This window comes from Rhodococcus sp. NPDC004095 (assembly GCF_053604015.1).
Genome location: NZ_JBSGGS010000024.1, coordinates 1 through 57,671 on the forward strand (window position 1 = coordinate 1; position 57,671 = coordinate 57,671).

The window sequence follows — 57,671 nt, forward strand, 5'->3', positions numbered from 1 at the left end:
CGGCTGGCTGCACTTCTACAATCACCACCGACCCCACTCCGCCATCGGCGGCCAGCCACCGGTCACCAGACTGACCAACGTGCCTGGACATCACACCTAGACCGGGCGCCTCCAGGGGCCCACACCACGAAGCGGTCTCGGCCATGCGCACAATGGGCGCATGGTCGAGATCGCAGTGGCACAGTTCTCCGCGGGCACCGACAAGGGCGAGAACCACCGGGCGATACGAAACCTGGTCGGCGAGGCCGCCGCCCGCGGCGCGCAGGTGGTCGTCGCCCCCGAGTACGCCATGTACACCACGCCGCGACTCGACGCGAGCGTCGCCGAGTCCGCCGAACCCCTCGACGGACCGTTCGTCACCGGCCTGCTGGAGATCGCCGCAGAGTTCGGCGTCCACGTGGTCGCAGGCATGAACGAGACCCTCGCCGGCGACGACCACATCTCGAACACCCTCGTCGCGGCCGCACCGGACGGTGCCGTCGCCGCCGTCTACCGCAAACTGCACCTCTACGACGCCTTCGGCTACCGGGAGTCGGACGTGTTCCGCGCCGGCGAGGCCGTCGAGCCCGCCACCTTCGCCGTCGACGGACTGACCTTCGGCATGCAGACGTGCTACGACCTGCGGTTCCCGGAAGTGACGCGGCGGATCGTGGACGCGGGCGCGGACGTGCTCGCCCTGCCCGCCCAGTGGGTGCCCGGACCGCTCAAGGAGGATCACTGGACCACGCTGGTGCGGGCGCGGGCGATCGAGAACACCCTGTACGTCGCCGCCGCCGACCAGTCCGCGCGCACCGGTGCGGGCAACTCGATGATCGTCGACCCGATGGGCGTGGTGCTCGCGTCGCTGGGCGAGCAGACCGGGACCGCACGCGCCGAGGTAACCACCGCGCGCATCGCCGAGGTCCGGGAGAAGAATCCGGCGCTGACGCTTCGCAGGTTCGGGGTCGTCGAACGCTAGGGGCTGGGTCCTCCCCGGCGTAGCGTCGAAGTCGAGATGCTCTACGCCACCCGCGCCGAGGCCGGCCGCGATCTGGCCGCCTCTCTCTCGCACCTGCGCGACTCCAACCCGCTGGTGCTGGGACTTCCGCGCGGCGGTGTGCCGGTCGCCGTGGAAGTGGCGAACGCGCTGCACGGGGACCTGGACGTCATCGTGGTCCGGAAGCTGGGGTTGCCGTGGCAGCCGGAACTCGCGATGGGCGCCATCGGCGAGGGCGACGTTCGAGTGCTCAACGACGACGTCATCGCCCAGTCGGGGGTGTCCCCCACCGCACTGTCCTCGGTCGAGTCCGCCGAGCGCCGCGAACTGGACCGCCGCGTCCGGATGCTGCGCGGGGACCGTCCCCCGATCCCGATGACCGGCCGAACGGTGGTGATCGTCGACGACGGGATGGCCACCGGCGCGACCGCGGCGGTGGCCTGTCGGGTGGCGCGTGCGCAGGACGCGGCGCGAATTGTGGTCGCGATGCCGGTCTCGTCGGAGGAAGCGGTCGCCCGACTGCAGGTGGTTGCCGACGAGGTCGTGTGCCCCCTGGTGCCCCGTTGGCTCGGCGGCGTCGGCGGCGCCTACCGCGACTTCCACCAGCTCACGGACCACGAGGTCAGGACGGCACTGAAAACGTGACCTACGCCTCATTCCGGCCCCCGGCGGCACCGAAACCCACAGTTCGCGGGACCGGAAGTTACAGACAAACTGATTCGCCGGGTTCACATTCGGTCATTCCGGACAACGAACCCAGTGCATCCCACCGCGGAATGTGATCCAATGCACACCCGTACTTGTCAGTAGTCCTGGAGGGTCCACAGTGCGAGAGTTCGAAGTTCCGCAGTCGTTTTCCATTCCGGACGACGTCTCGATGGCCGACAGCGTATTCCGGTTCGAGAAGGAATGTCCGCAGCACGTCCCCTTCAAGAAGCTGGTCGGCGGCAGCTGGGTGGACGTCACCGCGGCGGAGTTCGCAGCGGAGGTCGCCGGCGTCGCGAAGGGTCTGATGGCGTCGGGTGTCGAACTCGGCGACCGGGTCGCGATCCTGTCCGCCACCCGGTACGAGTGGGTCGTCCTCGACTACGCCATCTGGACCGCGGGCGGTTGCACCGTCGCGATCTACGAGACGTCGTCGGCCGATCAGGCCCAGTGGATCCTGGAGGACTCCGCGACCGCCGTCCTGGTCGTCGAGACGGCGACGCACGCCGAGACGGTCAAGGACGTCGCCGAGGCGGCGCCCGCGTTGCGCGAGATGCTCCAGATCGAGGCCGGGGCCATCGACGAGCTGACGGCTCGCGGTGCCGCGATCACCGACGAGGCGTTGCACGAGCGCCGCGCACAGGTGAACGCCACCTCCCCCGCGACCCTGATCTACACCTCCGGCACCACCGGCCGTCCGAAGGGCGTGCAACTCACCCACAGCAATTTCAACGCCGAATGCCAGGCGGTGCAGCTCGCGTTGGCGGACGCGATGTACGAGGGCCAGCGCACGCTGCTCTTCCTGCCTCTCGCCCACGTCTTCGCCCGCGCCGTCTCCTTTGCGGCGTTCGAGTACAAGGTCACCGTCGGCCACACCTCCGACCTGACCACGCTCGTCGACCAGTTCGCGGTGTTCAAGCCGAACTTCATCCTCTCGGTTCCGCGCGTGTTCGAGAAGGTGTACAACTCGGCCAAGCAGAAGGCGGAGGACGGTGGGAAGGGCAAGATCTTCGCCAAGGCCACCGAGACCGCGATCGCCTACAGCGAGGCGCTCGAGAACGGCGGACCCGGCTTGGGTCTGAAGATCAAGCACGCCGTGTTCGACAAGCTGGTCTACGGCAAGCTGCGCGCCGCGCTCGGCGGCGAGTGCGACCGCGCAGTGTCCGGCGGCGCCGCGCTCGGCGCCCGCCTGGGCCACTTCTTCCGCGGCATCGGCGTCCCCGTCTACGAGGGCTACGGCCTGACCGAGACCAGCGCGGCGGTCACCGTCAACACCACCACCGAGCAGAAGGTCGGCACGGTCGGCAAGCCGATCAACGGGCATGCCGCGAAGATCGCCGACGACGGCGAACTCCTCGTCAAGGGACCGGTCGTGTTCTCCGGGTACTGGCACAACGACGCCGCCACCGCGGAGTCGATCAAGGACGGCTGGTTCCACACCGGCGACCTCGGATCCATCGACGAGGACGGCTTCGTCTCCATCACCGGCCGCAAGAAGGAGATCATCGTCACCGCAGGTGGCAAGAACGTCGCCCCCGCGGTCCTCGAGGACGCGCTGCGTGCGCACCCGCTGATCAGCCAGTGCCTGGTCGTCGGCGACGCGAAGCCGTTCATCGGCGCACTGATCACCATCGACCAGGAGGCACTGCCGGGCTGGCGAGAGCGCAACGGCGTCGCCGCCGACCTGCCGATCGCCGAGGTGGTCAAGCACGCCGACCTCGTCGCGGAGATCGACGCTGCGGTCGCCCAGGGCAACACCAAGGTCTCCAACCCGGAGCAGATCAAGAAGTACCGCATCCTGGACGTGGACTTCACCATCGAGACCGGGGAACTGACGCCGACGCTCAAGCTCAAGCGCAACGTCATCCACGACACCTTCGGCACCGCGATCGAGGCCCTCTACTCCTGACGGTTCCGCCCCGAGCGGGCGCCGGATGTGGCTGAATGGGTTGTTCCCGCCGAATCGTGTGGCAGGAACAACCCATTCAGCTGTTCACGAAGGAGATCGGATGCTTCCCCTGCAGGACATTCTCGTGTTCGACCCGGTGACCTCGTTCCTCAACTCCATCGCAATGACACTCGGGTCCAGCGATGCGGTGATCATGACCTAGTCGCCGCGAACACCGGAAGTACCTGCGCGCCGCGGTGGCCCACCACGAGTGGGCCACCGCGGCCGTCGGCCACAATGGCAGCCATGCCGACGAGTGAGCACCCCGACCCGCAGGACGGCCGACCATCCGGATTCGGGGACGCCTTTCCCAAGCTGCTGCTGGTGAACCCGAAGGTGGCCTCGGAGCCGCGCCTGCTGCGCGCGCTGCACCTGGCCGGGATCGCCGCCCGGCCCACCCACCGCCCCGGCGAAGACCCGAGGCTGTTCGGCGCCCGCGTCGTCGACGACCCCGGCCCCGGATGGGACGAACTGCGGCCCTGGGTCCGCGCGGTCGTCGCGTTCGGCGCGGACGCCTGGACCTCGACGCTGGGGGTGCTGTCGCTCGACGGGCCCGAGTTCGGTCACGGCGTCTCCGTGTCAGGCGACGGCGACAAACCCGTCACGGTGCTCGGATGCCTCGCCCTCGACGACCCCGCTCTCACCGACGCGACGCTCGCCGAGAGCCTGGCCACGGCGCAGGGTCTCGCCGGTCTGGCCTGGGGATGCGGGGGGAAGATCTAGATCCGCGCCGCGTCCACCATCCGGTGCGCGACGTCGACGTCGCCGAACATCTCCAGCGCGGCGAGCGGCCGGCGACGCCACACGGTCAGCAGCAGTTCCTCCGCGGTGCCGCGGACCGCGACGTCGCCCTTCGCATGTCCGGCCTCGACCCGCACCCCGTCGGGGGTGAACGTCAGCAGCCACTCGGCGTCCGGGGTGTCTGTGCCGTGCAGGTGAACCGTCTTGCCCTGCAACGCCTCCGGCATCTCGGAAAGGGCACGCGGAAGCATCAGCCGCGCCCATTCGTCGACACCGTCCGCGGCACCGTGCGCGGCGACGGCCTCGGGAGCCCGGCCACCGGCGGCGTGCACCGCGTCGGCGGCGTCCACCCTGTGCACCGCGACCTCGTGCGCCTGTCGCCGCGCCCAGAACCGGACGGTGCCGGGGCCGGTGAACGTCGGTGCGGGGCGGTCGAAGTCGTGCGCGGACAGCTCCGCGAGCAGCGCGTCGAGGGATTCGCGGTAGGCGGGCAGACAGTCGGCGCCGTGCGGCAGCGACTCGGGTTCGGCGCCGGATTCGAATGTGGCGTCCGGGCCGGCGGCCAGGGTCGCGGTCACCCATCGATGGACCCGGCCGGTGTGCCGGATCACCCGCTCCAGTGTCCACCCCGGAACCGTCGGGACCGGGGCACCCAGCGCGTCGGTCGGCATCGAGGCCAGCCGCAGCCCCTCGATCCGCAGCAAGTCGAGGTGTTCGTCGGGAGTCATGACCGCACGCTATCCCGGATGAACACCGCGACGTCGGAGGTCACGCGGCGGTGCACCGGTTCGTGCAGCAGGTCGTGACCGGCATCCTCGTACTCGCGCAGGTCCGCGCCGGGCACACCCGCCGTCCAGGTCCGGGCGCCGTCGATCGGGGCGAGCCTGTCGTCGACGCCGTGCACCACCAGGATCGGCACCCGCACCGCCGCGGCCGCGCCGGGGTCGGCGGCGGCGGATCGCGGCAGCCCGCACAGCACCACCGCCGCGAACCGGGTCGGCGCTTGCGCGAGGGCCGCGATGGTGGCGCCGGCGCCCAACGAGTGCCCCATCACCGCCAGCGGCAGGCCCGGCCGCTCGCCGGCGGCGAGGTCGGCCAGGACCAGCAGGTTCGCACCGAGATCCGCTACCGGACCGGGCTGCCCGAACTCGCCCTCGCTGAGGCCGTGGCCGACGTGATCGAGCGCCCACATCTCGATTCCCTCCGCACCGAGCGCCCGGGCGAAGCGATGGTAGTGGCCGCTGTGCTGTCCCATCCCGTGCGCGAACACCAGTCCGGCGACCGGGTCGGCGCACGGCCAGTGGCGGTAGTGGATCTGCCCGGAAACTCCAGCGAAGAACGGCACGGATCGATTATCCCGGCCGCATACGTTCCGACGAGAGCGGCCCGGGCCCCTCCCGGTGCGTGCCCGGCGCCGTGTCGGCGGTCTCTGCCATAGTCGGACCCGTGTTCCTCCTCGACGACGTGATCGTGCACAGCGCCAGCGACCTGTCGCAGGCCGCGGACTGCGAGTACACGCTGCTGCGGCGGCTCGACCGCAAGCTCGGACGTACCGAGGCGGTGACACCCGAGACGCCCGACCCGATGCTGACCCGCACGTCCGCTCTCGGCGACGCCCACGAGCAGCGGCGGCTCGGCGGATTCCGCGAGCAGTTCGGCGACGGCGTCGTCACCATCGACCACACCCGCATCGACTTCGAGGAGTTGACGCGAGCGAGCAAGGCGACGGTCGCCGCAGCCCGGGCCGGTGCCGACGTGATCTACCAGGGCACCTTCTTCGACGGACAGTTCCTCGGATTCTGCGACTTCCTGGTCCGTGGGGACGAGGGCTACCGGGTCGTGGACACCAAGCTCTCCCGGCACACCCGGGTGCCCGCGCTGCTGCAACTGGCGGCGTACGCCGACGCACTGGCCGCCGCCGGCGTCCCGACCGCGCCGACGGCGAGCCTGATCCTCGGCGACGACAGCACCATGACGTATCCACTCGGCGACATCATGCCGGTGTTCCGGCGGCGTCGCGACGCGCTGGTGCAACTGCTCGACGATCACCTGCGCAGTGGTGCGCCGGCATCCTGGGCGGAGGTTCGCAGCTGTGGACGCTGCGAGGACTGCACTCCCGAGGTCGAGCGCAGCCGCGACCTGATACTCGTCGCCGGCATGCGATCCACACAGCGGGACAAGCTGATTCGCGGCGGGATCACCACCGTCGAGTCTCTCGCCACGGCCGATCGGCCCGTCGACGGCATGAGCGCACGCACCTTCGAGTCGCTGCGCGGCCAGGCCGCCGCGCAGGTCCGCCAGGAACACAGCGGCACACCGGTGTTCGAGGTGATCGACGGCGGCACGGCCCTCGCCGGGATCCCCACCCCGGATCCGGGGGACATCTTCTTCGACTTCGAGGGCGATCCGCTGTGGGCGGAGGGCGGGTCGTCGGACTGGGGCCTGGAGTACCTGTTCGGTGTGATGGAGTCCGACGGCACCTTCCGGCCGTTCTGGGCGCACGACCGCACCGAGGAGCGCCAGGCACTGCTCGACTTTCTCGACTACGTGACCGAGCGCCGGAAACGCTTCCCGCACATGCACGTCTACCACTACGCGGCCTACGAGAAGACCGCGTTGCTGCGGCTCGCCGGGCGCTACGGTGTCGGCGAGGAGAGCGTGGACGCGCTGCTGCGCGAGAACGTCCTGGTGGACCTGTACCCGATCGTGCGGGGCGCGGTCCGGGTCGGCGCGCCGTCGTATTCGATCAAGAAGCTCGAGCCGCTGTACATGGACGAGCAGTCCCGCGAGGGCGACGTCACCAACGCCGCGGCGTCGGTCGTCGCCTACGCGGACTATTGCGCCCTGCTCGACGGCGGCCGCGACGCCGAGGCGGCGGAACTGCTGCGGGGCATCGCCGACTACAACGAGTACGACTGTCTGTCCACGCTGCGGCTGCGGGACTGGCTGCTCGGACTGGCGGCCGATCGCGATGTGCATCCGCACCCCGTGCAGCAGACGGTGGCCACGGAGATCGAGCAACCGAACCCGACCGAACTCGCACTGCGCGACTACGTCGGTGACGTGCTGGCAGGCAGGCGATCCGCCGACCAGCAGGCGGCTGCGCTGATGGCGGCCGCGGTCGGCTACCACCGGCGGGAGCGGAAACCCTTCTGGTGGGCGCACTTCGCCCGGTTGACCGCACCGACCGACGAGTGGGCCGACAACGCGGACGTGTTCGTCGCCGAGTCGGCGACCGTCACCGAGGACTGGCACAAGAGCAGCCCCCGGCAGCGCAAGCTGCGCCGGCGGGTGCGGCTCGTCGGCGCCTGGGGATCCGGATCCACCACCCGGGTCGGCGGCAAGCCGTTCGCGCTGTACGACGCGGCGACCGGGATCGGCTCCTCCGACGCGGCGGCGCGCGGCACCGTCGACGTGACGGTGGTCGAGATCGACGCGGAGACCGGGCTCGACGGCAAGCGCCGCGACGTGGTGGTCGTCGAGGAACTGCAGGGCAGCGAGCCCCACGACAGCGTGCCGATGGCGCTCGCGCCGGGGCGTCCGGTCCCGACGCAGCGCATCGAGGCCGCGATCGCCGAGCAGGCCGCATCGACCGCCGCGGCTCTGCCCACGCTGCCGGGGACCGCGGCGGTGGACATCCTTCGCCGGATCCCCCCGCGCACCCGCTCGGGCGCCCCGCTACCGGTCGCCGACCCGGATCACCGGGCACCGGCGATCGTGGCCGCGCTCCTCGACCTCGACGACTCCTACCTGGCGGTACAGGGGCCGCCGGGCACCGGCAAGACACACACCGGGGCCGGCGTGGTCGCGGAGCTGGTGACCCGGCACGGCTGGCGGATCGGTGTCGTCGCGCAGTCGCATTCGGTGGTCGAGAACATGCTCGACGCGGTGGTGCGCTCCGGCGTTCCGGGCGAGCGGGTGGCGAAGAAGCCGGGCTCGGGTCTGACCGCGGATCCGCAGTGGTCCAAGCTCGACCCGTCCGGCTTTCCCGCCTTCCTCGCCGAGCACGAGGGTGACGGCTGCGTGATCGGTGGCACCGCATGGGATTTCGCGCATGCCGACCGGGTGCCACCGGGCAGCCTGGACCTGCTGGTCGTCGACGAGGCCGGTCAGTTCGCACTGGCGAACACCGTCGCGGTCGGGATCTCGGCGCGCAACCTGCTGCTGCTCGGCGATCCGCAGCAACTGCCTCAGGTCAGCCAGGGCATCCATCCCGAGCCGGTGGATACCTCGGCCCTCGGCTGGCTGGCCGACGGGGCGGGTGCACTGCCGCCGGAACTCGGCTACTTCCTCGACGTCACCTGGCGGATGCATCCGAAGGTGTGCGCGTCGGTGTCGGACCTGTCCTACGACGGACGGCTGCATGCAAAGGAGTCGGTGACCACCGGCCGGAACCTGGCGGGTGTCGCACCGGGCGTCGGCGCGCTGCTCGTGAACCACGTCGGACGGTCGACGTCGTCCGAGGAGGAGGCCGCGGCCATCACCGCCGCGGCCGTCGCGCTGATCGGCACGCCGTGGACCGCGGCAACAGGAGAGGTGCCGCGCCCGCTCGACCAGTCCGACATTCTCGTCGTCGCGCCCTACAACGCGCAGGTGTCGCTGATCCGCACCCACCTCGCCGAGGCCGGTCTGGACGAGGTCCTGGTCGGGACGGTCGACAAGTTCCAGGGCCGGGAGGCCGCGGTGGTGTTCGTGTCGATGACCGCCTCGTCGGCGGCGGACGTGCCCCGCGGCATGGGATTCCTGCTGTCCCGGAACCGGTTGAACGTGGCCATCTCCCGCGGCAAGTGGCACGCGGTGATCGTCCGCTCCCCCGCGCTGACGGACTACCTGCCGACGACACCCGCCGGACTGACCGAGCTGGGCGCGTTCCTACGCAGCCACCCGAACATCGACCGTGACGACGAGGCAGGACGATCGCATGCGTGACGAACCGCGCGCGCGTGGGTCGCGGGCTGAGTTCCGCACCCGTCGAGCGTCAACACCCGAACGGGCTCAGCCGAAGCACTGTCCTTCGCCGCGGTAGGTGGGCACGGTGGCGACGGTGCCGTCGGCGTCGACGAGGTGCACGTCGGTGAAGCGCTCGCACAGCTCGCCGGCCTTCGCGTGCCGGAACCAGACCCGGTCGCCGATCCGCAGCGCACTGGCCGCGAGCCCGGCCACCGGGGTCTGCACCTCTCCGGCGCCCTCGTTGCGCAGCAGCTTCAACCCGGCCGGCCACACCGGCGTCGGCACACGCGACGCGCCTGCCGGGCCGGAGGCGATGTAGCCGCCGGAGAAGAGTGTCGCGATCTTCGGGGTGGGTCTGCGGACCGCCGCCAGCGCGAAGAACATCGCCGGACGCGGCGTGAACGCGCGGTACCTGTCGAACAGGGTCGGCACGAACAGTCCCGACCCGGCGGTGACCTCGGTGACCGCGGGGTCGGCGGAGCTGATCTCGAGCGAACCGGTGCCGCCACTGTTGACGATCTCGAGCCGGCCCACGACCGCGGTGATCGCGTCCACGACCGCACCGCGGCGTGTCGCCAGTTCCGCGGCGGACGCCTTCTTCACCAGCCGCACGGCGGCGCTGGCGTCCGGCAGGCCTGCGATCTGCGCCTCGTAGAACATCACGCCCACCACCGCGAAACCGCGGTCGGCGGCGGCACGGGACAGGCGCGCGGCCTCGTCGGGGGTCCGCAGCGGCGAACGCCGCACCCCGAGGTGGACGGGCCCGATCCGCAGCGAGGCGTCCACATCCAGGCACAGCCGGGCCCGCGTGGCGCCTGCGGCCGCGATCACGTCGAGATGGTCGACGCTGTCGACCATCAACGTGATCGAGTCGCGGAGCAGTGGGTCGGAGCCGAGTTCGGCCAGCGCGGCGCGGTCCACGGTCGGGTACCCCATCAGCACGTCGCGGGCCCCGGCCCGGACCAGCCAGATCGCCTCCCGCAGCGAGTAGGACATGATGCCGCGAAATCCGCCGCTCTCCGTCAGGCCCGCGCCCAGCGCCCGCTCCAGCACGGCACGGGCACGCACGGACTTGCTCGCCACCCGGATGGGGGTTCCGGATGCGCGGCGCACCAGGTCGGCGGCGTTGGCGTCGAGTGCGGTGACATCCACCGCGGCGAACGGCGGATCGAACGGGCGGGTCGCCGCGTCGAGGCGGGCGACGGTCGCGTCAAGCGTTCCGGTGGATGCCATGGCAGGTCGATCGGTGGTCGCGGTCACGGATCCAGTCAACCACCACAGTTGGACAACTGTCCATGTTTCGGCCCGTTCGCCCGCGGCCGTCAGACCTCGACGGCCTTGCGGGTCACCATCTGCACGAGGTCGTCGAGCTCGGCGATCACGGCGTCGCCGTCGCGGTCCACCAGCCACCGCAGCACGATGCCGTCGATGACGGCGAGAGCGAACCTCGCGAGATCCGGAACGGGCTCGGTCCAGCGCGTGCCGGTGTGCGCGGCGGAGGTCTCCAGGAACTCGATCGCCTCGGCGTCCATGGTCGCGTACTGATTGGATGCGATGGCCCCGGCCAGCTCGGCCCCGGCGGCCTGCTGACGCAGCCCGTAGGCGGTGATCTCATAGGTGAGCAGCTGCCGATCGGGGGTGGCCTCGATGATGGGCCACATCGCGGACAGGCCGCTGTGCAGGAGCTCCTTCAGGCCACGCACCCCGGTCTGGGCATCCTCCGCGCGCGCCTGCCCGAATGCGTACCGCAGGGCCTGGCTCAGCTGCAGAACCAGTGCCTCCCCCATCGCCGCGACGAGCGCCTCCTTGCTCTCGAAGCAGTAGTGGACGACCCCGAGGGACACCCCCGCATCCTCGGCGACGGCGCGGATCGTGACGGAGCTGACGCCGCCTCGTTCCGCGATCCCCATCGCCGATTCCACGAGTTGTGCACGTCGTTCGTCCGCAGGAAGCCGATTCAGCATCTGACGATCCTAAAACGTCCGAAGTACTTCGCGTACGAAGGTTGACCTGGACGGATGTCCAGGTAATAGTGGTGCAATGCACTCACAGACGTGGCACAACTGGGCGCACAGCGCCGGTGCCAACCCCCGGCGGTTCGCCACCCCCAGGTCCGTGGCCGAGCTGAGTTCCGAGATCGCGCGGGCGGCCACCGAAGGACTGCACGTCAAATGCGTCGGCGCCGGACATTCCTTCACCCCGGTCGCGGTGACCGACGGTGTGATGATCAGCCTCGACAATCTGCGCGGCGTCGAGTCCGTGGTGCCGGTCGGGGAGTCCGGCGCCCTGGTGACCGTTCTCGCCGGCACGCGACTTCGTGAACTGAATCCCAGACTGTGGGATCTCGGTCTTGCGATGATCAACCTCGGCGACATCGACGCGCAGTCCGTCGCCGGTGCGATCTCCACCGGCACCCACGGCACCGGCGCCCAATTCGGCGGCATCGCGACCCAGATCCGCGCCATGCAGCTGGTGCTGGCGGACGGTGCGATCGTCGACTGCTCCGCCGAAGAGAACGCCGAACTCTTCCACGCCGCACGGCTCGGCCTCGGCGCGGTCGGCGTCATCGCGAAGCTGACGCTGCAGTGCGCCAACGCCTACATGATGCGGGCGGTCGAGGCCCCTGCCCGGTTCAGCGAGACGATGGCGAACCTCGACGAGCACGTCCACGGCACCGACCACTTCGAGTTCTACTGGTTCCCGCACACCGACCGGGTGCTGACCAAGCACAACACCCGGCTCCCGCTCGACACCCCGGCCCAGCCGGTCAGCGCGATCCGCGGCTACATCGACGACGAACTGCTCTCCAACACCCTGTTCGAAGGGGTGAACAGGGTCGCCGCCCGATTCCCCACGGCCATCCCGACGATCAACAACGTGACCGCCCGGGCCCTGAGCGCCCGCGAGTACGTCGACCGCAGCTACAAGGTGTTCGCCTCGTCGCGTCGCGTGAAGTTCCGGGAGATGGAGTACGCCGTCCCTGCCGAGGCGCTGCCCGAGACGCTGCGGGAGATCGACCGCTGGATCACGGGCTCCGACTTCACCGTCGCCTTCCCGGTCGAGGTGCGGTTCGCCGCCGCCGACGACATCTGGCTCTCCACCGCCACGGGCCGGGACACCGCGTACGTGGCCGTGCACCAGTACCACCGCCGCGACCATCGCGAGTACTTCGACGCGGTCGAGTCGATCGCGAAGGCCGTCGACGGGCGCCCGCACTGGGGCAAGATGCACTCGCGCACCGCCGAGGACCTGCGTCCCACCTACGCCCACTTCGACGAGTTCCGCTCGGCTCGCGACAAGTACGACCCGGAACGAATCTTCGACAACGCCTACCTGCAGCAGGTCCTCGGTTAGCCCGGTTCGCTGGATTAGCGTCGGGGGCATGGCCCTCAGTCGTCGCTCGCTGTTGACCGCCGGCACATTCGCCGGTGCCGCACTGCTCGCCGGTTGCGGCGGCGGCACCACCGAACCGGAGGTTCCGCCACTGCCCGGCGGCGGGACGACCGCAGGCACCACACCCGCGGACCGCGCCGTCTGGCGGGTGTCCGGCGAACCGCTGGTCACCCCCACCGGACAGGGTGGGCTCGACGGCCGGGCGGTGGCGGTCTCGGACCTGTTCGCGATCGCCGGTCAGCAGATCGGCGCCGGAAACCCGCGGTGGCTCGCACAGGCGGCGCCGCAGTCGTCGACGGCCGCGGCGGTGACGTCGCTGCTCGGCGCGGGCGCGTCCATCGCGGGGCTGACCCAGACCGACGACCTCGGCTACGGGCACTCCGGGATCAACGATCACTACGGGACACCTCCGAATCCGGCTGCCGACCAGCAGCTTCCGGGCGGATCGAGTTCGGGGGCCGCGACCGCGGTGACTGCTGGTGACGCCGCGGTCGGGCTCGGTTCCGACACCGGTGGATCGGTCCGCATTCCGGCGGCCTGGCAGGGATTGTTCGCGTTCACGCCGACCCGTGGCGTCGTCCCGACCGGCGGGATGCTGCCACTGAGCCCGACACTCGACACCGTCGGATGGCTGGCCGGCGACGTCGCGACCCTCGCCTCGGCGGTCACGGCGTCCGTTCCTGCGGGGGCCGACCGGCCACTCGAGCGGGCGGTCACCTCGCCCGGCGTCAACGCGATCGCCTCCGCGGACGTGCTCGCGGCGATGACCACCGCGCTCGCCGGCTGGAAGGGCGGCGGCCTGCCGGCCCTGACCGAACAGGATCTCGACATCGGCGCACTGCCGGACTGGTACGACGCGGTCACCACCGTGATCGGCTACGAGGCGTGGAAGCAGTTCGGGGCCTTCGTCACCGAGGCGCCGTCCGCACTGAGCGGTGAGCCGCGGGACAACTTCACCGCCGCCGGGACGATCACCGAGTCGGCATACACTCGCGCCCGCGCGACCCTCGACGAGGCCGCGGTCGCGGTCACCGCCTACCTCGCCGACCGCGTCCTGGTTCTGCCGACCACCGCCACGACCGCGCCGGCGCGGACCGGCGGCACCGCGTCGGACGCCTACCGCAACGCGATGCGCTCGACCGGGATGCTCACCGCGATCGCGACCGTGGCGGGCCTACCGACCGCCACCCTGCCGGTGAAATCCACGGCGCCCGCACCCGTCGGCCTGTGCCGGGTCGCACCCGCCGGACGCGACCGGGACCTGCTGGACGTGGCCCGCCGGCTGCAGGGGTCCGGGCTCATCCGTTGAGCAACTCCGCCTTCCGCTCGGCGGTCGCGAAGGACGCCGCGATCGAGTTGCGCGCCAACTGCTCCCGCTCCTCGTCCGTCAGGCCCACCTCGGCGTGCAACCGGGTGAGATTGTCGTCCACGTAGCCGCCGAAGTAGGCGGGGTCGTCGGAGTTGACGGTGACGTGCAGGCCGCGCGCGAGCATGGCGCGGATCGGGTGGTCGGCGAGCCGGTCGATCACCCGCAGCCGCACATTCGACAGCGGGCACAGGGTCAGCGGAACCCGTTCGCGGACAAGACGCTCCACGAGATCGTCGTCCTCCAGGCAGCGGATGCCGTGGTCGATGCGTTCGACGCCGAGCAGGTCGAGCGCCTGCCGGATGTAGTCGGGCGGCCCCTCCTCCCCCGCGTGCGCGACGACGTGCAACCCGGCCGCGCGGGCCCTTGCGAACACGTCGGTGAACAGGGAGGGCGGATACCCGACCTCCGCGGAATCCAGCCCGACACCGAGCAGCGGCGCGCCACTGGCGAGCAGGTCGGTGAGCAGGGCGTCGGCCTCCGGAACGGGCCGGTCTCTGAGGATTCCCGCGATGAGCCCACTGCTGACCCCGAACTCCGCTTCGCTGCCGGCCATCGCCTCCCCCAGCCCGTCGAGCACGTCGCGCAGCGGGACGCCGCGGCCGGTGTGCGCCTGTGGGTTGAAGAAGATCTCCGCGTGCCGCACCCCCGCGGCGGCGGCCCGCGCAAAGTAGGCGCGGGCCAGGTCGGCGAAGTCCTGCGCTGTCCTCAGTACCGCCATGTTCGCGAAGTAGAGGTCGAGGAACGACTGTAGGTCGGTGAACTCGTACCGGGACCGCAGGTCGTCGAGATCGGCGTAGGGCAACTCGACCCGATTACGCTGCGCCAGTTCGAAGATCAGTTCGGGTTCGAGCGAACCCTCGATGTGCATGTGCAGTTCGGCCAGCGGGGTGGTCATCGCGGTGCCTCCGTCGTGTCGGGATGCTCGGGCCGTGCCAGGGTCTCGGGTTACTCGGGTTGCGCGGGGGGCGGAGTCCACGACGGCTCCGCGGGGAGGTAGGTGCGCAGCATCAGCACGAACTCGCCGTCGGGTGCCGGCAGCCAGTTCGCGGTCCCGGACGGCGGCGGCGACGCCGACACCCACACGTCGAGGGACCCGTCGGCGCCGCGGACCAGACCGGGTGTGCGGTCACCGATCGCGTACCGGCCCATGTCGTTCGGCACCACGAACATGTCCGGCCCGTACAGGGTGATCGACCAGAACCCGCGCGGGTCCACCGGAGGCAGGTCGGCGGCGGCGAAATGCAGCCGGTAACCGGTGTGCCCGCGGAGCGGCTGTCCGTCGGCGCTCGTCCGCGTGACGTGGTAGATCGACTCCTCCGGCACGTTGGCGCCGAGGCCGATCCTGGCGACGACCGCCCGGTGCAGGTAGTCGGTGCCGTAACGGCCCGCGTCGGCGAGGGTGCTCCACGCACCCGCACTCGTGTCGGCGCCGACGGCGAGGGCCGCGTCGATGCGTTGCCCGCCGAGCACGACGCCGGTCGCGAGCGCGGCGACGTCCTCCGGGTCACCGGCGCTCGGGGTGGATCCGGGTTCCACACCGAGCGTCGAGATACCCTCCAGTAGTGGGGCGTCCGCGGCGGGCGGCGGATTCGCAGCGAGGATCGCGGCGAGTTCGTCGAAGAAGGCGGCTCCCGAGCCTGCCATCGCTTGCGGCGCCGGGTTGTTGCCGCAGTCCGTCGGAGGTAGCGAAGGTGGGGCGGTGGCGGGTGCGGGTCCGGCCACCCGCATCACGTACCGCTTCTGTGAGTCCTGAGCCGCGGGCAGGTCCGATTCCGACTCGACCAGCGTGCGTCCGATCATCCAGGCGTCCCAGGTGGGCGACTCGATCACGCGCGCCGCATCGGGGGCGGTACCGGACCAGCCCGGCGGGACGATCAGGTGGGCACCGGGCGCCGAACCTGTCTCACGCGTCCCGACATTGGCGAAGACGTTGCTGTAGATGTCGAGGAACTGGAACCCGAAGTACCGTTCGCCCATCTCCGGGTGGCTCAGCAGCACCGGTCCGGCGCGCAGATCCAGCCAGGCGATCGAGTAGAGGGTGTCGACGTTCGGGGCGACGACGGTCCGGGAGTCGGGGCCGGACATCCGGGACTGGTTGTGGAGCTGGTTGACCGGCAGCAGACAGGTCATGTTCGCCCGCGTGCGGGCCAGCGCGACCGGCGCGTACCCGTAGACGAAACCGTCGGCGGCGGTCTCGGCACGCTCGTGGGCCTCCTGGTCGACCGGGTCCGCGGCCCCGCATCCGACGACCAAGGCGCCGAGCAACCCCACGGACAGCGTCGCCGCCACCCGACCGGCCGCCCGGCGCCGCACGCCCTACCGTCCCTTCCAGACCGGGGCGCGCTTCTCCGCGAACGCCTTCGAGCCCTCGATCGCGTCCTCGGAGACGAACACGGGTGCGATCAGCTCGAGCTGCCTGGCGAACGCCTCCGAGTCCGACCAGTCCCCGGACCTCACGACGACCTCCTTGGTCACCGCGACCGCCAGCGGTCCGTTGGCGGTGATCCGCTCGGCCAGCTCGAGAGCACCCTCGAGGGCCATGCCTGGCTCGACGAGCCGGTTCACGAACCCGTAGTTGTGGGCCTCCTCCGCGGTGAACGAGTCGCCGGTCAGTGCCAGCTCCAGCGCCTTCTGGTACGGAATCCGTTTCTGCAACCGCAGCAGCCCGCCACCGGCGGCGACCAGGCCGCGCTTGACCTCCGGGATACCGAACTTCGCGTCACGGGACGCCACGACCAGGTCGGTGGCGAGCACCAGTTCGGTGCCGCCCGCGAGCGCGAAGCCCTCCACGGCGGCGATGATCGGCTTCCGCGGCGGCGCCTCGGTGAAGCCGAGCCCCTTGCCCGGGACGACGACGTTCTCGCCGGCGACGAAGGCCTTGAGATCCATGCCCGCGCAGAAGTTGCCGCCGGCACCGGTGACGACCGCGAGCGAGAGATCGTCGTCGGCGTCGAGCTCGTCGACCGCCGCGGCGAGCGCGTTGCTCACCGCGGCGTTGATCGCGTTGCGCGCCTCCGGACGATTGATCGTGATGACCATGATGCGGCCGTTGCGTTCGATCAGGACTTCGTTCGACATGGCACCCACTCTAAGCGCCGCACAGTGGCGTGGGTCACGTCGGAGCATCCGCTCGTCAGCGGCCGACGTAATGCGCCTTCCCCGGTCCCACGTCCAGGAAGCTGCGCACCGCGGTCTGCAGGTCGGCCGTGCCGAAGAGTGCGCCCGACACCTCCGGCGTGATCGAATCTGCGTGCGCGACACCACCGGAACGCCATGCCTCGATGATCTTCTTCGTCGCCGCGTGCGCCCGGGTGGGACCGTCCGCCAGTCGCGCGGCCAGTGCCCGCGCCGCCGCCTCGACGTCGTCGCGCACCGCGTTGACCACACCCCAGGAGAGCATGGTCTCGGCGTCGTACAGGTCGCCCGTCATGACGAACTCCCTGGCCCGGCCCGATCCCGCGCGCTCGGCGAGCCGCTGCGGACCGCCCATCGACGGGGTCAGCCCGACCACCGTCTCAACGAGCCCGAACTTCGCCTTCGGCGCGGCGACGATGATGTCGCAGGCCAGGGCGATCTCGAACGCCGCGGTCAGCGTCAGCCCGTGGGCGGCGTACACGACGGGACAGGGCAGCGCCTCGATCTGGTGGATCACTTCGGCGAACAGCGTCCGCCACAGGACGGCGCCCTCGTCCTCGGTGAGCCCGTCGAACACGTGCACGTCCACACCGCCGGAGTTCACCTTGCCCTCCGCCCGCAGCAGCACCGCCCGCGGCGGGGTGGCGGCGAGCGCGTCCAGGTCCGCGGTGAGCGAGTCGAACATGGCCCGGTCGAACAGGTTCAGACCACCGTCGTCGAAGGTGAGGACTGCGACCTCCGCGCCGCCCTCGGTGTGGATGCGCTCGAGCCGGGTGGGCTTGTCGGGATCAGTCATGCGGTCAGCCTGCCATAGGCTCGCGACTCTCCGCGGCAGCCACGACGTCCGGCTGTCCACCTCCTCGCATCGGCCGTGAGAAGCACAGCGACGCAACGAAACCGACCAGCAGGACCGCGGCAGGCAGCAGCACGGACTGACTCATCGCCGAGCTGAATCCGTCCCTGATGAACTCCGGCATCGCGGTGGCCATGCCCTCGTGCGCGGTCCCCCCGGAGGGCACGCCGTTGGCGGCGAGACGGGAGGTGATCAGGGCTCCGATGCCCGCACTGCCGAGCACCGCGCCGACCTGCCGTGTGGTGTTGTAGACCCCGGACCCCGCCCCGGCCTGATGCTGCGGCAGGTTGCGGGTGGCGGTCGCGGCGAGCGGCGACCAGATGAACGCGTTGGCGACACCCATGAGCGCGATCGGCAGCAGCAGTTCCCAGATCGCGGTGTCGGGCTTCATCACCACGGACAGCCAGGTCAGCGAGATCGCGAGCATCAGGAATCCGGGTGCGGCGATGTAACGCGGGTGCACACGGTCGACCAGCTTGCCGACACCCGGCGCGAGTGCGCCGGCGAGCACCGCCATCGGCACCATCAGCAGCGCCGAACCCGTCGGCGAGAGTCCGCGTACGCCCTGTGCGTAGAACATCAGCGGCAGCACCATTGCGGTGATCGCGAAACCCATCGACGTGATCGCGATGTTGGCGAGCGAGTAGTTGCGGTCCCGGAACAGTTCGAGGGGAAGCAGGGGCTCGCCCTTGGTGCGGGACTGGTTCCAGACGAACACCCCGAGCAACACGATTCCGGCCGCGATCATCAGCCAGATCCGCGCCGACCAGTTGTAGGTGTTGCCCTCCTGCAGACCGAACACCAGGAAGAACATGCCCGCGGCACTGAGGATCACGCCGGGGATGTCGAACTTGTGCTGGTGCGTCTCGAGATCCGGGACGTACCGCATCGCGGCGAGGAAGGCGACGACGCCGACCGGCACGTTGACGAAGAAGATCCACTGCCAGCCGAGGCCGTCGACCAGCACACCGCCGGCCAGCGGACCGACCAGCGTGGCGACACCGGCGGTGGCCCCCCACAGACCCATCGCGGTACCGCGCTTGTCCGGCGGGAAGGTCCGGGTGATGACGGCCATCGTCTGCGGCGTCATCAGGGCCGCACCGAAGCCCTGGAAGACGCGCGCCACGATCAGCATCTCGATGCTGCCGGCCAGACCGCACCACAGCGATGCGGCGGTGAACAGGGTGAGCCCGAGCAGGTACAGCCGCTTGGGCCCGAAACGGTCCCCGAGGCGACCGGTGATCAGCAACGGCACCGCGTAGGCGAGCAGGTACGCACTGGTCACCCAGACGACGCTGTTGATGTCGGCACCGAGGTGGTCCATGATCGCCGGATTGGCGACCGCGACGATCGTGGAGTCGACGAGGATCATGAAGAAGCCCAGACACAGCGCCCACAGCGCCGGCCACGGCCTGGCCTCGGCCTGCTGGTTGGTTGCGGTCACGTTCTTTCCCCTGCCTGTTGCGCGAGTTGTGTCTTGATGATGTCGGGTGTGACCCATGGAAGTTCGCCGCTCTCGAGTTCGTCGACCGTGCGGCGCAGCCAGTCGATCTCGGCCCGGGTCACGGTGTGCAAGTAGTCGAGCTCGACCCAGAACGCCCGCGGCTTTGCCCGCCCGACGAGGACGGCGCGGTCGGCGTCGAGCCGATCGAGTTCCTGTTCGAGCAACCGGATGCGGCCGGTCAGCAGCCGGGCCACGGTGTCCGCGTCGAGGTTGTGCGCCTCGGCGAGCGCGAGCGGGAACCGCGGGTACTCGCGCACCGACTTCTCGAGCATCTCGGCGACCTGATCCTTCATCGCCGCCCGACCCGCATCGGTGATCGCGTAGGTGGTGCGTTCGGGCCGGTTGCCGTCACGTTCGGTTCCGACCGCGGTCACCAGGCGGTCGCGGTCCAGCCGCGCCACCGCGTGATAGAGCGAGCCCGGCCGCAGTTTCACGATGCGGTCGCCGCGTCTTTGCAGCAGCACCTGATACATCTCGTAGGGATGCATGTCCCGCTCGTTGAGCAGGGCCAGCACGGTGATCGCAAGCGGCGTCACGCTCAACTGCCGTCGCCTCCTCCACCCGAATAGTCCACACGGAATATACGGCGTGGACCATTGTGCGACAAGACCCGCACCCCCGGCGCCCGATAGCGTCGTGGGGTGGACTCGCACCAACTCGACATCGTCTCCCTCGCCTGGTCGCGGGAACTCGGCCTGCCGCACGACGCCCTCCGCCACGCCGGCACCCGCACAGTAGGCCCGGCCACCGACACTGTCCGGTTCGTCCGGCTCGGCACTGCCAGCGCGCTTGTCGGCCCGGACTGGCTGCTCGACCGTGCCGCCGACATCGACGACGAGGCCCTCTCGACCCGATCGACGCTGATGGAGTTGACCAAGGACCGCGGCGGCCGCTGCGTGGGGCCCCGGCTGCTCGCGTACGCCTCCGAGGTGAGCGACGAGATCGAAATCGAGAATCCGCTCATCTCGCACGTACTGCCCCATGTGCTGAGGTTGCAGTCGCTGTGCCCACCCGACGACGTCGAGGAGGCAGACCTGACACGCCGCCGCAACTGGTTCACGCTCCTCGACGAGGACGAGACCCCGCTCTCCGGAGCGGGATACGCGGAATGGCAGGGCATCGTCGCCCGGGTCGGGGTGTTGACGGTTCCCGGCGCCAGACTCCGCGGACACGGTGCGACGGTCGGCCGCCTGTGCACCAACGACGCGATGGACGAGGGCATGATCCCGCAATGGAGCAGCCATCCCGGGAACACCGCGTCCCGCAGGCTCGCCGCGCGGCTCGGCTACGAGGAACTCGGCAGCGTCACCGAGGTCGCGCTGCGCGCATGACCCCGCCACCGGGGCACTCCGCGTTACCGTTGGCTCCGTGACCGAAGAGAACAGCTCGAGCGGCCGCTACGTCGAGGCGGGCCGCGAATTCGTCCGCGACACCAGGTACATAGAGACCCGGATCACCGCAGACGGTCGTGACGGCTACCCGGTCGAGCCGGACCGCTACCGGCTGGTCGTGGCGCGAGCGTGCCCGTGGGCGAACCGGGCGATCATCGTCCGCCGCCTGCTCGGCCTCGAGGGCGTGCTGTCGATGGGCATGTGCGGACCCACCCACGACGAGCGCAGCTGGACCTTCGACCTCGACCCCGGCGGCGTCGACCCGGTGCTGAAGATCCCCCGCCTGCAGGACGCCTACCTCGCCCGCGACCCGCAGTACCCGCGCGGGATCACCGTCCCCGCGATCGTGGACGTCCCGACCGGACAGGTCGTCACGAACAACTACCCGCAGATCACCCTCGACCTGTCCACCGAATGGACGGCGTACCACCGCGACGGTGCCCCCGACCTGTACCCGGAGCCACTCCGCGACGAGATCGACGAGATCGCGGACCTGGTGTTCCGGGACGTCAACAACGGCGTGTACCGGTGCGGCTTCGCCGGATCACAGGAGGCGTACGACCGCGCCTACGACCGGCTGTTCGCGCGCCTGGACTGGTTGAGCGAACGCCTCGCCACCTGCCGGTTCCTGGTCGGCGACACCATCACCGAGGCGGACGTGCGACTGTTCACCACACTGGCCCGTTTCGACGCCGTGTACCACGGGCACTTCAAGTGCAACCGCAACAAGCTCGACGAGATGGACGTGCTGTGGGCATATGCACGAGACCTGTTCCAGACACCCGGATTCGGTGACACCGTCGACTTCACCCAGATCAAGCAGCACTACTACATCGTGCACACCGACATAAATCCGACGCAGATCGTCCCGAAGGGCCCGGACCTGTCGGGTTGGCTCACCCCGCACGGCCGGGAGGCCTTGGGCGGCAGGCCGTTCGGCGACGGCACTCCACCGCCGCCGCCGCAGCCGGCCGAGGTGGTTCCCGAGGGCCACTCGGCCTGATCCCCGGCCTGCGCTCGCGCTCCCACCCGACGCACCGAGTGTTCACCCGGTGTCCCATTTCCGGTACGGCGGTCTCGTAATTCCGTGTCATCTCGACGGGTTTGCATACGGGCGTTCTCGAAAACACCCCGCGTGACCGCGTGAAAGGGACACCATGCGCCGCCACACCCCGACCATCCTGGGCATCCTGGGCGCCGGCGCCCTCGTTGTCGCACTGACCGGCTGTTCGTCGGACTCTGCGGACACCGAGGCGTCCGACGGCACCATCACCATCGCCACCACCCCGCTCGTCGACGATCCGACCCAGGCGAACCCCGTCGAGGCCCTCGCCGACCTGCTCGAGACGGAGACCGGTCGTCCGGTCGACATCCTCGACGTGCCCGACTATCTGAGCGTCGTCGAGGCGATCCGCTCCGACCACGTCGACTTCGGCATCATGAGCGGATTCCCCTCCGCGCTCGCCGTGAACACCGGCGAAGTCGACGCGCTGATGGCGTGGAAGGGCAGCGACGACCCCGTGTCGACGTGCGTGGTGCTCGAAGGCTCCCCCGTCCGGTCCCTCACCGACCTGAGGGGCAAGACCGTCGCCTTCGCCGACCAGGCCTCGAGCTCCGGCTACTTCATGCCGGTCCACATGCTGCACGAGGCCGGCCTCGAGCAGGGCAGCGACTACAAGGCGATCTTCGCCGGTGGCCACGAGGGCGGCTTCGCCGCGCTCCGTCAGGGACAGGTCGACGCGGCGTGCACGGCGATCATGCTGACCGAACTCGGCGCGCCGATGTTCCCCTTCGCCGACGGCGAGTGGCGCGGGGTCGGCGAGAGCCTGTCGATGCCGATCATGGGGGCGGTCCTCGCCCGGCAATCCCTCGACGACGAGACACGGACCCTGCTGCAGGACGCGCTGCCGAAGGTGTTCTCCGAGCAGAACAAAGCCGCCCTCGGCGCCCTGGGCAAGGGCTTCATCGGGCTCGAGACCGTGCAGGATCCGAACGCCGCCGACTTCCAGTCCTTCGTCGACATCGCTGCGGTGGCCGGCGTCGAACTGTCGGACCTGCAGTGACCACCGCCGCGACCGTCCCGGCGATCCGGCCCGCGCCGAACCTCGGCTCGCCGGTCGTCACCGTGCGCGGCCTGCGCGTCGCCTACGGCGACCAGGTCGTGCTCGACGGCGTCGACCTCGACCTGCGTCCCGGTGAGACCGTCGCACTGCTGGGCGCGTCCGGCTCGGGTAAGTCGACACTGATGAAGAGCCTCACCGGATTCGCGCCCGCCGCGGCGGGCCGGGTGCACGTCGCCGGCCACGATGTCACCGACCTGCGGCGCCGGGAACCACGGCGTCTGCGCGCCGACGTCGGCCAGGTCTTCCAGCAGTTCAACCTGATCCCCCGGCTCAGCGTACTCACCAATGTCCTCACCGGGGCGCTGCACAACGCCGGCCCGATCAACCTCGTCGGCGGATTCGGCAGCGAGCACCGCACACTCGCGATGCACTACCTCGACCGGGTCGGCATCGCCCACAAGGCGAAGGACCCGGCCCGGTCACTCAGCGGCGGCCAGCAGCAGCGGGTCGCGATCGCCCGCGCCCTCATGCAACAGCCGCGCGTCATCCTCGCGGACGAACCCGTCGCCTCGCTCGACCCGAGACTGGCGGACTCGGTGCTCGAACTGCTGCGCGGCATCGCCGCCGAGTACCGCATCCCGGTCCTGGTGAGCCTGCACGTACTGCCCCTCGCGCTCGCCCACAGCGACCGGATCGTCGGTCTCCGGCAGGGCCGGCTGATCGTCTCGGCGCCCACATCCGAACTCGACGCCGAGCAACTGCTCCCGCTCTACCGACACGAGGAGCACGGTGGTGACGACGATTTCGCCTGAACCGACCCACACCGACCGGACCAAGTCGTCCACCACACCGGCACTGGATCCGGCCGAACGCCGGCGACTCGAGCAAGCGTTCTCGATTCCGCGGACGCGGTTCCTCGTCGGCATCCCGCTCGCCCTGCTCGTGCTGTTCTGGTCGTTCCAGGGCGCCGAGTTCGACTTCGCCGGCCTTGCCGACGGCACCGTCAACATGGGCGAATTCCTCTCGCGGCTCTTCCCGCCCGACTTCTCGAAGTTCGGCACCATCGTGGAACTGCTGATCGAGACGCTCCAGATGGCGATCGTCGGCACCGTGCTCGGCGGTGTGCTGTCGCTGCTCGTCGCGTTCGCGGCCTCGTCCAACATCGCGCCGACGTGGCTGTACTACCCGGCGCGCTGGGTCATGAACGTCATCCGCTCGGTCCCGGATCTGGTCTTCGCGCTCATGTTCGTCTCGGCCGTGGGACTGGGACCGTTCGCGGGCATCCTCGCCATGACGCTCGGCTCGATCGGTTCGATCGGAAAGATCTACGCCGAAGCCATGGAATCCGTCGACCGCGGACCTGTCGTCGCCGTGCAGGCCGTCGGCGCGTCCAAGCGTCAGGTCATCACCTACGGCATCCTGCCCCAGGCCGCGCCGATGCTCGTCTCCTACACACTGCTGCTGTTCGAGGGCAACGTGCGGGGCGCGACGATCCTCGGTCTGGTCGGAGCGGGCGGCATCGGACTCGAACTCACCACCGCGATGAAGATGTACGACTACGGACATCTCAGCGCCATCATCATCTGCATCATCGTGCTCGTCACGGTGATCGATCAGGGCAGCGCCCTCATCCGAAGGAGAATCACGTGACAACCGCACTCGACATCACCCCCACCGCGCCGGCGAATCTCCGTGACCTGGGCGGAATCCCGATCGCAGGCGGTGTCCTGCGCACAGGTCTCGCGATCCGCGCCGACGACCTGTCGACCATCACCGAGGACGACGCGCGAGGACTGCTGGAACGTGGCCTGGTGAGCGTGATCGACCTGCGTTCGGGCGACGAGGTCGCGCTCACCGGCCGCGGACCGCTGTCCGGACATCCGGTGTCGTACCACCACCTGCCGCTGATGCGCGACATCCGAACGGCGGGAACCGCGGACGAACCGTTCCCGACCTCGCGGGCACAGTTCGGCGAGATGTACGCGACCATGCTGGAAACGGCTGCGCCGCAACTGGTGAGCGCCCTCGGGATCATCGCGGTGGCCCCCGGCACCACGGCATTCCACTGCGCGGCGGGAGCCGACCGCACCGGAGTCCTCGCTGCCGCACTGCTTCTCGCACTCGGCGCCGAGGACGACGCCATCGTCTCCGACTACCGCCGCACCGGAGTCAACATGACGGCGATCAACACCCGCCTTGCCCCCGTCATGGGTGTGTTGCTGGCGCGAATGGGTTTCGACACCGCCCCGGCGGTACCCGCCGAGGACTCGATCGAGGTGTGGGACACCGCAATGCGCACCATGCTCGCCCGGCTGCGTGATCGGCACGGCGACGCACTCGCTCCCCTGCGTACGGCCGGACTGAGCGACGAGACCGTCCATCGTCTGCGTCGGCGCGCGCTCGACGCATGACGGTCACCGAACCGCGGGCGGCCGGCGTGCAGGCACCGGCCGCCCGCGGACCGGGACGGCCGCGCAAGGGCGACATCGACGGTCGTATCCTCGGCGCCACACTGGCACTCATCGACGAGAACGAGACACCGACCGTGGCGCGCGTCGCCGAACGCAGCGGGGTGAGCCGCGCCGCGCTGTACCGGCGATGGCCGTCGATCACCGCGCTCGTCGCCGCCGCGATCGACACCGGACGCGAACAGCCCGAACCGATCGCGACCGACGGCGACCTCCGAGAGGCCGTTCTCGGCTCCTTCGACAGCGCGCACACGGACGGATATCCGGAGGAACGGTTCCGGCGCCGGATCCGGCTGTCGATGGAGAACCCGGAGTTGCAGAAGGCCTACTGGCACAGCCACGTGTCGCGCCGCCGCGTGCCGCTCGAGGATGCCCTGCGCGCCGGGATCAACCGCGGGATCCTTCGCGAGGACCTGGATGCCGAGGCCTGCTTCGACCTGCTCGCCGGGGTGTTCTACTACCAGTTCGTCGTTCGCGGGGACGCACTCGACGACGGGGCGACCCGGGCGCGGTGCCGCGCCGCGCTCGAGGTCGCGTGGCGCGGCATGCTCGCCGATCCGGTCGGGTGATCGCGGCTACTCCCCGGCGTACGTCCCGAAGCTCCAGAACACTCCTTCGGGGTCGCGGCAGGTGAATCCCCTGGAGCCGTAGTCCTCGTCGGTCAGGCCCTTGACGACGGTGGCGCCGGCGGCGACGGCGCGGTCGTGCAGTGCGTCGGGTTGGTCGGTGACGAGGTAGACGGAGCCGACTCCCGTGGGCAGGTCGGCGAGCACCGAGTCGTCACGGCTGCTGCCGAGCATGATCCCACCACCGGCAGGCCAATCCAGTTGCGCGTGGTCGACGCGGTCTCCCTCGCCGTAGACGGCCCTCTCGACGAAACCGAAGGCGTCGACCAGGAAGGAGATCGCGGCACGCGCGTTCGCGTAGGTGAGGGTCGGCCAGACGTGCGTTGTGGTCATCGTGGTGTCCGCTTCTGTGGTCATGCCCTCGACGGTGCCTCACCGGCGGGGCATTCGTCTTGGACGAGTGGGAACAGTTCCTCGGCCCGCCAGCGGGACGGCGGCACTCCGGCGAGGGAGCGCCACTCACGGGCCAGATGGGCCTGATCGTAGAAGCCGCACCGGGCCGCGACGTCGGCCAGCGAGAGGCCGGGGAGCCGACGCTGGAGGCGCTTCGATCGGTCGAAGCGTGCCACCCGCATCGCGTCCTTCGGCCCGATCCCGAACTCGGCGGTGAACCGGGTGACCAGATGCCTTCTGCTCCAGCCGATGTCGCGGGCGACGTCGGCCACCCGGCGAGCAGTCGTCCCGGTGAGCAGGTGCCATGCGCGGGCGAGGTTGTCGTCGACGCCGGAGTCACCACATCGGCGCAGCAACACGTCGTCGAGGATCGCGAACCGTGCGGGCCACTCCGACTCGGCTGCGATCCGGTCGGCGAGTTCGGTTGCGTCCGAACCGAGCACGTCGTCGAGGTCGACGATCCACGCGCCGAGCGCGGCGGCGGGCACACCGAGAAGTGCGCGCGACCCGGCCGGGGTCAGCGCCAGTTGGACACCGTGCTGATTCCCGTCGTGTTCGATGGCGACGGCGGTCGTGGCCAGCCCGCTCGCCAGCGCATCCCACGCGCCCGCCGGCTGCGCCGGATGCGAGGTGGCGGCGATCGTCACCGGGGCGTCCAGGGACAGGACCACCGTCAGCTCCGGCGCCGGGGTTCCCAGATGGACGCCGGCCTCGAATCCGGACAGCCGGTAGCCCTCGTACGGCCCGAGGTACGGCCGCAGCGGCGCGGCGGGCGCTGCCCGCATCCCCTGGGAGACACCGGTCACCCCTCCGAGGCTATCGCCTGTGAGTCCTTTCGGCCCCGATGCGACCGAAAGGACTCACAGGCGGCGCAGCCGCCCGGTCCGGAACAATCCCGACGAGCCGGACGTTGGGACTGTGTTCGGCCGCCGAGCGCGCGGGTCCGAGCAGGAGGATGGACCGATGAACGTCACCGGACGGGTGGAGCAGGCGATTGCGTCGCTGCTCGACAACGGCGCGCGACTGCAGGGACCGGCCGTCGAGGCACACGTGTCCCGGCTGCGCCGTGCGCACCCCGGGGAGACCCCGCAGCAGATCGTCGACCGGCTCGAGCGAACGTTCCTCGCCGTGGTGACCGGCAGCGGCGGCGCGGTCGGTGCGGCGGCCGCGGTGCCCGGCATCGGGACCGCAGGCTCGATCGCCGCGGTCGGTGCGGAGACGGCGTTCTTCCTCGAGGCGAGCGCCCTGTTCACCCTCGCGGTCGCCTCCGTGCACGGCATCCCGGTCACCGACCACGAACGCCGCAAGGCGCTCGTCCTGTCCGTCGCACTGGGCAGCGCGGGGATGGAGATCGTCGAGAAGGCGGTCGGCGCGACCACCAAGAACTGGGGCTCGCTGCTGTCCGGCAAGCTGCCCGCGCAGACGATGACCGGCATGAACCAGACGCTGCTGCGCACGTTCGTCACCAAGTACGCGGCCAAGCGCAGCGCCCTGATCCTCGGCAAGCTGGTGCCTGCCGGAATCGGCGCGGCCATCGGCAGCGCCGGTAACCGCGCGATCGGCAAGGGAGTCGTCACCAACGCCCGCGACGCGTTCGGACCGGCGCCGGCCCAGTGGTCCATCACCGTGGAGCATTACCCCCAGGAGGTATAGTCGGGGCATGTCCCGGACGATCACGACGCGCACCGGACCGCTCCGCGCGGTCCTGCTGCTCGCCGTGATCCTGGGCGTCCTGGCGATGCACCACGTGGCGACGGCAGCCGCCACGGCGGCGCCACCCGCCGTCGAACACGTCGCGGTCGCCTCCGATCAGGTCCCCGCCGGCCCCACCGCGGACATGCCCGACCACGGCGACTCCGGGGGCCATTCCGGCGAACAGCACATGCTCGCCGCCTGCCTGGCGGTCCTGACCGCCGGCGTCGCCCTGCTGCTCGTGCTGATGTTGTTCGGCGTGGTCACCGATTCCGGTGCCCGCCGGGACCGACGACGTGCCGTCCCGGTCCGGTTCGGTCGCGGCCCACCGTTCGCCCGACCGACCTCCGAGCGACTCGCTGCCCTCTGCCTCCTCCGGGTGTGACAGGGCCACTGCGCCGTGCGCGCAGTCGGCCATGTCAGCACCTCAGGAAAGAGCAAGGCAGAGAAATGAACACACGTACCACCGCCGTCGGCTTCGTCGCCGCCCTGGCCACCGCCGCCGTCCTCGTCGCGGGCTGTACCAACGACAACGACACCGACGGCCACTCGATGGGCTCGATGGGCTCGATGATGTCTTCGGCGCCGATGGCCGGCGAGACCTCGTCCGACCACAACACGGCCGACGTGATGTGGACGCAGATGATGATTCCGCACCACCAGCAGGCAGTGGAGATGGCGGCTCTCGCCGAGGGCCGCACCGAGAACGCACAACTACTGGCGTTGGCCGCGCAGATCGAGGCCGCGCAGGCTCCCGAGATCGAGCAGATGACGGGCTGGCTCACCGGGTGGGGCGTGCCGACCATGATGGGCTCGGACACGGACCACTCCATGCCCGGCAACACGGGCGGGATGATGCCCGACGGGATGATGCACGACGGCATGGGCGGAATGATGACCGCCGAACAGATGAGCAGGCTGGAGAACTCCACCGGAGCCGAGTTCGACCGGGCGTGGCTGGAGATGATGATCGCCCATCACCAGGGCGCGATCGACTCGTCCGCGCAGATCCGGGCCGACGGGCAGAGTGAACAGGTCCGGGACCTGGCCGGGAAGATCATCGCCGGTCAGCAGACCGAGATCGACCAGATGAAGTCGATGCTCGGCCAGTAGTCGCCGATCACCGGCCGGGGGTGCGACCCCACGCCAGCGCCCGCAGGCGGACCCAGTCCAGGGTCCTCTTCGGCGGTCGCACCCCCGGCCGGTCCCGCGGCACCCGCACCCGCAGCGCGCCGGGCGCGACGGTGCACCGGACCGGTGTGCGCACCGTGAGCGATTCCCCGTCCACCCCGACGGGGATCTCGTCGGTGTCGGCGTCGAGCACCACCTCACAGACCGCGTGCTGCGTCATTCCCCGCTCGTGCACCCTGCCCAGGAGGCCGACGGCCTGTCGGGCGCTGGACACCGACACCGTCACCACCCCGAGAACGCCCCCGTCCAGTCCGGTGCGGCGACCGAGCCCGGCCAGGTCGTTCGTGCGGTAGGTGCCGTTGCTGACCAGCACCGCCTGGGGTCCGTCGATGGTGGCGTTGCCCACGTGCACCACCAGCCGCGGCCCTCCGCCCTCGCCGAGCAACTCCGGCAGCATCCGAAGAACCGTGCCCGTCTTGTCGTCGCGGTACGCGGGGCTGCGCACCACTTCCGCGTAGACGCCGAACGAGGCGTTGTTGACGAACGCCCGGTCACCGATCCGGCCGATGTCGATGCGCAGCTCCACCCCGTCCCGGAGTGCACCGAGGCAGGCGACCGGATCGTCGCGGTCCAACCCGAGGTCGAGGGCGAAATGATTGCGGGTTCCGGCGCTGATCACCAGGAACGGCAGGTCGTGTTCGGCGGCGACGGCGGCGACGAGGGCCTGGGTCCCGTCCCCGCCCGCCACCCCGAGGAGATCCGCACCCCGCGCCACCGCCTGCCGTGCGAGATCTGCGACGTCGACGATCTCTGGACCGTCGAGGAGAGCCACCTCGGCGCCGAGTTCCTCGGCCCGGCGCACGAGGTCGTGCTCGACGACGGTGCCGCCACCGGAGTGCGGGTTCATCACGAGGAACGGCCGCAGCGGCGGCGGCGCGGGGGTTTCCGGGACGGGCGGGCGAGACTGCCCGTCCTCGAGCGCGGCGCGCGCACAGGCGCCGGCCAGAAGCGCCAGGGCGACGACGACCAGCACGACCCACAACATCCGCTGCGTGGCGAACAACACCAGTACCGCGATCGGCGTGAGCAGCGCGACGGCCAACGCGATCCACCGCGCCGCACCGCGGCCGGTGAGGAACCAGTACCCCGTCGCCAGCATCACCGCGAGCGCCCCGACGGCGGTCGCCAGCAGCGTGAGTGTCCCGAAGAATCCCGCGACGACGATCGGGAGTACCACCGCCACCACCAGCGCGGCGAAAGCTGCCCGCGCCCACCAACGCTGGGCTGCGCCGGGCACCGCGCCCGGTCCGGTGACTGCGTTCATCGTGGGACCCCCGATCGAAACGACGGTGGAGATCCCTGCATTGTCCGCCCGGACGGGCCGGTGCGCCGAACATCCGGCGGGAATCGGCGCGGCGAGAACGATTTCAGGAGGTGACGAGCATTCCCCTGCGCCGCAGCGCCGCGCGAACTCCTCGGGTTTCCTCGGCCCGGGCGGCGGTGCGGGCGATCGCGACCAGTTCCGCCTCGTCGCTGATCTTCTCGCGGATCCGGCCGCGCTCGGCGCCGCGACGACGCTCCTCCGCATCGATCGCCTGCCAGCCGGCCCGGTCGATCACCGCGGGCCGCCGCGCTCGGACCAGCGCCCGCAGGTCGGTGTCGCGACCACCGGGGTCGGGCAGGGCGCCTGCATTGAAATCCTCGACGAGGTGCCGGACCGTCTCCTGCGCACACGACTTGTTGGTGCCGATGAAGCCGCTGGGGCCGCGCTTGATCCACCCCGTCGCGTACACCCCCGGCACGACCGCCCCGCCCGGCGCGGCCAGCACCCGGCCACCGTCGTTGGGTACGACTCCCCGTGCGTCGTCGAAGGGCACCCCCGCGATCGGCACCCCGCGATAGCCGATCGAGGTGAGCACCAACCCGGCCTCGACGACCTCGGTGTCGTCCGTCGCCTCGACGCGCAGCACACCGTCGTCGGCGACGAATTCGTTGCGGGTGAGCGCGACGCCGGAGACTCGACCGTCGCCGATGATCTCGGTCGGGCCGAGCAGGTAGCGGAACGTGATGCGCTTGCGGCCCGCCGCGGGCTTCGACAGCCGCTCCCGCAGCCGCAGCTTCTGCGCCACCGTGTGGTCGAGTTCACCCCGGGCGGCCAGGCTTTCGGTCACCGGGTCGAGGCCCGGATCGTCCACCACGACGTCGACGTCGGGCAGGTCGAGCAGGCCCGCGAACTCGGGGACGGTGAACGCGGACTGCGCGAAACCACGCCGCGCCACGACCACCACCTCTTCGATCCGGCTGTGTCGCAACGCCTCCAGCGCATACGGCGCGATGTCGGTGCCCGCGAGCTCGTCCGGGGCGATGGTCAGGATGCGGGCCACGTCGAGCGCGACGTTGCCGTTGCCGACGATCACGGCCCGACGGTGCGAGAGGTCGAACCGGTCGTCGGCGTGGTCCGGATGCCCGTTGTACCAGGCGACGAAGTCGGTCGCCGACGTGCTGCCCGGCAGGTCCTCGCCGGGGATGCCGAGGCGGCGATCGGTGGACGCGCCCACCGCGTAGATCACCGCGTGATGGTGCGCGAGCAGCTCGTCGTGCGAGAGGTGCTCGCCGATCGTCACGTTCAGGAAGTACTCGAAGCCCGGCTGCGCGGCGATGGTGTCGTACAGCCGGGCCACCTGCTTGGTCTTCTGGTGGTCGGGCGCGACACCGGCGCGAACGAGGCCGTGCGGCACCGGCAGTCGGTCGAAGACGTCGACCGCGACCCCCGGCTGGGTGAGCAGCTCGTCGGCGGCGTACATCGCCGCGGGCCCCGACCCCACGATCGCGACCCGCAGCGGGCCGCGATCGCCGCGAATCCGTGGGGCCGCCACAACCTTGGCCAGCGCCGGACGGGTCTCGCTGCCGCCGATCCGCGACCGGTCCTCGTGCGGCTCCTTGTAGTAGTCCGCGTTGATCTGCAGGTACGGCAGCTGTCGCTCGGTCAGCTTCCTCTCCGGCACGATCGCGTCGACCGGGCACGCCGACACACAGGCTCCGCAGTCGACGCACGCGGCGGGGTCCACGTGCAACATTTCCGCGGTGAGGAAGTCCGGTTCGTCCGGGGTGGGGTGGATGCAGTTGACCGGGCAGGCGTAGACGCACGAGGCGTCGCTGCAACAGGACTGGGTGACGACGTGGGGCATGACGGCGATCCGTTCGAGAGATCAGGCGGCGCGGCGGACCGGTTCGCTGCGGAATCGGGAGACGTCGCCGTCGATCTTGCAGGCCTTCCAGACCAGCTTGGAGATCCGGTTCATCAAGCCGGCGTCCTGCGCGAGCATCCGGACGTCGCCGAAGTAGTTGCGCAGCATCTGCCGCGAGGCGGGCGTGTCCCAGAACAGTTCCTTGCGAACCGACTTCGGGATGTCGAACCGGCGCCAGAACGACTTCGGCGGTACCACGATCACATCGCAGAGGATGCGCATGGTGATCGGCATGGCGATCGAGAGACCGAACCGGCCCAGCCGCGACATCTGCGGCACCCGGCGGCGCAGGTACTGGTGCGCGAAGGAGATGTGGCGCGCCTCCTCGGCGACGTGAATCGCCATGACGCCCTTCATGATCGGATGGAGCGCACCGTTGCCCCGCAGGAACGCCTTCTGGATGTGATCGATCGGTTCCTCACCGGCGAGGACACCGACGAAGAACAGTTCGGGCAGCGGCCCGGAGGCGAGCGGGATGAACGGCGAGATCGCGCGCATGACCGGGCCCATACCGGGGGCGTCGACACCGATCCGGTTCACCATCTCCTGGAACATCAGGGTGTGGTTGCCCTCTTCGATGCACTCGTGGGTGCAGTACCGGTACTCGGCGGAGCCGTTCGGCAGCGAGAAGACGTACTGCGTCATGCCACGGATCAGGATGTTCTCGAACTGCAGGCCGACCTTGGCCACGTTGGCCTGGCGCCACATGCCGATCTCGATCTTCCGCTCGTCCGGCAGCGCCTGGTACCAGGGGTGCGCCCCGAGCGGGTCGTCCTCCTCGTTGAGGATCCAGCGCGGATCGTTCGGCGTCACCGCGAACTCCGGGGAGTCCCATGCGATGTCGACGTAGGGGTCGAAGTGCTTGTGCACCGAGGCCTCGGACAGCCGACGCAGGATGTCGTCGTAGTCGTCCTGGCCGAGGTCGTCCCGAGTCGTCGACAGTGTCATCGCTTCTCCCGTTGTGTGGTGACGAGCGGTGGGTGGGCCGGCAGCCCGCAACGCGAGTAACTGTAACCGTAAGTTTCATTCAAATCCAGGGGTTGCCGGAAACCGCGCCGACCAGGGACTACACCGACCGATCCGCGCGTACGACGGGCACCATGCACAGGGCGCCGACCGCGAGCACGGCCGCCGCGACGGCGAGGGCCCGGCCGTACCCGCCGTCGAGCAGGGGCGCGACGGCCAGGGGCCCGAGCACCTGCCCGAGTCCGTACACCGACGTCAGGATCGCGGCCGCACGCGGCCCGGCCAGCCGGGCACCCTCCCCCAGCGCGAGCATCACGATGGCGATCATGGTGCCGCCGAAGCACAGCGCCGCGACCATCTGCACCGCCGCCGCCCCGATCGCCGCGGACACCGCGACCGCCGCCGCCTGGGTCACCAGCGCCGCCGTCATCATCGACGCCGCAGAGTGCCTACGGGCCAACCGCATCCACAGCACGCACGAGGGCACCACGGCGACGCCGACCGCGACCCACACCGCCGATCCGAGCCAGTGCTCCGATCCGGTGGCCGCGACCGCGGCGACCAGGAAGGTCGCGGACACGATGTAGCCCAGTCCCTCACAGAAGTAGGCCGCTGTCAGCCACGCGAACCCTCGGCGAGATCCCGACGTGGCGAGTTTCGCGGGCGCCGCGCGTACCGCCTCGCGCGACTGCCCGGGCAGCGTCCATGCCGCGACGGCGAGCACGGCCGCCAACGCCGCCGACACCAGCCACGCGACCCGCCAGTCCGCATCCTCACCCAGCGCCAGGACCGCCAACGCCGACACCACGATTCCACCGCCGATACCACCGAACACCCAGCCGACACCGTCGCCGGCGGCGCGGACCCGCTGGTGTGCGACGCGGGTGGTGAACACGAACACCGCCGCACTCGCCGCCCCCGCGACGAACCGCAGCACCATCCACGCCGTCACCGACTCGGTCGCGGCCATCCCCGCGATGGTCGCCACCAGCACCACCAGCGCGCACCGCAGCACCGGAACCGACAGCGCGATCCGGTGCACCGCGATCGCCGCCACCGCTCCGGCCAGGTATCCGAGGTAGTTCGCCGTCGCCAGCGTCGCCGCCGACTCCGGCCGCAGCCCCGTCTGGTCGGTCATCAGCGGCAGGATCGGCGTGAACGCGAACCGCCCCAATCCCATCGCCACCGACAACGCGAGGAACGACCGCGCCACCACGAACCGATCACCGGCAACCGCTACGCCCATTGGCCACACGCTACGGCTGTCCGGAATTGACACCGGACAGCGACTGTTGGCGTGACACGTGACCACAACCACACCCGACCTGGGACGCTTCGGCGTCTGGCGACACGCCTACGGCCTGACCCCCGAATTCGTCCGAGAACTCGAGAGCCTCGGCTACGGAACCCTCTGGCTCGGCGGATCCCCACCGGCCGACCTGGCGATCGCCGAGGACGTCCTGAACGCCACAACCACCCTCGTCGTCGCCACCGGCATCACCAACATCTGGAGTGCCCCCTCCGCCGAGGTCGCAGAGTCCTTCCACCGCCTCGAGGCCAAGCATCCCGGGCGGTTCCTGCTCGGCATCGGCGTCGGGCACCGGGAGGCGTCGAGGGAGGTGTACCGCAAGCCCTATCAGGCGGTCGTCGACTACCTCGACGAGCTGGACGCCGCGGAGGTGCCCGCGTCCCGGCGTCTCCTCGCCGCGCTCGGGCCGAAGATGTTGCGCCTGGCCGCGGACCGCGCCGCCGGTGCCCACCCGTACCTGACCACCCCGCAGCACACCCGCGAGGCCCGCGAGATCCTCGGCGCCGGCGCCCTCCTCGCCCCGGAGCAGAAGTTCGTGCTCGGCACCGACCCGGCCGCCGCCCGCGCGATCGGCCGGCCCCCGGTCGCGAATCCGTACCTGAAACTGCGCAACTACGTGAGCAACCTGAAGCGGCTCGGCTTCACCGACGACGACCTCGCCGACGACGGTAGCGACGCCGTCATCGACGCGCTCGTCGCACACGGCACCGCCGACGAGGTGGCCGCCAAGGTCAGCGAACACCTCGCCGCGGGCGCCGACCACGTCTGTGTGCAGTCGCTGCCGCCCACCGGCGACGCGCTGCCCCCGCTGACCGAACTCGCCGCGGCGCTGGGGTTGCGCGGCTGACGATCACCGTTCGGCGGCGCCGGGTGGCCTAAGGTGCACGTCATGAGTGCTGGCAGTCCGGCGCCGCTGCGCCCGGCCCTCGAAACGGTGGGCCTGACGAAACGCTTCGGGGCGGTCGAGGCGGTCTCGAACCTGAGTTTCGCGGTGCCCGCGGGCTCGATCACCGGCTTCGTCGGCCCGAACGGGTCCGGGAAAACCACCACCCTGCGGATGCTGCTCGGGCTCGTCGCCCCGACCGCCGGGTACTCCACGGTGACCGGGATCCCGTTCACCGAGTTGCCGCACCCGGCCCGGACGGTCGGGGTGGTGCTCGACTCGCTGAGCGTGCACCCCAGACGCACCGCGCTCGCCCACCTGCTCGTCTACGCGGCCGCGATCGGCGTCCCCGACGCCCGGGCCCGCGAAGCGCTGACGACGGTCGGCCTCGAACCCGCCGCACGGCAGAAGGTGGCCACCTTTTCCCTCGGGATGCGCCAGCGCCTCGCGCTGGCGACAGCCCTGCTCGGCGATCCGCGGATCCTCGTCCTCGATGAACCCGCCAACGGTCTCGATCCCGAGGGCATCGCCTGGTTGCGCGAGTTCCTGCGAGCCTTCGCGGCTGCCGGGCGGACCGTGCTGGTCTCGAGCCACATCCTCCGGGAACTGGAGCAGACGGTGGACCGGCTGGTGATCGTCAACCGCGGCGCGCTGGTGTACCAGGGCGGAATGGACGAGTTGCGGGCCGGGCACAGCGCCCGGGTGTTCGTCGCCGCGTCCGACCCCGCCACACTCGCGCTCGCCCTCGGCGCTCAGGGCTTCACCGATGCCCAGGTGATGCCGGACGGCCGGCTCGCCGTCCGCGGTGTCCCCGAGCCCACGATCGCCGGACTCGCCGCATCGGCGGGAGTGCGAATCTTCGGTGCCTCGACCGAACACGTCGACCTCGAGCAGGTGTTCCTGTCGATGACCTCCGGGCAGTACACGGCCCAGCTCCCCGGCCCGTCCTCCCCGTACCCGCCTGCCCCCTACCCGCCTGCCCCGTACCCACCCGGGTCACATCCACCCGCGCCCCACCACCCGGGAGGTCCGCAATGAGCGCGCTGGTCACCGCCGAACTGCGCAAGGTGCTCACCCTGCGGTTCTGGTGGGCGCTCGCCCTCGCGCCGCTGGTCGTCGCCCTGTTCGCGGGATCGATCTACGCGGCCATGGCGGACGGCCTCGACTCGGTGGACGCGGACCTGTCCACCGGCGCGGTGTCGGTGGGACTCGTCGTCGCGATCGCGTGGGCCGTCCTGTTCGCCGGGATCTTCGGGGCCGTCAACGCCGGCACCGAGTTCCGGCACCAGACCCTGACCCCGACGTTCGTCACCACCCGCGGCCGGGACCCGGTGCTCGCCGCCAAGCTGGCGGTCACCGCGCTGTTCGGCCTCGGCTACGCCGTCGCGGTCGAACTCGTCGCACTCGGGTGCATGGTGGTCTTCGGCGGCGACCGGTTCACGGTCACCACCGCGATTCTCGGCATGCTCGCGGCCGGAGTGGTGGCCACCGTGGCATGGTCGCTGATCGGCGCCGGGCTCGGCCTGCTGTTCGCGTCCCCCACGGCCGCGGCGATCACCCTCGTCGCCTGGTATCCGGTCGGCGAGCTGATCACCATCGCGATCCTGTCGGGGCTCGGCGCCGGCTCGATCGGCCAGTGGCTGCCCGGCGCCGTCACCTGGTCGACGGTCGTCTCCCCGGCGGGCGACGTCGACGGATTCGCGCCCTGGCCCGCCGCGGTGATCGCGCTGATCACCTGGACCGCCGTCGCCGCGGGCCTGGGCTGGTGGACGACCCGCCGCCGCGACGTCACCTGACCGCGGCACCACCGTGCCTGACCGAACCACTCCGCAGTCGTGCCCGATCGGACCGCTCCGCAGTCGTGTCGGGCGCCGGTACTACGGTGAGATGCGATGGCTGCCACCGTGACTCACCCCGGCTGGATTCGACGACTGACCGCCGAATGCTGGCGTCACCGCGCACTCACACTCGGCGCGCTCGCGGTCACACTGATCGCGGCGGTCATCGACATCACCTTCCCGCTGCTGACCCGGATCGCGGTGGACGACGCCTCCTCCGGCGCCACGGAGGTGATCGTCGCGGTCGCCGCCGCGATCGCGGCCCTCGGTGTGGTCCGCTTCGGCTGCCAGTTCGGGCGCCGGATGCTGGCGGGCCGGCTCTCACTCGACGTCCAGCACGACCTGCGGCTCGGTCTGCTCGGATCGCTGCAGCGACTCGACGGTGTCGGGCAGGACCAGATCCGCACCGGCCAGGTGGTGTCCCGCTCCATCACCGACCTGCAACTCGTACAGGGGCTGCTGGCGATGGTGCCGCTGTCGGCGGGGGCGCTGCTGCAGTTCCTGCTGGCGATCGTCGTGATGGCCTGGCTCTCGCCGCTGCTCACCGCCGTCGCGTTGCTCGTCGTGCCCGCCGTGTCGGTGGTGGTGTGGCGGATCCGGCCCACCCTGTTCGCCGCCACCTGGTCGGCGCAGCAACGCGCCGCCGACCTCGCCCAGCACGTCGAGGAGACGGTGACCGGGGTCCGTGTGGTCAAGGGCTTCGGGCAGGAGTCCCGCGCCGTCCGACGACTCGAGGACCTGGGCCGCACCCTGTACGCCGAGCGACTGCGCGCGGCGCGGATCAACGCCCGGTTCACCCCGACGATGGCGGCGCTGCCGCAACTGGGCCTGGTCGGCGTGATCGCCCTCGGCGGCGCGCTCGCACTGAACGGCACCATCACCATCGGCACCTTCCTGGCGTTCGCCACCTACGTCGCGACCATGTCGAACGTGACCCGGCTGCTGTCGTCGGTCGTGATCATGGCCCAGATGACGCGGGCCGCCGTCGAACGCGTATACGAGGTCATCGACACCGAGCCCGGGGTCGCCGACCCGCCGCACCCGACACCCCTGCCCGCCGGCCCACTGGGCGTCCGGTTGCGCAGCGTCGACTTCGGGTTCGATGCGGACCGCCCGGTACTGGCCGGCCTCGACCTCGACATCGCGCCGGGCGAGACGCTCGCCGTCGTGGGCCGCGCAGGCTCCGGAAAGACGGCGTTGTCCCTGCTGCTGCCCCGCTTCTACGCACCGAGCGCGGGCACCGTGGCATTGACCGTCGACGGCACCGCCTTCGACCTCGCCGCCCTGCGGGCGGACCAGCTGCGCGAGGCGGTCGGGCTGGTCTTCGACGAGCCGTTCCTGTTCTCGGACACCGTGTCCGCGAACATCGCGCTCGGCCGGCCCGACGCGAGCGCCGAGGAGATCCGCGCCGCGGCCACGATGGCGCAGGCCGACGAGTTCATCGAGGCGCTGTCCGACGGCTACGACACGGTCGTCGGCGAGCGCGGGCTGACGCTGTCCGGCGGGCAGCGGCAGCGGGTGGCTCTGGCGCGTGCCCTGCTGGTGGACCCGCGGCTGCTGATCCTCGACGACGCGACCTCCGCGGTGGACGCCGCCACGGAGGCCGCGATCTTCGACACCCTGCGCGAGCGGCGGGACCGCACCACGCTGATCCTGGCGCATCGCCGATCGACCCTCTCCCTCGCCGACCGGGTGGCGGTTCTCGACGGCGGGCGGGTCATCGACACCGGAACGGTCGCCGAACTCGACGCCCGCTGCGCCCTTTTCCGCACCCTGCTCGCCGACCCCGACCTCGAGGCCGAACCGGACGATGCGCCGGTTCCGGACATGCGGCCGGAGCCGGGTAACGACGAGCTGTGGCCCGAGGCGATTCCCGGCTCCGCGTTCGACGCGGTGATCTCCGACGCGGTCCCGGCGCGGGCGACGACAACCGCCGGTGCGCCGGGCGGCGGGCACGGCGGCCGCGGCGGGGCGGGCGGTGGTGGCCCGATGGCGGGCGCGATGGGCGACATCGCAGCCACTCCGGCGCTGCGGGACGCCGTCGCCGCACTGCCACCCGCCACCGAGATACCCGGCCTCGACGACGAGGACCTGCGACGACCCGATCCCGGGTTCCGGTTGGCGACGCTGCTGCGCCCCGTCCGCTGGATCCTCGCGGCGGTGGTGCTGTGCCTGGCCGTGGACTCGCTGGCCGCGGTGCTGCTTCCGTCGGTCGTCCGATTCGCGATCGACCACGGCGTCACCCCCGGCGATCCGTCCGCGCTGTGGTGGGCGACCGCGGCCGGAGTGGCGCTGGTCGCCGTGGACTGGGCGGTCGTCGCGGTGATGACCGTGATCACCGCACGAGCCGGAGAAAAGGTGCTGTACGGGCTGCGGGTCCGCAGCTATGCGCACCTGCAACGGCTCGGCCTCGACTACTACGAGCGTGAGCTGTCCGGCCGGATCATGACGCGGATGACAACCGACGTCGACGCGCTGTCGTCGTTCCTGCAAACGGGGCTGTCGACCGCGGTCGTCAGCGTGCTCACCGTGGTCGGCATCTCGGTGGCGCTGCTGCTCACGGACGCGGTGCTGGCACTGGTCGCGCTCGCCGCGGTCCCGCCGCTGCTGGTGGCCACGCTGATCTTCCGGAAGGTGTCGTCGGCCGCGTACACGGTGTCCCGGGAGCGGATCTCGATCGTCAACGCGGACTTCCAGGAGAACGTCACCGGATTGCGCGCCGCGCAGGCGTACCGCCGGGAGGACTTCGCCGCACAGCGGTTCGCCGAACGCGCGGACAGCTACCGCCGTGCCCGCATGCGGTCACAGACTGCGATCTCCGTGTACTTCCCGCTGATCACGCTGCTGTCCGACGTGGCACTGGCCGCGGTGGTGCTGATCGGATCCATGCGGATCGCGGACGGGCAGACGACGTCCGGGGTGCTCGTGGCGTTCGTGCTGTACCTGGGGCTGCTGTTCGGACCGATCCAGCAGCTGTCCCAGGTGTTCGACGGCTACCAGCAGGCGCAGGTCGGGCTGCGTCGAATCGGCGATCTGCTGCGCACCCCGAGCTCGATCGAGACCGCAGCACCGGCGGACACCACGCCAATCGTCGGGCACCTCGGGGGTGCAGTCGATTTCGACACTGTGACGTTCCGGTATCGAGGTGCTGACACCGACGCCCTGCAGGATGTGAGGCTGCGCATCGAGCCGGGATCCACCGTCGCGCTCGTCGGTCGCACCGGCGCCGGTAAGTCCACCGTGGTCAAACTCCTGGCCCGCTTCTACGACCCGACCGCGGGCCAGGTCCGCGTCGACGGCGTCGACCTGCGCCGATACCCGTTGCACGAGTATCGCGGCCGCCTCGGCGTGGTGCCGCAGGAGGCGCACCTCTTCTCCGGGGACGTCGCCACGAACATCGAGTACGGCCGCCCCGACGCCACCCGCGCGCAGGTCACCGCCGCCGCGCGTGCAGTGGGGGCACTCGACACCATCGCGGGCCTGCCCGGCGGGATGTTCACCCCGATCGGCGAACGCGGCCAGGGACTGTCCGCCGGACAGCGTCAACTCGTCGCGCTGGCCCGGGCCGAACTCGTCGACCCGGACGTCCTGCTGCTCGACGAGGCGACCGCGACCCTCGATCCGGCCACCGAACGCACGGTCCTCGAGGCGAGCAGTCTGCTGACCCGCACCCGGACGTCGATCGTCGTGGCACACCGCCTCGCGACCGCCGCGCGCGCCGATCTGGTGGTGGTGATCGACGGCGGGCGAATCGTGGAAGTCGGCCCACACGCGGCACTGCGATGGGCCGGCGGTCCGTACCAGGACCTGTGGGACGCGACACGCAGCCAGGTGGGGAATAATCGGGCCGCCGAGACTGTCCTCGATTGAGGGAGCTGGTTGCCGACAAAGTGACCCAGCTCACTCGACGCACGCCCGGTGCGCGGGTGTCACCCGGGAGGACTAGCCTCGGGTGTACAAGCGCCGATCGGGGACCAAGAGAGAAACGAGGCGAACACCTGCCGTGAGCAGCAGTTCTACGTCACAATTCGGACAGAACCAGTGGCTTGTCGACGAGATGTACCAGCGTTTCCAGGATGATCCCTCATCCGTGGACGCGAGCTGGCACGAGTTCCTCACCGACTACAAGCCGGATGCGTCGGGCGCGAACGGGCAGATCCCCGCGACCGCTCCCGCGACCACCTCCTCCACTTACACCAACGGCACCGCCACCAACGGCACCGCCACCGTCACGACTGCGTCGGCTCCGGCCGCGCCCGCTCCGACGCCGCCCGCCCCGGCTGCGCCGAGCACCCCCGCTGCTCCCCCCGCCGCTGCCGCCCCTGCTCCGGCCAAGCCCGCCGCCCCGGCCGCCAAGCCTGCTGCTCCGGCCGCCAAGCCCGCTGCTCCGGCCGCCACCTCGACCGGCGCGCCCGAGTCGAAGGTGCTGCGCGGCGCCGCCGCCGCGGTGGCGCGGAACATGTCCGCCTCCCTCGAGATCCCGACCGCCACCAGCGTTCGCGCCATCCCTGCGAAGCTGATGTTCGACAACCGGATCGTCATCAACAACCACCTCGCCCGCACCCGCGGCGGCAAGGTGTCCTTCACCCACCTGCTGGGCTACGCGATCATCCAGGCCGTCAAGGCGTTCCCGAACATGAACCGGCACTTCGCCGAGATCGACGGGAAGCCGAACGTCGTCACCCCGGCGAGCACCAACCTCGGCCTGGCCATCGACCTGCCCGGCAAGGACGGCAGCCGTTCCCTCGTCGTCGCCGCCATCAAGGGCACCGAGACGATGAACTTCGTGCAGTTCTACTCGGCGTACGAGGACATCGTCCGGCGCGCCCGGGACGGCAAGCTCACCGCCGAGGACTTCTCCGGCGTCACCATCTCGCTGACCAACCCCGGCGGCATCGGCACCGTGCACTCGGTCCCCCGCCTGATGCAGGGCCAGGGCGCGATCATCGGCGCAGGCGCGATGGAGTACCCGGCCGAGTTCCAGGGCTCGAGCGCCGAGAAGATCGCCGAGATGGGCGTCGGCAAGCTGATGACCCTGACCTCGACCTACGATCACCGGATCATCCAGGGCGCCGAGTCCGGCGACTTCCTGCGCACGATCCACAACCTGCTGATCAGCGACAAGTTCTACGACGAGATCTTCCACTCGCTGCACATTCCGTACGAGCCGGTCCGCTGGCGTCAGGATGTGGCCGAGGGCGCGGTCGACAAGAGCACCCGGGTGCTCGAACTGATCGCCGCGTACCGGCACCGCGGTCACCTGATGGCCGACACCGATCCGCTGCAGTTCGTCAAGGACAAGTTCCGCAGCCACCCCGACCTCGACGTCACCACCCACGACCTGACGCTGTGGGACCTGGACCGCGAGTTCAACGTCGGCGGCTTCCACGGCAAGGACCGGATGAAGCTCCGGGACGTGCTGTCGATCCTGCGTGACGCGTACTGCCGGCACATCGGCGTCGAGTACACCCACATGCTCGACCCCGAGCAGACGAAGTGGCTGCAGGATCGGGTCGAGGCCAAGCACGTCAAGCCGACGGTCGCCCAGCAGAAGTACATCCTGAGCAAGCTCAACGCCGCCGAGGCGTTCGAGACGTTCCTGCAGACGAAGTACGTCGGCCAGAAGCGGTTCTCGCTCGAGGGCGCCGAGTCCGTCATCCCGATGATGGACGCCGTCATCGACCAGTCCGCGGAGCACGGCCTCGACGAGGTCGTCATCGGCATGCCGCACCGCGGCCGCCTGAACGTGCTCGCGAACATCGTCGGCAAGCCGTACTCGAAGATCTTCACCGAGTTCGAGGGCAACATGAACCCGGCGGCCGCGCACGGCTCCGGCGACGTGAAGTACCACCTCGGCGCCGAGGGCCAGTACATCCAGATGTTCGGCGACAACGACATCAAGGTCTCCCTCACCGCGAACCCGTCGCACCTCGAAGCGGTCGACCCGGTCCTCGAGGGTCTGGTCCGCGCCAAGCAGGACATCCTCGACAAGGGCCAGGAGGGCTTCACCGTCCTGCCGCTGATGCTGCACGGCGACGCCGCGTTCGCCGGTCAGGGCGTCGTCGCGGAGACCCTGAACCTGTCGCTGCTGCGCGGCTACCGCACCGGCGGCACCGTGCACATCGTGGTCAACAACCAGGTCGGCTTCACCACCGCCCCGGAGCACTCGCGTTCGTCCGAGTACTGCACGGACGTCGCGAAGATGATCGCGGCGCCGGTGTTCCACGTGAACGGCGACGACCCCGAGGCCTGCGTCTGGGTGGCGCAGCTGGCCGTGGACTTCCGCGAGAAGTTCAACAAGGACGTCGTCATCGACATGATCTGCTACCGCCGTCGCGGTCACAACGAGGGCGACGACCCGTCGATGACGCAGCCGGCGATGTACGACCTGATCGACACCAAGCGCAGCGTCCGCAAGAGCTACACCGAGGCCCTGATCGGTCGCGGCGACATCTCGCTCAAGGAAGCCGAAGACGCCCTGCGTGACTACCAGGGCCAGCTGGAGCGGGTGTTCAACGAGGTTCGCGAGCTGGAGAAGTTCAAGCCGGAACCGTCGGAGTCGGTCGAGCTGGACCAGACCCCGCCCGCCCGCCTGCAGACCTCGGTCGACAAGGAAACCCTCGCCCGCATCGGTGACGCGTTCCTGAACGTCCCCGAGGGCTTCACGGTGCACCCGCGCGTCAAGCCGGTCATCGAGAAGCGCCACGAGATGTCCCGCGAGGGCAAGGTGGACTGGGCGTACGCGGAACTGCTCGCGTTCGGTTCACTGGTCGAGCAGGGCGCCCTGGTGCGCCTGGCAGGCCAGGACTCACGGCGCGGCACGTTCACGCAGCGCCACTCGGTGCTCATCGACCGCAAGACCGGCGACGAGTACAACCCGATCGCGCAGATCGCCGCGGACGCGGACAACGGCGGCAAGTACATGGTCTACGACTCGGCGCTCACCGAGTACGCGGGCCTGGGCTTCGAGTACGGCTACTCGGTCGGCAACCCCGACGCCCTGGTGCTGTGGGAGGCGCAGTTCGGCGACTTCGTCAACGGCGCGCAGACCATCATCGACGAGTTCATCTCGTCCGGTGAGGCCAAGTGGGGTCAGCTGTCCGACGTCGTGCTGCTGCTGCCGCACGGTCACGAGGGCCAGGGCCCGGACCACACCTCCGGTCGTATCGAGCGCTTCCTGCAGCTGTGTGCAGAGGGCTCGATGACCGTCGCGGTGCCGTCCACTCCGGCTTCGTACTTCCACCTGCTGCGCCGCCACCACCTGGACGGCATCCGCCGCCCGCTGGTGGTCTTCACCCCGAAGTCGATGCTGCGCAACAAGGCCGCGGTCTCCGAGCTCGAGGACTTCACCACCGGCAAGTTCCGTTCGGTGTTCGAGGAGCCCACCTACGAGACCGGCGGCGGCGACCGCAACAAGGTCACCCGGGTGCTCCTGGTCAGCGGCAAGCTGTACTGGGAACTGTTGGCGCGCAAGCAGAAGGAAGGCCGCGACGACGTCGCGATCGTCCGGATCGAGCAGCTGTACCCGCTGCCGGCCCGTCGTCTTCGCGAGACCCTCAAGCAGTACCCGAACGCGACCGACTTCCGCTGGGTCCAGGAGGAGCCGGCGAACCAGGGTGCGTGGCCGCTGTTCGGTCTGGCGCTGCCGGAACTGCTTCCGGAGCTGCTGACCGGCATCAAGCGGATCTCTCGCCGCGCCATGTCGGCCCCGTCCTCGGGTTCGAGCAAGGTGCACGCGGTCGAGCAGCAGGAGATCATCGACGAGGCGTTCCGCTGATCGCCTGACGTGACGCTGCCCCACGGCGAGCCGTGATGTTGCCACTGAGCCGGGTCGAGTTCACCCCAAGGGATGGATTCGATCCGGCTTCGTGGTATCTGGATGTACCCGCGATTGCCGAATTGTGCAGTCGTGGGCTCGAATTCACGAACCCCGTGACCGTGCTCGTCGGCGAGAACGGCGTCGGGAAGTCGACGCTCGTCGAGGCCGTCGCCGGTGCGTGGCAGTGGGGATTCACCGGCGCCCAGGACCGGATGTGGTCCGCCGGCGGCAGCTCCGAGGACACCGACCTGCCGCAGCACCTGACCTGTGTCGGCGCCCGACCCCGGCCGTACGGCGGCTGCTTCCTGCGCGCCGAATCCATGCACGCCCTCTTCGCGCGGGCCGACGCCAACCGGGTCCGCGGCGACGACCAGGGCTTCAACGAGCTGTCCCACGGGCAGTCTTTCCTGCACTACGTGGCGGAGCGGCCGGTCGGGGTGGGCCTGTGGATCCTCGACGAGCCGGAGGCGGCGCTGTCGTTCCGGTCCAGCCTGGCCCTGCTCGGGGTGATCGCTGACCTGGTCGCCGAGGGGTCGCAGGTGATCATGGCGACCCACTCCCCCGTCCTCGCCGCCTGCCCGGGCGCCGACATCTGGGAGCTCACCGACGAGGGCATCGAGCACCCGGTGTGGGACGAACTCGACGTGGTGCGCGACTGGCGGTCATTCCTCGACGGCCCCGATCGGTTCCTGCGTCACCTGTGAACCCGCTGCCGTCATGTGCACTCGTCACAGGCGTTTCAGACCGCGCATCACCTTCAGGAACGGAGACGTGGTGAGCAGGCCGTCGCGGAGTCCGCGATGGCACATCGCTCCGATGTTGATGAGCACCGGGTAGCCCAGCCCGTGGTCGCGCCACTCCGCCACCTGGTCGAGAATCTCGGCGGGCGTGCCCGCGAAGCAACTCTCCCGCAACAGGGATTCCGGCACCCTGTCCGCGTAGGCGAGGGCGGTCTCCTCGGTCAGGGTCTGCGGCAGAAGGTCCTGGATTCCGGTGAAGGTTGGACCCAACGGGTGCTCCGCGCCGTGCCGCGCCCACCCCTCGGCCGAGACACACAGGCAGAGCGCCCTCGCGCCCACGGACCCGACCATCTCGTCCACCTCGGCGCGGGAGCGTCCGGGAATGACCATGAAGTACCCCGCCGCCGTGATCGCATCGGGGTCGCGTCCCGCGTCCGATGCGGCGGCCCGGATCCGGGTGAGCTTCACGCCGTAATCCTTGGGACGCTGCGGGTAGGCCGGGAACCACGCGTCGGCGTACCTGCCCGCGGCCCGCAGCATTCGAGAGCCGTGGGCGGCGATCCAGATCTGCGGCCGGGTACCGCGGTGCGGCGGGACGTCGAAAACCGCGTCCTTCAACGGGAAGAAGGCCGAATCCCGGCTCACCGGACGTCCACCCGAGTCCCACAGCAACCGGATCGTCGCAACGGCCTCCTCGAAGCGGGCGACCGGCCTCGTCCACTCGACCCCGTATGGTTCGTTCCCCTCCCGCTCACCCGGGCCGATCCCGAGAATTGCCCGGCCCCGGGTCAGCAGGTGCAGGGTGGCGGACGCCTGGGCGGTCACCGCGGGGTTGCGCCGACCGGTGTCGGTGACGCCCACCCCGAGTCGCAGCCGCGCCAATCGGTTGCGCGCGGCAAGGTAACCCAGCGCCGTCCACGGCTCGAAGAAGGCGTCACCGCTCTGCGCCACGCGCGCGGCGGCGATGTGGCGAGGCGCCCACAGCGACGGAGACACGAAGCCCATCAGGTGATCGTGGATCCACAGTGAATCGGCGCCGGCCGCGGTGGCGAGCAGCCGACTGGAACGGAGCAGCAGGTCGGGAGCGCCCCTCGAGTGGACCCCCATTTCCACGAGTCCGGTTCGCATGATGTCGCACTCCTCCAAGCACGAACCCCAGCGCCGCGGGTCGACGTCGTCGGCCGTGCTCCGCCTCGATCGTGCGCCCCTACCCCGCTCAGGGCGCGCGTAGTCGACTACTCGACCGGCCGGCCGTTCCGTGTCGAGTTGTCGCGACGGTTCCGTAGCTCGGCGGGTTCTCATAGGCTGATGTGCGGGTCTCATCGTCTCGACGAAGGAGGCTGAAGATGAATCAGCCAGCCATCGACCCGACCTTCTATCGGACCGCGGCGGACGCGGCCGCAGCACCACCGGAGAAACTGGCCTACGTGGCCGCGTTCGACCGCGCGGCCGACAAACCCGACGCGATGAGCGTGGTCGACGTCGACCCCGGCTCTGACACCTACGGCCGGGTGATCGGCTGGACCGAGGTGCCCGGGCTGGGCAACGAGCTGCACCATTTCGGCTGGAACGCGTGCAGCAGCGCGCTGAAGCACGAGGGTCACGACATGGCGGGGCTGGCCCGCCGTTACCTGATCGTGCCCGGCATACGCTCGTCCGCGCTGTACGTGCTCGACACCGAACCCGACCCGAGTCACCCCACCGTGACGAGGGTCGTGGACGCAGCCGATCTCGCCGCGAAGGCCGGCTACTCCCGACCGCACACGCTGCACTGCGGGCCGGACGGGGTGTTCCTCACGTGCCTCGGCGGTGCCGACGGATCGGACGGCCCCGGCGGGATCGCGTTACTCGATCACGGCACGTTCGACGTGCTCCGGCAGTGGGAAACCGATCGGGGCCCGCAGTACTTCGCGTACGACGCCTGGTGGCATCTGGGCCGGAACACGCTGATCAGCAGCGAATGGGGCACACCGTCGATGCTCGAGAACGGGCTCGTACCCGAGCTGCTGCTGGCGAACGAGTACGGGCACGCACTCCACTTCTGGGACCTCGCCACCGGCGAGCACCGGCAGCGGGTCGACCTCGGCGCGCAGCACCAGATGCCACTGGAACTGCGCCCGTCGCACGACCCGGAAGCCACGTGGGGATTCGTCGGTGTCGTCATTTCGACCGAGGACCTGTCGGCCTCGGTCTGGCGGTGGCACCGCGAGGACGGCAACTGGGCGGTGGACAAGGTGATCACGATCCCGGCCGAGCCTGCCGATCCGGACCAGCTGCCACCCGCACTGAAGCCGTTCGGCGCGGTGCCCCCGCTGGTCACCGACATCGACCTGTCGGTCGACGACAACTTCCTCTACGTATCATGCTGGGGCACCGGCGAACTCAAGCAGTTCGACGTGCGCGACCCCGCCCACCCGACGGAGACCGCGTCCGTCCGTCTCGGCGGGATCGTCGGCCGCGCAGCGCATCCGGCGGCACCGGACGAACCGCTGTCCGGCGGTCCGCAGATGGTCGAGATCAGCAGGGACGGCAAGCGGGTCTACGTCACCAACTCCCTGTACGGCGCCTGGGACGACCAGTTCTATCCGGATGGTGTCGGCGCATGGATGGCGTTGATGCACACCGATCCTCAGGGCGGGATGACCGTCGACGAGCGATTCTTCCCGCATGGCGACGACTTTCGGGGTCTTCGTGCACACCAGGTCCGTCTCCAGGGCGGCGACGCCTCGTCCGATTCGTACTGCTACCGGTGACTGCCACGGCCTGAACGCAGCCGGGACGCCGAGGAGGTGGCTACCGCAGCAGCGCGGCCGCAATGTCCGGGGCCAGCGCGACCGCGGGCAAGGCCTGAACGTGCAGGTCGATCAGTTCCTCGCGGCTGATCTGCGGCTCACGTAGCCAGGTGATGGTGGCCTCCTCGACGAACGCGATCCAGCCGCGGACGGCGAGGGTGATGCGGGCGTTCGGTTCGATGCCGATGCGCGGCAGGTGGGTCGCGATGCGGTCCGCCATCGCAGCCCGGGTGCGTTCGAACTCCTCACGCATCTCCGCGTCCCCGCTCGCGCTGCCCCGCAGCAGCGAGACGTAGGTGCTGCGGTTGTCGCTGACGTAGTCGACGTACGCGGCGACGGACCGGCGCAGCATCTCCATCGGTTCGAGGTCCGGATCGGGTTCGGTCTGCACGAGCATGTCCGCGCCCGTGTGCCGGACGATGGCGAGGTGGAAGTCGCGCTTGGACGCGAAGTAGTGGAAAAGCAGGCCGCGGGACACCCCGGCCTGGTCGGCGATCTCCTCGACGGAGATCTGTTCGAGGGGCCGCTCGGCCAGCATCCGCGCGCCCAGGTCGAGCAACTGGGCGCGTCGCTCCTCCGGACTCATCCGGGTGCGTTTGACCGGCTCCATGACTCACCACCTTACTGAACGTCGGTCAACAAGCTATTGACCGCGGCTCAGTAAGCCCATATTCTGCACTACATGAGTCTTCCAGTTACAGGTACTGCGGTGCAGTCCGGAGCGACCGCGCGAGAGATCGACACCCTGATCATCGGCAGCGGCTTCGCCGGCCTCGGCGCCGCCGTGAAACTGTCCCAGGAGGGCAAGAAGAACTTCCTCGTCCTCGAGCGAGGATCCGACGTCGGTGGCACCTGGCGGGACAACACCTACCCCGGTGCCGCGTGCGATGTGCCGTCCCACCTGTACTCGTACTCGTTCGCGCTGAATCCGGACTGGACGCGCTCGTTCTCCCCGCAGCCGGAGATCAAGCGCTACATCGAGACGGTCTCCCGCAAGTACAACGTCCTCGACAAGCACGTGTTCAACTGCGACGTGCGGTCCGCGCACTGGAACGCCGACCGGTCCCGCTGGATCGTCGAGTCGTCCCGGGGTACCTTCGCCGCGAAGATCGTCATCACCGCCGTCGGCGCGCTGTGCGAGCCGTCGCTGCCGGACATCAAGGGCATCGACGGCTTCGAGGGCGAGATCTTCCACTCGGCACAGTGGAACCACGACTACGACCTGACCGGCAAGCGGGTCGCCGTGATCGGCACCGGTGCGTCCGCCATCCAGATCGTCCCGCAGCTGGCCGCCAAGGTTTCGCAGCTGGACGTGTACCAGCGCACCGCGCCGTGGATCCTGCCGCGCGCCGACCGCGAGTACACCGCGGCCGAACGGTTCGCGTTCAAGTACGTCCCCGGCTTCCAGAAGCTGTCCCGCCTCGGCATCTACCTGATGCGGGAGACGCAGGTCGTCGGACTCGCAAAGGCCCCGGTGTTCATGAAGCCGCTGCAGTTCGCGGCGGAGCGGCACCTGCGCCGGCAGATCAAGGACAAGGCGTTGCGGCGCAAGGTCACTCCGAACTTCCGGATCGGCTGCAAGCGGATGCTGATCTCGAACAACTACTACCCGGCCCTCGCGCAGCCGAACGTCGACCTGGTCACCGACGGCATCACCGAGGTCACCGCCACCGGCGTGGTCGACAGCACCGGGCGACGCCGGGACGTCGACGCGATCGTCGTCGCGACCGGCTTCCACGTCACCGACTCGCCGATGTTCGCCGGCATCTTCGGCCGCGACGGCCGTGCGCTCGCCGAGGTTTTCGACACCCACGGCCAGCAGGGCTACAAGGGGTCGTCGATCGCGAACTACCCCAACATGTTCTTCCTGGTCGGCCCGAACACAGGTCTCGGCCACTCGTCGATGGTGTACATGATCGAGTCCCAGCTGAACTACGTGGTCGACGCCGTCAACGTGATCGAGCGCAACGACATCGGCACCATCGAGGTACGGCAGGAAGCCCAGGACCGGTACAACCGCGAGGTGCAGGGCAAGCTCCGCAACAGCGTCTGGAACAACGGCGGCTGCGCCAGCTGGTACCTCGACAAGCACGGCAACAACACCACCCTGTGGCCCGGCTTCACGTTCGAATTCCGGGGCCTCACGCGGCGATTCGATCTCGACGCATACGACAGCGTCAACGTCGCCGACCTCCCCGCACCGGCCGTGGGCGACCCGGCCACCACTCCCGACAGCGACAGCAGGAACGACAACGAGAAGGTGACGGTTCAGTGAGCGAATTCGCAGGCAAGGTCGTCGTCATCACCGGCGCCGGATCGGGGATCGGGCGCGCGCTCGCACTGAACCTGGCCCGCCAGGGTGCCAAACTCGCGCTGTCCGACCAGAACAGCGTCGGTCTCGCCGAGACCGTGCGCGATGCGAAGGCGCTCGGCGCGGAGGTCAGGTCCGACCACCTCGACGTCACCCAGCGCGAGGCGGTGCTCGAGTACGCGGACGCGGTCGCCGCTCACTTCGGCAAGGTCAACCAGGTCTACAACAATGCCGGCATCGCCTACCACGGCGACTTCGAGCGGTCCGAGTTCAAGGACATCGAACGGATCATGGACGTCGACTTCTGGGGAGTCGTCAACGGCACCAAGGCGTTCCTGCCGCACCTCATCACCTCCGGCGACGGCCACGTGATCAACGTGTCCAGCCTGTTCGGCCTGCTGTCGATGCCCGGCCAGAGTGCCTACAACTCCGCGAAGTTCGCAGTACGCGGCTTCACCGAGTCGCTGCGCCAGGAGATGCTCATCGCCAAGCACCCGGTGAAGGTGACGTGCGTGCACCCGGGCGGTATCAAGACCGCGATCGCGCGCAACGCGACCGCCGGTCCCGGCGAGGACCTCGCCTCGTTCTCGGAGTTCTTCGACAAGAAGCTGGCACGCACCTCCCCCGAGGACGCCGCGTCGACCATCGTCAGCGGCGTCCGAAAGGGCAAGGCGCGGGTGCTGATCGGTGCCGACGCCAAGCTCCTCGACGGGTGGGTGCGGCTGGTCGGGTCCGGCTACCAGCGGATCGTCGCCGAGATCGCCGGGCGCGTCGTGCCGAAGCCGAAGGCGGACTGACGATGTACCTGCCGCGGCCGCTCGTCGCCGCCACCATCGGTCCCTTCTACCGGCTGGCCCTGCACTCCTCACTTCCGGCGCCGGTGGCACGCCGAATCATCGACGCCGGCTCGGTCCTGCAGCGGCTACCCCGTGACACCGTCGTCCGGGAGCTCACCCTCGCGGGCCGGCGCGCCGAACGGGTCACCGTCGGCGCCACGGAACGGCGCACCGCCATCCTTTACCTGCACGGCGGCGGCTTCACGCTGGGCTCGCTGGACACCCACCGCTCCGTGGCCGCTCACCTGGCCCGCGAGACCGGTGCCGCCGTGTACGTGCTGGACTACCGGCTGGCGCCGGAGCACCCGTATCCGGCGGGCCTCGAGGACGCAGTCGCCGCGTACCTGGAACTGGTGGGCGAGTACGGGTTCACCCCGGATCAGCTTGCCGTCGCAGGCGATTCGGCGGGCGGCGGACTGTCCCTGGCCACCGCCCGCCGACTGATCGACCGGTACAGCGTGAAGCCGGCGGCACTGGCCCTGATCGCTCCGTGGGTGGACCCCGGCGCCCGCAACACTCCGTTCGACCGCGACCTGGTGATCAACACCGGGTGGTCGTTCAAGGCCGCGGACGCATACCTGGGCGGCGGCGACCGCAGCGACCCGGGTTACGCACCGCTGCTCGGCGACCTGTCCGGCCTGCCGCCGACGATCGTGCACATCGGCACCAGCGAGGTGCTCTACCCGCAGGTCGTCGAGTTGGTCGACAAGCTCCGCTCGTCGGGTGTCACGGTGGAGTACCGCGAGTACCCGACACTGTGGCACGTCGCGCATCTGCAGGCCTCGATCCTCAGGGAGGCCGATGACGCGGTCCGCGAACTGGGCGCGTTCCTGCGCGCGGCGCTCATGGCGACCGCGGCCTGAACCTCGACCGGGTGGTTGTCGCGTCACCGTCACGCGACAACCACCCGATCGCATCGAGGCTGCGGGCTATCCGCGGCGCGAGCGCACCGCGAGCCAGCCACCGGCACCGCACAGCGCGACCACTGCGGCGGCGACCCCGATCAGGACACCGGTGCTCGACGACGTCGAGTCGGATTCGCCTGCCGCCGTGTCACCGGCCGCCCCTGTCGCCGTGCCGTCGTCGGCACGGCCACCGGGATCCGTTGCCGCCGCAGTCGTGGTCGCGGCGTTCTCGCCGAAGATCCCGTCCGTCGTCGCGGCCGCATACGAGGGACCGCTCTCGGGCGTACCGCTCACGGTCAGATCGAGTCGGATCTGCACCGGCAAGCTGTCGCCTTCTTGCGCTGTCGAACCCAGTTTGACCGCGATGTAGTACCACCCCGGCAGGGCTTGACTGCGTGCGTCGATGTCGTCGGATGTGCGGTTGCCGTAGCGGATCGGGACGCTGGTGACCGCCGGGGCGTCAGTCGGCAGCACCTGGTCGACACCGTGGTACCCCGCGAAGTCCAGATTGATCTCTTCCCGGGTCGGGGCGTACAGGATGGTCTGGATGTTGGAGAGGTTCTTGGAACCACCGGCGCCGTTGGCGTCGTAGTGCACGTGATACGCCAGGCCCTGACCCCAGTCCAACTCGACCCGGTAGAACACGAACTCGCCCGGCGCGAGGGTGTCGGTGTAGCGGCCGCTTCCGTCGAGGTCCGCGGCGACGGTGAAGGATCCGCCGCCCACCACCGGGGTGCCCGCACCGGTGGGTTCGACGAAGGTGGTCGGCGACGCGACGGCGGCCGGGCCGGGATCGGTTGCGGCGGGCTCGATCCCGACGAGAAGTTCGATGGGCAGCCGGTCCGGCATCCCCTGCGAGGCCTTCTCCCAGGTCGGCACGAAGTAGTAGCGTCCGCCACCGCGGCACTTGTCGGCGCCGCTGCCGTCCTCCGCGCGCTTCTTCGTCGCCCCGTCGAAGGCCTCCGCGACCGTCAGTGCCGCGCCGTCACTCGAGTTCGTGGCCTGCTCGAATTCCATCGCGTTGCAGTCGCGGCCGTCGCTGCCGTAGACCCGCAGGTACAGGACGTTCAGATCCTTGACGGCCTCGACGCCGGGCACACGCGGAAAGGAGAGGGTGCCACTGAAGTAGGCGGTCGCACCGTCCGGGATGTCGACGGCGTAGTAGCGCGACTCCTTCTGGCCGATGGTGTCCAGGTACTGGCCGGGCGTCGCGACCGGTGCGGAGTCGTGGGTGGGTGTTCCCGCGATCGGAGTCCCGGTGGCCTTGTAGTTGCGCAGCGCGGCCGCGGTCACCCTGGGCAGCGTCCGCTGCAGCGCCGCGCCGTCGGCAGCGTCGGTGTAGGTGCCACCGGTGGCCTGTGCCATGCACGTGAGCTGGGCACGGGCCTTGTCGTCGACCGCGAACCCGATCGCGTGCATCACCAGATCGACGCCCTGCGCTTTCAATTCTCTGGCGACCTCACACGGTTCGGGCGGGGCACAGGTGTCTTCTCCGTCCGAGACAAGCACGACGGACCGGGGCCCCGAGTTCGGGAGGGCGGCCGCGGCCTGGCGCAGCGCGGTGCCCATCGGCGTCCAGCCACTCGCCGTGATCCCGTCGACCGCGCCGGTCAGCGCGGCCCGGTCGAGAGTGTCCGCCTTGTGCAGTACCCGGACGTCACGACAGCCGGCGGCCTTCTCTGCGTCGTCGCTGCCGGTCCCGGTGCCGTACACCGTCAGCCCCACCTTGGCCTGTGCCGGGGCTGCGTCGACGAAGGTGCGGACGGCGTTCTTGGCCGCGTCCATCATCGTGCCCGCCGGATCGGGACGCTGCATGGATCCGGATGCATCGAGGATGAGCATCGTCGGGGCATAGGTCGGGCCCGAGTCCGTGCTTTCCTGCGCCCAGGCGGGTGCCACAGCCATCGTGAGACCGATCAGGGCTGCGGCCCCACCTGCGGCCAATCCGGTCAGTCGCTCGACAATCCTCGGCATGGTCCCCCACCTGATCCGTGTGCTCGGCTCCGTTCGGGACCCGACCATACAGACACGATGCGGGTGCGGTCACCGGTCGACTGGGTGGGAAAACTCAACGCGCAGAGAGCCAATCGCCAGCTATCTGATCTGGACTGCGCTCGCCGCGACGCACCCTCTCCCCCATCTCGGCCAACTCGGCCGACGTGAGTTCCCCCGCCACCACATTGAGCGCCTTCACCTGTGCCTCGGTGAGCACTCCGGTGCGCATCAGCGGCACGATGTCGAGCGCCGGCTCGTCGCTCCCCTCCTCACCTGCGTCGCCCGCACCCGGCGCTTCCGCGAGTCCGTGGTCGGACACCGAGAGACCCTGCGGCAGTGACCTGTTCAGCTCCTCGAAAACGTCGTCGGAGACGATGGCGGTGGCGCCCGGCTGCAACCGCAGCAGCAGGCTTCCCGTGTACTCCGGCACCAGCGTCACCGCACCGGAGTCCAGTGCACTCAGATCCTCCCCCTCGGCGAGGCCGAGCCGGGTCTGCACGGGCGATCCGGTACCGCGCAGGACCCCCGCATAGATCTCCGCGAGTACGCGGGACTCGGCTGACTCGCCGGACCCGACGGTGACCGGCGCCGGGGCCGGATCGGCGGTCAGCGAACTGCCGGACGAGCACCCCGCGAGCGCGACCGCCGTCAGTGCGGCCGCCGCGACCGTCCTGCCCAACCGAGGATTCATCGCGCGCCACGCTCCTTCGCTCACCGTGCGGATGCGGGTTCCATCGTTACACTGAGCGCCGGCAGCATCGCGAGCGGCCGGGTGCTGACACCGGAACCGACCGGAAGGATGTCATGGCGTTCTCGCTGCGCTCCCGCCTCACACTCGGCGTCGCCATCGCGCTGACCGTGATCACCGCCTCGGCGTGCTCGAACTCCGATCCCCTCGACACCGGAGGATCCGGCTCCGGCCCGGACACCGTCGTGGTCGGCTCGGCGGACTTCCCCGAATCCGAGACCGTCGCGAACATCTACGCGGAAGCACTGCGGGCCAATGGCTTCGACGTCACGACGAAACTCGGCATCGGCAGCCGGGAGACGTACGTACCAGCCGTCGAGAACGGGACGATCGACGTGATCCCCGACTACACCGGAAACCTGCTGCAGTTCCTCGACAAGGACGCGACCGCGACCTCCGCCGCAGATGTGAACGCCGCCCTGGCCACCGCGCTGGGCCCGAACCTGGCGGTCGCGACGCCGGCACCCGGCGAGAACAAGGATTCCGTCACCGTCACCCGGGCCACCGCCGACCGCTGGCAGCTGACCTCGATCGCGGACCTCGCCCCGCACTCTGCGGAGGTGACCTTCGGGGCGCCCGCCGAATTCCAGGAACGCGCCGTCGGCCTGCCCGGACTGCGGGAGAACTACGGCCTCGACATCGCTCCCGGCAACTTCGTGCCGATCGCCGACGGCGGCGGCCCGGCCACCGTCCGGGCCCTCACCGACGGAAAGGTCGTCGCCGCCAACATCTTCACCACCTCCCCGGCGATCGCCGCGAACGACTTGGTGGTCCTGGCCGACCCGAAGAACAACTTCCCCGCGCAGAACGTGGTGCCCCTGCTGCACGCCCAGAGTACGAGCGACAAGATCACCGCCGTGCTGGACGCGGTGTCCGCGAAACTGACCACCGACGAACTCGTCGCCCTGAACGAGAAGGTGTCCGGCGACTCCAAGACCGAGCCCGCGGACGCCGCCTCCCAGTGGGTGGCCGCGCAGGGTCTGGATCAACCGGTCGGGTAGGCGTCGGCGTTGATCACCTTCGAGTCGGTCACCAAGCGGTACCCGGACGGAACGGTCGCCGTCGAGGATCTGAGCCTGGCGATCGAGCCGCACCTGCTGACGATGTTCGTCGGCCCGTCGGGCTGCGGCAAGACCACGTCGATGCGGATGATCAATGCGATGGTGACCCCGACGTCGGGCACCGTCACGGTCGACGGCCGCCCGGTCGCGGAGACCGACCCGGTCGAGTTGCGTCTCGGGATCGGGTACGTGATCCAGGGCGCGGGCCTGCTGCCGCACCGCACCGTCGTCGACAACGTCGCGACCGTGCCGGTGCTGCGTGGGCAGTCCCGGCGGGCGGCCCGCCGCGCCGCGCTGGAGGTGCTCGAGCGGGTGGGCCTCGACACGGCGCTGGCGACCCGCTACCCCGCGCAACTGTCCGGAGGCCAGCAGCAGCGGGTCGGGGTGGCGCGCGCACTGGCAGCGGACCCACCGATCCTGCTGATGGACGAACCGTTCAGCGCCGTCGATCCCGTGGTGCGGGCGGAGCTTCAGGCCGAGATGCGAAGGCTGCAGGCGGACCTGCGCAAGACGATCGTGTTCGTCACCCACGACATCGACGAGGCCGTCACGCTCGGTGACCGGGTAGCGGTGTTCGGCCCGCACGGACATCTCCAGCAGTACGCCGAACCGCAGACCGTACTCTCTTCCCCGGCAACGGATTTCGTCGCGTCGTTCGTCGGCCGCGACCGCGGCTACCGGGGCCTGTCGTTTCGCACCGCGGAGGACGTGCCAATTCGCGAGGTCCGGACCGCGACCCGGATTCAGGTTCCGGGGCTGCGGTTCGGGGACGGCGAGTGGGTGCTCGTGGTCAGCGACTCGGGCACCCCGATCGGGTGGACCGATTCCCCCGACCTCGCCGGCGTCCGCGCCGGCGGATCGCTGTTCCCCCGGGGCGGCGAC

General features: G+C 70.0%; 49 protein-coding genes (1 of these 49 running past the window's edge). 29 read left to right on the top strand and 20 right to left on the bottom strand.

Going from position 1 to position 57,671, the window contains the following annotated elements; all coding sequences use genetic code 11:
* Nucleotides 1–160 precede the first annotated feature (160 nt).
* The 4 genes from ACWEPG_RS27510 (at nt 161) to ACWEPG_RS27525 (ending at nt 4,352) form a co-directional block, all read left to right on the top strand.
* Nucleotides 161–958: a carbon-nitrogen hydrolase family protein gene (locus ACWEPG_RS27510; protein WP_452595800.1), complete on the top strand. Its 798-nt coding sequence runs from the start codon at nt 161–163 to the stop codon at nt 956–958.
* Nucleotides 959–994: 36 nt separating this feature from the next.
* Nucleotides 995–1,621 (top strand): phosphoribosyltransferase, encoded by a 627-nt coding sequence (locus tag ACWEPG_RS27515; protein WP_450117199.1) that lies wholly within the window; start codon nt 995–997, stop codon nt 1,619–1,621.
* A 181-nt stretch (nt 1,622–1,802) separates the two neighbouring features.
* Nucleotides 1,803–3,590, top strand: coding sequence for an AMP-dependent synthetase/ligase (locus tag ACWEPG_RS27520; protein WP_450117200.1), 1,788 nt, complete (start codon nt 1,803–1,805; stop codon nt 3,588–3,590).
* Between the two features lie 285 nt (nt 3,591–3,875).
* On the top strand, nt 3,876–4,352 hold the full coding sequence (locus ACWEPG_RS27525; RefSeq protein ID WP_450116287.1) for a hypothetical protein: 477 nt from the start codon (nt 3,876–3,878) through the stop codon (nt 4,350–4,352).
* On the opposite strand, the gene ACWEPG_RS27530 is transcribed toward ACWEPG_RS27525, so the two are convergent.
* Together ACWEPG_RS27530 and ACWEPG_RS27535 are read right to left on the bottom strand one after the other, a co-directional pair.
* Complete coding sequence (locus ACWEPG_RS27530; protein ID WP_450116286.1) at nt 4,349–5,098, bottom strand: maleylpyruvate isomerase N-terminal domain-containing protein; 750 nt, start codon at nt 5,096–5,098, stop codon at nt 4,349–4,351. The two genes, ACWEPG_RS27525 and ACWEPG_RS27530, sit on opposite strands and share 4 nt — an antisense overlap.
* Nucleotides 5,095–5,715 (bottom strand): alpha/beta hydrolase, encoded by a 621-nt coding sequence (locus tag ACWEPG_RS27535; protein WP_450116285.1) that lies wholly within the window; start codon nt 5,713–5,715, stop codon nt 5,095–5,097. The genes ACWEPG_RS27530 and ACWEPG_RS27535 overlap by 4 nt, the downstream gene beginning before the upstream one ends.
* A gap of 101 nt (nt 5,716–5,816) precedes the next feature.
* Here ACWEPG_RS27535 and ACWEPG_RS27540 point away from each other — a divergent pair, with 101 nt between their 5' ends.
* On the top strand, nt 5,817–9,299 hold the full coding sequence (locus ACWEPG_RS27540) for a TM0106 family RecB-like putative nuclease (RefSeq protein ID WP_450116284.1): 3,483 nt from the start codon (nt 5,817–5,819) through the stop codon (nt 9,297–9,299).
* Nucleotides 9,300–9,365: 66 nt separating this feature from the next.
* Here the strand turns inward: ACWEPG_RS27540 and ACWEPG_RS27545 are convergent, their stop codons facing one another.
* Both ACWEPG_RS27545 and ACWEPG_RS27550 read right to left on the bottom strand, forming a co-directional pair.
* Nucleotides 9,366–10,553 carry an amino acid deaminase/aldolase gene (locus tag ACWEPG_RS27545; RefSeq protein WP_452595801.1) on the bottom strand — a complete coding sequence of 396 codons (1,188 nt, stop codon included), beginning with the start codon at nt 10,551–10,553 and terminating at the stop codon, nt 9,366–9,368.
* 89 nt (nt 10,554–10,642) lie between these two features.
* Nucleotides 10,643–11,284, bottom strand: coding sequence for a TetR/AcrR family transcriptional regulator (locus tag ACWEPG_RS27550; RefSeq protein WP_450116283.1), 642 nt, complete (start codon nt 11,282–11,284; stop codon nt 10,643–10,645).
* Nucleotides 11,285–11,360: 76 nt separating this feature from the next.
* Between ACWEPG_RS27550 and ACWEPG_RS27555 the strand changes: the two genes are divergently transcribed.
* Both ACWEPG_RS27555 and ACWEPG_RS27560 read left to right on the top strand, forming a co-directional pair.
* A complete protein-coding gene (locus ACWEPG_RS27555; RefSeq protein WP_450116282.1) occupies nt 11,361–12,674 on the top strand; it encodes a D-arabinono-1,4-lactone oxidase in 1,314 nt (437 codons plus the stop codon).
* Nucleotides 12,675–12,702: 28 nt separating this feature from the next.
* Complete coding sequence (locus ACWEPG_RS27560; protein ID WP_452595802.1) at nt 12,703–14,022, top strand: amidase family protein; 1,320 nt, start codon at nt 12,703–12,705, stop codon at nt 14,020–14,022.
* Here the strand turns inward: ACWEPG_RS27560 and ACWEPG_RS27565 are convergent.
* The 6 genes from ACWEPG_RS27565 to ACWEPG_RS27590 are packed head-to-tail and all read right to left on the bottom strand — an operon-like array spanning nt 14,012 to nt 20,110.
* The gene (locus ACWEPG_RS27565; RefSeq protein WP_450116280.1) at nt 14,012–14,977 is read right to left on the bottom strand and encodes an adenosine deaminase; all 966 of its coding nucleotides are present in this window, start codon (nt 14,975–14,977) and stop codon (nt 14,012–14,014) included. The genes ACWEPG_RS27560 and ACWEPG_RS27565 overlap by 11 nt on opposite strands.
* Before the next feature lie 50 nt (nt 14,978–15,027).
* Complete coding sequence (locus tag ACWEPG_RS27570) at nt 15,028–16,395, bottom strand: DUF1254 domain-containing protein (protein ID WP_450116279.1); 1,368 nt, start codon at nt 16,393–16,395, stop codon at nt 15,028–15,030.
* Nucleotides 16,396–16,398: 3 nt separating this feature from the next.
* Nucleotides 16,399–17,160 (bottom strand): crotonase/enoyl-CoA hydratase family protein, encoded by a 762-nt coding sequence (locus ACWEPG_RS27575; protein WP_452595803.1) that lies wholly within the window; start codon nt 17,158–17,160, stop codon nt 16,399–16,401.
* A gap of 55 nt (nt 17,161–17,215) precedes the next feature.
* Complete coding sequence (locus ACWEPG_RS27580) at nt 17,216–18,013, bottom strand: enoyl-CoA hydratase/isomerase family protein (protein ID WP_450116277.1); 798 nt, start codon at nt 18,011–18,013, stop codon at nt 17,216–17,218.
* A gap of 4 nt (nt 18,014–18,017) precedes the next feature.
* A complete protein-coding gene (locus tag ACWEPG_RS27585; RefSeq protein ID WP_450116276.1) occupies nt 18,018–19,571 on the bottom strand; it encodes an MFS transporter in 1,554 nt (517 codons plus the stop codon).
* Nucleotides 19,511–20,110, bottom strand: coding sequence for a PadR family transcriptional regulator (locus ACWEPG_RS27590; protein ID WP_450116288.1), 600 nt, complete (start codon nt 20,108–20,110; stop codon nt 19,511–19,513). The genes ACWEPG_RS27585 and ACWEPG_RS27590 overlap by 61 nt, the downstream gene beginning before the upstream one ends.
* A 105-nt stretch (nt 20,111–20,215) precedes the next feature.
* On the opposite strand from ACWEPG_RS27590, the gene ACWEPG_RS27595 reads away from it, so the two are divergent.
* The 7 genes from ACWEPG_RS27595 (at nt 20,216) to ACWEPG_RS27625 (ending at nt 26,065) form a co-directional block, all read left to right on the top strand.
* Complete coding sequence (locus ACWEPG_RS27595; RefSeq protein ID WP_450116275.1) at nt 20,216–20,905, top strand: GNAT family N-acetyltransferase; 690 nt, start codon at nt 20,216–20,218, stop codon at nt 20,903–20,905.
* A 37-nt stretch (nt 20,906–20,942) separates the two neighbouring features.
* A complete protein-coding gene (locus ACWEPG_RS27600; protein WP_450116274.1) occupies nt 20,943–21,968 on the top strand; it encodes a glutathione S-transferase family protein in 1,026 nt (341 codons plus the stop codon).
* A 154-nt stretch (nt 21,969–22,122) separates the two neighbouring features.
* Nucleotides 22,123–23,028: a phosphate/phosphite/phosphonate ABC transporter substrate-binding protein gene (phnD, locus tag ACWEPG_RS27605; protein WP_450116273.1), complete on the top strand. Its 906-nt coding sequence runs from the start codon at nt 22,123–22,125 to the stop codon at nt 23,026–23,028.
* Nucleotides 23,025–23,840, top strand: coding sequence for a phosphonate ABC transporter ATP-binding protein (locus tag ACWEPG_RS27610; RefSeq protein ID WP_450116272.1), 816 nt, complete (start codon nt 23,025–23,027; stop codon nt 23,838–23,840). Before phnD ends, ACWEPG_RS27610 begins: the two co-directional genes overlap by 4 nt.
* On the top strand, nt 23,821–24,678 hold the full coding sequence (phnE, locus tag ACWEPG_RS27615) for a phosphonate ABC transporter, permease protein PhnE (RefSeq protein WP_450116271.1): 858 nt from the start codon (nt 23,821–23,823) through the stop codon (nt 24,676–24,678). Before ACWEPG_RS27610 ends, phnE begins: the two co-directional genes overlap by 20 nt.
* On the top strand, nt 24,675–25,439 hold the full coding sequence (locus tag ACWEPG_RS27620) for a tyrosine-protein phosphatase (protein ID WP_450116270.1): 765 nt from the start codon (nt 24,675–24,677) through the stop codon (nt 25,437–25,439). The genes phnE and ACWEPG_RS27620 overlap by 4 nt, the downstream gene beginning before the upstream one ends.
* Nucleotides 25,436–26,065: a TetR/AcrR family transcriptional regulator gene (locus tag ACWEPG_RS27625; protein ID WP_450116269.1), complete on the top strand. Its 630-nt coding sequence runs from the start codon at nt 25,436–25,438 to the stop codon at nt 26,063–26,065. The genes ACWEPG_RS27620 and ACWEPG_RS27625 overlap by 4 nt, the downstream gene beginning before the upstream one ends.
* Before the next feature lie 6 nt (nt 26,066–26,071).
* Here the strand turns inward: ACWEPG_RS27625 and ACWEPG_RS27630 are convergent, their stop codons facing one another.
* Both ACWEPG_RS27630 and ACWEPG_RS27635 read right to left on the bottom strand, forming a co-directional pair.
* Complete coding sequence (locus ACWEPG_RS27630) at nt 26,072–26,479, bottom strand: VOC family protein (protein WP_450116268.1); 408 nt, start codon at nt 26,477–26,479, stop codon at nt 26,072–26,074.
* A complete protein-coding gene (locus ACWEPG_RS27635) occupies nt 26,476–27,321 on the bottom strand; it encodes a helix-turn-helix domain-containing protein (protein ID WP_450116267.1) in 846 nt (281 codons plus the stop codon). Before ACWEPG_RS27635 ends, ACWEPG_RS27630 begins: the two co-directional genes overlap by 4 nt.
* Nucleotides 27,322–27,478: 157 nt before the next feature.
* Here ACWEPG_RS27635 and ACWEPG_RS27640 point away from each other — a divergent pair, with 157 nt between their 5' ends.
* From ACWEPG_RS27640 to ACWEPG_RS27650, 3 genes are all read left to right on the top strand, one after another.
* Nucleotides 27,479–28,168, top strand: a complete 690-nt coding sequence (locus ACWEPG_RS27640; RefSeq protein WP_450116266.1) for a hypothetical protein — start codon at nt 27,479–27,481, stop codon at nt 28,166–28,168.
* A gap of 7 nt (nt 28,169–28,175) precedes the next feature.
* Nucleotides 28,176–28,592, top strand: coding sequence for a DUF6153 family protein (locus ACWEPG_RS27645; protein ID WP_450116265.1), 417 nt, complete (start codon nt 28,176–28,178; stop codon nt 28,590–28,592).
* A 65-nt stretch (nt 28,593–28,657) separates the two neighbouring features.
* Nucleotides 28,658–29,320, top strand: a complete 663-nt coding sequence (locus ACWEPG_RS27650; protein WP_450116264.1) for a DUF305 domain-containing protein — start codon at nt 28,658–28,660, stop codon at nt 29,318–29,320.
* A 7-nt stretch (nt 29,321–29,327) separates the two neighbouring features.
* Here the strand turns inward: ACWEPG_RS27650 and ACWEPG_RS27655 are convergent, their stop codons facing one another.
* The 4 genes from ACWEPG_RS27655 to ACWEPG_RS27670 form a co-directional block, all read right to left on the bottom strand.
* A complete protein-coding gene (locus ACWEPG_RS27655) occupies nt 29,328–30,662 on the bottom strand; it encodes a diacylglycerol/lipid kinase family protein (protein ID WP_450116263.1) in 1,335 nt (444 codons plus the stop codon).
* 103 nt (nt 30,663–30,765) lie between these two features.
* A complete protein-coding gene (locus ACWEPG_RS27660) occupies nt 30,766–32,526 on the bottom strand; it encodes an FAD-dependent oxidoreductase (protein ID WP_452595804.1) in 1,761 nt (586 codons plus the stop codon).
* 21 nt (nt 32,527–32,547) lie between these two features.
* Complete coding sequence (locus ACWEPG_RS27665) at nt 32,548–33,534, bottom strand: AurF N-oxygenase family protein (RefSeq protein WP_450116261.1); 987 nt, start codon at nt 33,532–33,534, stop codon at nt 32,548–32,550.
* Nucleotides 33,535–33,652: 118 nt separating this feature from the next.
* Nucleotides 33,653–34,798, bottom strand: coding sequence for a YbfB/YjiJ family MFS transporter (locus tag ACWEPG_RS27670; protein WP_452595805.1), 1,146 nt, complete (start codon nt 34,796–34,798; stop codon nt 33,653–33,655).
* A gap of 58 nt (nt 34,799–34,856) precedes the next feature.
* Between ACWEPG_RS27670 and ACWEPG_RS27675 the strand changes: the two genes are divergently transcribed.
* The 6 genes from ACWEPG_RS27675 (at nt 34,857) to ACWEPG_RS27700 (ending at nt 46,105) form a co-directional block, all read left to right on the top strand.
* Nucleotides 34,857–35,708, top strand: coding sequence for an LLM class F420-dependent oxidoreductase (locus tag ACWEPG_RS27675; RefSeq protein WP_450116259.1), 852 nt, complete (start codon nt 34,857–34,859; stop codon nt 35,706–35,708).
* A 42-nt stretch (nt 35,709–35,750) separates the two neighbouring features.
* The gene (locus ACWEPG_RS27680) at nt 35,751–36,782 is read left to right on the top strand and encodes an ABC transporter ATP-binding protein (protein ID WP_450116258.1); all 1,032 of its coding nucleotides are present in this window, start codon (nt 35,751–35,753) and stop codon (nt 36,780–36,782) included.
* Nucleotides 36,779–37,540 (top strand): ABC transporter permease, encoded by a 762-nt coding sequence (locus ACWEPG_RS27685; RefSeq protein ID WP_450116257.1) that lies wholly within the window; start codon nt 36,779–36,781, stop codon nt 37,538–37,540. Before ACWEPG_RS27680 ends, ACWEPG_RS27685 begins: the two co-directional genes overlap by 4 nt.
* A gap of 96 nt (nt 37,541–37,636) precedes the next feature.
* A complete protein-coding gene (locus ACWEPG_RS27690) occupies nt 37,637–41,452 on the top strand; it encodes an ABC transporter ATP-binding protein (RefSeq protein WP_452595806.1) in 3,816 nt (1,271 codons plus the stop codon).
* A 133-nt stretch (nt 41,453–41,585) separates the two neighbouring features.
* Complete coding sequence (locus ACWEPG_RS27695; protein WP_450116255.1) at nt 41,586–45,359, top strand: multifunctional oxoglutarate decarboxylase/oxoglutarate dehydrogenase thiamine pyrophosphate-binding subunit/dihydrolipoyllysine-residue succinyltransferase subunit; 3,774 nt, start codon at nt 41,586–41,588, stop codon at nt 45,357–45,359.
* Between the two features lie 35 nt (nt 45,360–45,394).
* Nucleotides 45,395–46,105, top strand: a complete 711-nt coding sequence (locus tag ACWEPG_RS27700; protein ID WP_450116254.1) for an AAA family ATPase — start codon at nt 45,395–45,397, stop codon at nt 46,103–46,105.
* Nucleotides 46,106–46,129: 24 nt separating this feature from the next.
* Here the strand turns inward: ACWEPG_RS27700 and ACWEPG_RS27705 are convergent, their stop codons facing one another.
* Nucleotides 46,130–47,269 (bottom strand): LLM class flavin-dependent oxidoreductase, encoded by a 1,140-nt coding sequence (locus ACWEPG_RS27705; protein ID WP_450116253.1) that lies wholly within the window; start codon nt 47,267–47,269, stop codon nt 46,130–46,132.
* Between the two features lie 218 nt (nt 47,270–47,487).
* Here ACWEPG_RS27705 and ACWEPG_RS27710 point away from each other — a divergent pair, with 218 nt between their 5' ends.
* Nucleotides 47,488–48,894 (top strand): selenium-binding protein SBP56-related protein, encoded by a 1,407-nt coding sequence (locus ACWEPG_RS27710; protein WP_450116252.1) that lies wholly within the window; start codon nt 47,488–47,490, stop codon nt 48,892–48,894.
* Between the two features lie 40 nt (nt 48,895–48,934).
* Here the strand turns inward: ACWEPG_RS27710 and ACWEPG_RS27715 are convergent, their stop codons facing one another.
* A complete protein-coding gene (locus ACWEPG_RS27715; RefSeq protein WP_450116251.1) occupies nt 48,935–49,543 on the bottom strand; it encodes a TetR/AcrR family transcriptional regulator in 609 nt (202 codons plus the stop codon).
* Nucleotides 49,544–49,615: 72 nt separating this feature from the next.
* Between ACWEPG_RS27715 and ACWEPG_RS27720 the strand changes: the two genes are divergently transcribed.
* Genes ACWEPG_RS27720 through ACWEPG_RS27730 form a run of 3 tightly spaced genes read left to right on the top strand, consistent with a single transcriptional unit; the run spans nt 49,616 to nt 52,943 of the window.
* Entirely contained in the window at nt 49,616–51,208 is a 1,593-nt protein-coding gene (locus ACWEPG_RS27720; protein WP_450116250.1) for a flavin-containing monooxygenase, read from the top strand.
* Nucleotides 51,205–52,041, top strand: coding sequence for an SDR family NAD(P)-dependent oxidoreductase (locus ACWEPG_RS27725; RefSeq protein WP_450116249.1), 837 nt, complete (start codon nt 51,205–51,207; stop codon nt 52,039–52,041). Before ACWEPG_RS27720 ends, ACWEPG_RS27725 begins: the two co-directional genes overlap by 4 nt.
* A 2-nt stretch (nt 52,042–52,043) precedes the next feature.
* Complete coding sequence (locus ACWEPG_RS27730; protein ID WP_450116248.1) at nt 52,044–52,943, top strand: alpha/beta hydrolase; 900 nt, start codon at nt 52,044–52,046, stop codon at nt 52,941–52,943.
* A 66-nt stretch (nt 52,944–53,009) separates the two neighbouring features.
* Here the strand turns inward: ACWEPG_RS27730 and ACWEPG_RS27735 are convergent, their stop codons facing one another.
* Entirely contained in the window at nt 53,010–54,959 is a 1,950-nt protein-coding gene (locus tag ACWEPG_RS27735) for a vWA domain-containing protein (RefSeq protein WP_452595807.1), read from the bottom strand.
* A 94-nt stretch (nt 54,960–55,053) separates the two neighbouring features.
* Nucleotides 55,054–55,671 (bottom strand): glycine betaine ABC transporter substrate-binding protein, encoded by a 618-nt coding sequence (locus tag ACWEPG_RS27740; protein WP_450116246.1) that lies wholly within the window; start codon nt 55,669–55,671, stop codon nt 55,054–55,056.
* Between the two features lie 113 nt (nt 55,672–55,784).
* Between ACWEPG_RS27740 and ACWEPG_RS27745 the strand changes: the two genes are divergently transcribed.
* Both ACWEPG_RS27745 and ACWEPG_RS27750 read left to right on the top strand, forming a co-directional pair.
* Nucleotides 55,785–56,729 (top strand): ABC transporter substrate-binding protein, encoded by a 945-nt coding sequence (locus ACWEPG_RS27745; RefSeq protein WP_450116245.1) that lies wholly within the window; start codon nt 55,785–55,787, stop codon nt 56,727–56,729.
* Between the two features lie 9 nt (nt 56,730–56,738).
* On the top strand, nt 56,739–57,671 hold the 5' portion of the coding sequence (locus ACWEPG_RS27750) for an ABC transporter ATP-binding protein (RefSeq protein ID WP_452595808.1). The gene runs 171 nt beyond the window's last position; the window shows 933 of its 1,104 coding nt (coding positions 1–933); its start codon is at nt 56,739–56,741; its stop codon lies off the right edge, out of view.

Bases quoted from the DNA above. Each gene is read 5' to 3' on its own strand.
- ACWEPG_RS27510 (WP_452595800.1), top strand. From the start codon at position 161: ATGGTCGAGATCGCAGTGGCACAGTTCTCCGCGGGCACCGACAAGGGC.
- ACWEPG_RS27515 (WP_450117199.1), top strand. From the start codon at position 995: ATGCTCTACGCCACCCGCGCCGAGGCCGGCCGCGATCTGGCCGCCTCT.
- ACWEPG_RS27525 (WP_450116287.1), top strand. From the start codon at position 3,876: ATGCCGACGAGTGAGCACCCCGACCCGCAGGACGGCCGACCATCCGGA.
- ACWEPG_RS27530 (WP_450116286.1), bottom strand. From the start codon at position 5,098: ATGACTCCCGACGAACACCTCGACTTGCTGCGGATCGAGGGGCTGCGG.
- ACWEPG_RS27545 (WP_452595801.1), bottom strand. From the start codon at position 10,553: ATGGCATCCACCGGAACGCTTGACGCGACCGTCGCCCGCCTCGACGCG.
- ACWEPG_RS27550 (WP_450116283.1), bottom strand. From the start codon at position 11,284: ATGCTGAATCGGCTTCCTGCGGACGAACGACGTGCACAACTCGTGGAA.
- ACWEPG_RS27555 (WP_450116282.1), top strand. From the start codon at position 11,361: ATGCACTCACAGACGTGGCACAACTGGGCGCACAGCGCCGGTGCCAAC.
- ACWEPG_RS27560 (WP_452595802.1), top strand. From the start codon at position 12,703: ATGGCCCTCAGTCGTCGCTCGCTGTTGACCGCCGGCACATTCGCCGGT.
- ACWEPG_RS27565 (WP_450116280.1), bottom strand. From the start codon at position 14,977: ATGACCACCCCGCTGGCCGAACTGCACATGCACATCGAGGGTTCGCTC.
- ACWEPG_RS27575 (WP_452595803.1), bottom strand. From the start codon at position 17,160: ATGTCGAACGAAGTCCTGATCGAACGCAACGGCCGCATCATGGTCATC.
- ACWEPG_RS27580 (WP_450116277.1), bottom strand. From the start codon at position 18,013: ATGACTGATCCCGACAAGCCCACCCGGCTCGAGCGCATCCACACCGAG.
- ACWEPG_RS27585 (WP_450116276.1), bottom strand. From the start codon at position 19,571: ATGGGTCACACCCGACATCATCAAGACACAACTCGCGCAACAGGCAGG.
- phnD (WP_450116273.1), top strand. From the start codon at position 22,123: ATGCGCCGCCACACCCCGACCATCCTGGGCATCCTGGGCGCCGGCGCC.
- ACWEPG_RS27625 (WP_450116269.1), top strand. From the start codon at position 25,436: ATGACGGTCACCGAACCGCGGGCGGCCGGCGTGCAGGCACCGGCCGCC.
- ACWEPG_RS27630 (WP_450116268.1), bottom strand. From the start codon at position 26,479: ATGACCACAGAAGCGGACACCACGATGACCACAACGCACGTCTGGCCG.
- ACWEPG_RS27640 (WP_450116266.1), top strand. From the start codon at position 27,479: ATGAACGTCACCGGACGGGTGGAGCAGGCGATTGCGTCGCTGCTCGAC.
- ACWEPG_RS27645 (WP_450116265.1), top strand. From the start codon at position 28,176: ATGTCCCGGACGATCACGACGCGCACCGGACCGCTCCGCGCGGTCCTG.
- ACWEPG_RS27650 (WP_450116264.1), top strand. From the start codon at position 28,658: ATGAACACACGTACCACCGCCGTCGGCTTCGTCGCCGCCCTGGCCACC.
- ACWEPG_RS27655 (WP_450116263.1), bottom strand. From the start codon at position 30,662: ATGAACGCAGTCACCGGACCGGGCGCGGTGCCCGGCGCAGCCCAGCGT.
- ACWEPG_RS27660 (WP_452595804.1), bottom strand. From the start codon at position 32,526: ATGCCCCACGTCGTCACCCAGTCCTGTTGCAGCGACGCCTCGTGCGTC.
- ACWEPG_RS27665 (WP_450116261.1), bottom strand. From the start codon at position 33,534: ATGACACTGTCGACGACTCGGGACGACCTCGGCCAGGACGACTACGAC.
- ACWEPG_RS27670 (WP_452595805.1), bottom strand. From the start codon at position 34,798: ATGGGCGTAGCGGTTGCCGGTGATCGGTTCGTGGTGGCGCGGTCGTTC.
- ACWEPG_RS27680 (WP_450116258.1), top strand. From the start codon at position 35,751: ATGAGTGCTGGCAGTCCGGCGCCGCTGCGCCCGGCCCTCGAAACGGTG.
- ACWEPG_RS27685 (WP_450116257.1), top strand. From the start codon at position 36,779: ATGAGCGCGCTGGTCACCGCCGAACTGCGCAAGGTGCTCACCCTGCGG.
- ACWEPG_RS27690 (WP_452595806.1), top strand. From the start codon at position 37,637: ATGGCTGCCACCGTGACTCACCCCGGCTGGATTCGACGACTGACCGCC.
- ACWEPG_RS27700 (WP_450116254.1), top strand. From the start codon at position 45,395: ATGTTGCCACTGAGCCGGGTCGAGTTCACCCCAAGGGATGGATTCGAT.
- ACWEPG_RS27705 (WP_450116253.1), bottom strand. From the start codon at position 47,269: ATGCGAACCGGACTCGTGGAAATGGGGGTCCACTCGAGGGGCGCTCCC.
- ACWEPG_RS27710 (WP_450116252.1), top strand. From the start codon at position 47,488: ATGAATCAGCCAGCCATCGACCCGACCTTCTATCGGACCGCGGCGGAC.
- ACWEPG_RS27715 (WP_450116251.1), bottom strand. From the start codon at position 49,543: ATGGAGCCGGTCAAACGCACCCGGATGAGTCCGGAGGAGCGACGCGCC.
- ACWEPG_RS27720 (WP_450116250.1), top strand. From the start codon at position 49,616: ATGAGTCTTCCAGTTACAGGTACTGCGGTGCAGTCCGGAGCGACCGCG.
- ACWEPG_RS27730 (WP_450116248.1), top strand. From the start codon at position 52,044: ATGTACCTGCCGCGGCCGCTCGTCGCCGCCACCATCGGTCCCTTCTAC.
- ACWEPG_RS27735 (WP_452595807.1), bottom strand. From the start codon at position 54,959: ATGCCGAGGATTGTCGAGCGACTGACCGGATTGGCCGCAGGTGGGGCC.
- ACWEPG_RS27740 (WP_450116246.1), bottom strand. From the start codon at position 55,671: ATGAATCCTCGGTTGGGCAGGACGGTCGCGGCGGCCGCACTGACGGCG.
- ACWEPG_RS27745 (WP_450116245.1), top strand. From the start codon at position 55,785: ATGGCGTTCTCGCTGCGCTCCCGCCTCACACTCGGCGTCGCCATCGCG.